Below are 55,121 nucleotides of genomic sequence, written 5' to 3'. Positions count from 1 at the left end.
GACCTCGGCAGACGTCGGGTGGCCGGGCGCGGTCGGCAGCAAGAGTGCGTCCGCCTCTCCCAGTTCGGCCAGTGCGAGGGCCCGCAGCCGTTCCAGCTCGGCCAGGTCGCGGTACAGCCGGTGGGCGGGGATGTCGCGCCCGGCGGTGATGATCCGGCGCACCACCGGGTCGAGGTCGCCGGCACCGTTCTTCTCGATGAACTCACCGACGGCGTCGTACCGTTCCGCGACGAAGGCGCCCTCGTAGAGCATCGCCGCCACCGCGCTGAACGGTGCCAGCTCGATGCCGCGCAGTTCGGCGCCGGCCGCCTCCAGCCGCGCGGCGGCCGCCCGGTAGGCCTCGGCCCAGCCGTCGTCCAGCTCCCCGAGCTGATCCGGCGCGGCCACCGCCACCCGCCACGGGCCGGGCCGGCGCGGCGCGGCGGCGACCGGCACCTGGTCCGCGACGATCCCGTACGCCTGCTCGGCGGCGGCGACCGTGCGGGCGAAGACCGAGACGCAGTCCAGGCTCCGGCAGGCCGGCACCACTCCGTCGGTGGGCACGACGCCGGGGGTCGGCTTCAGGCCGACGATCCCGTTGAACGCCGCCGGTACCCGTCCGGAGCCCGCCGTGTCGGTACCCAGCGCCAGGTCGACGATGCCGAGCGCGACGGCCACCGCGGAGCCCGAACTCGAACCGCCCGACACCCGGGCCGGGTCGACCGCGTTTCGCACCGCGCCGTACGGGCTGCGGGTGCCGACCAGGCCGGTGGCGAACTGGTCCAGGTTGGTGGTGCCCAGCGGCACCGACCCGGCGGCCCGCAGCCGGGCCACGGCGGGTGCGTCCGCCGCCGGGAGGTAGCCGTAGGAGGGGCAGCCGGCCGTGGTGGGCAGCCCGGCGAGGTCGATGTTGCCCTTGACCGCGAACACCGTGCCGGCCAGCGGGAGGAACTCCCCGGCGGCGCGCCGGGCGTCGACCCGCCGCGCCTCGGCCGTGACGTCCTCCTGCGGGCGCAGGCCGATCCAGATCTCCGGCCGGCCGGCCTCGGCGATCCGCCGGTAGGCCGCGCCGACGCGCTCGACGGAGGCCGTCATGCCGCCACCTCCACCGCGAGCGCGGCCAGCACGACCAGCGGCGAGCCGGCCTCCACCTGGTCGCCCGGTTTCACCAGCAGCTCGGCCACCACGCCGTCCTGGGCGGCGAGCACCGCGGACTCCATCTTCATCGCCTCCACGGCCATCAACTGCTGCCCCTTGCGTACGCGTTCACCGGCCCGCACGTCCACCTTCCAGACGCAGGCGGTGAACTCGGCCTCCACCACGGCCCCGCCGGGCGGCGCGGCCACCTGCCGGACCGGCCCCGGGGCACTGTCGGCGGCGCTCTCGGCGCGGTCGAACTCGCCCGCTTCCTCCCAGGCCTGGCGCTCGGCGCCGAAGGCGGCCGCCTGCACGGCCCGGAACTCCTCGATCGGTCCGGCGTTCTCGGCGAGGAAGCGCAGGTGGTCGGCGAGCGCGAACTCGCCCTCCTCGATCTTGAGATCGAGGCGTCCGGCGGCCATGTCGGCCCGCATCTCCAGCAGTTCCTCCGCCGAGACCGGGTACCACTTGATCCGGTCGAAGAACCGCAGCAGCCAGGGCGCGCCGTCGGTGAACGGCCCGCGCTGCTGCCAGCCGGACCACATCTGCACCGTCCGCCCGACGAACTGGTACCCGCCCGGGCCCTCCATGCCGTACACGCAGAGGTACGCGCCGCCGATGCCGACCGAGTTCTCGGCCGTCCAGGTGCGGGCCGGGTTGTACTTGGTGGTGACCAGCCGGTGCCGCGGGTCCAGCGGCGTCGCGACGGGTGCGCCCAGGTAGACGTCGCCGAGCCCGAGCACGAGGTACTCGGCGTCGAAGACCGTCCGGTAGACCTCGTCCACCGAGGTCAGACCGTTGATCCGGCGGATGAACTCGATGTTCCACGGGCACCACGGCGCGTCGTCGCGCACCCCCGCGATGTAGCGGGCGATGGCCTCCCGGGTGGCCGGGTCGTCCCAGGACAGCGGCAGGTGGACGGTGCGGCTGGGCACCCGGAGCTCGTCGGTGGCCGGCAGCGCCGCCTCGATCTCCTGTACCAGCAGCAGGAGTTGCGGGACGGTGAGGATGTCCGGGTCGGTGTGCAGCTGGAGCGAGCGGATGCCCGGGGTGAGCCCGAGGACACCGGGCACCCGCGCGGCGGCGACCCGCTCGGCGAGCGCGTGCACCCGCATCCGCAGGGCCAGGTCCAGCTGCATCGGGCCGTACTCGACCAGCAGGTTGTCGTCGCCGCTGCGCCGGTAGGTGACGCTCGGGCGCTCCGGCGTCCCGGGCAGGCGGGCCAGGATGCCGCCGTCGCCGACCGGTGCGCGGGAGGGGAGCGGCGCCCCGGCGGGGGAGCGGCGCAGCCCGGCCGCGGCCTCCAGCGTGACGGGCACGAAGCGCACGGTGTCGCCGGGGCGCAGCTGGCCGAGCTTCCAGCGCTGGCCGGTGACGACGGTGGCGGGGCAGACGAAGCCGCCGAGCGAGGGGCCGTCGGGGCCCAGCAGGACGGGCATGTCGCCGGTGTAGTCGACCGCGCCGACGGAGTACGGGGTGTCGTGGATGTTGGAGGGGTGCAGTCCGGCCTCGCCGCCGTCGGTGCGGGCCCAGGCGGGCTTCGGGCCGACCAGGCGCACGCCCGTCCGGGCGCTGTTGAAGTGCACCTTCCAGTCGGCGGCGTAGAACGCCTCGATGTCCGCCTCGGTGAAGAACTCGGGTGCGGCGTGCGGGCCCTCGGCGGCGGCCAGCTCCCAGGCGGAGGTGAACTCCGGGCGCTGTGCGGGCGGGACGGGGCCGGCGCCGTCGCCGGGCGTGCCCGCTCCGCCGTGCAGGACGTCGCCGACCCGCAGGGCCCGGCCGCCGTGGCCGCCGAACTTGCCGAGGGTGAAGGTGGCGGCGCTGCCGAGGAACCGCGGGGCGTCCAGGCCGCCCGCGAGCAGCAGGTAGGTGCGCAGGCCGGGCCCGGCGGGGGCGGCCAGGTCGAGCACGGCGCCGGCCGGGACGAGGACGGGCTCCCACTGCGGCGCGGGCGCCCCGTCCACGGTGACGGCGGCGGGGGCGCCGGTGACGCAGACCCAGGTGGCGTGGGTGAAGCGCAACGCGGGGCCCTGGAGGGTGCATTCGAGGCCGGGCAGGCCCTCGGGATTGCCGAGCGCGCGGTTGCCGAGGCGGAACGAGAGGTCGTCCATCGGGCCGCAGGGCGGCACGCCGACGTGCCAGTAACCGGTGCGGCCGGGCCAGTCCTGGACGGTGCTGAGGGTGCCGGAGCGCAGTACCTCGATCCGGGGGGTCGGGTCGGTGATGCCGGCCAGCGTCGCGGTGTGGTGCGCGGCGGCGCGGACGGCCTCCGCGCCCGGAATGGCGCGCAGCAGGCCGAGGTTGGTCTCGATGCCCTCGATCCGGGTGCCGGCCAGCGCGTCGGTGAGGGCGGCCAGCGCCTGCTCGCGGTCGGCGCCGTGCACGATCACCTTGGCGAGCATCGGGTCGTAGGAGGTGGTGACCTCGGTGCCGGTCTCCACCCAGGCGTCCACCCGGACGCCCTCGGGGAAGGTGACCTCGGTGAGCAGCCCGGCGCTGGGGCGGTGGTCGCGGCTCGGGTCCTCGGCGTAGACGCGGGCCTCGACGGCGTGGCCGGTGGCGGGCCCGACCTCGCGGACCACCCCGGTCTCGCCCTGGGCGAGCCGCAGCATCCACTCGACCAGGTCGACGCCGTGCACGGCCTCGGTGACCGGGTGCTCCACCTGGAGGCGGGTGTTGACCTCCAGGAAGTACGCCTCCTCGCGGGCGGCGTCGTACACGTACTCGACGGTGCCGGCCGAGCGGTAGGCCACCCCGGCGCACAGGGCGCGGGCGGAGTCGGCGAGTTGCCGGCGGACGTGGTCGGGCAGGCCGGGTGCCGGGGCCTCCTCCAGGACCTTCTGGTTGCGGCGCTGGAGCGAGCAGTCCCGGTCGCCGAGGGTGACCACGCGGCCGGTGCCGTCGCCGAACACCTGCACCTCGACGTGCCGGGCCCGCTCGACCAGCCGCTCCAGGAAGACCCCGGCGGTGGAGAAGCTGGCGGCCGCCACCCGCTGCACCCGCTCCCAGGCGCCGGCCAGTTCGGCGGCGCTGTGGCAGGCCTGCATGCCGATGCCGCCACCGCCGCCGGTGGCCTTGAGCATCACGGGGTAGCCGATCACCTCGGCGGCGGTCAGTGCCTCGTCCAGGCCGGCCAGCAGCCCGGTGCCGGGCAGCAGCGGGACGCCGGCGGCCTCGGCGGCGGCGCGGGCGGTGTGCTTGGCGCCGAACACCTCCAGCTGGCCGGGGGTCGGCCCGACGAAGGCCAGCCCGGCGGCCTCGGTCCGGCGGGCGAAGTCGGCGTCCTCGGAGAGGAAGCCGTAGCCGGGGTGGACGGCGCCCGCGCCGCTGTCGAGGGCGGCCTGCAGCACCAGGTCGGCGCGCAGGTAGCTGTCCTTGGCGGGGGCGGGCCCGAGCCGTACCGCGTGGTCGGCGAGCCGGACGTGCGGCGCCGGGCGGTCGGGGTCGGAGAAGACCGCGACGGTGCGCAGGCCGAGCCGGCGGGCGGTGCGGATGATCCGGGCGGCGATCTCGCCCCGGTTGGCGATCAGCAGGGTGTCGTACGTCATCGGTCAGCCCTCGGTGATCGTCATCTGGACCGGCGTCGGGTCGAAGCCGTTGCACGGGTTGTTGACCTGAGGGCAGTTGGAGACCAGCACCAGGACGTCGGTCTCGGCGCGCAGCACCACCCGCAGGCCGGGCGCGGAGAGGCCGTCCACGATGCCGAGCGTGCCGTCGGCCTCGACCGGCACGTTCATGTACCAGTTGATGTTGCTGACCAGGTCGCGCTTGCCGAGCCCCCAACGGGCGCCCTCGGCCAGGAAGTTCTCCACGCAGGCGTGCTGGGACCAGGTGTGGTGCCCGTACCGCAGGGTGTTGGACTCCTTGGAGCAGGCGCCGCCGATGGTGTCGTGCCGGCCGCAGTCGTCGGCGAGCACGGTCATCAGCGGGGTGTGCTCGTCGGAGAGCAGCACGCTGCCCTCGGTGAGGTACAGCGAGCCCTGGGCCTGGAGGGTGTCGGGGGCGCTGTAGCGGACGGAGGTGTCGTGCGCGTCGTAGATCAGGCAGTCGACGGCCTGGTTGCCGCCGAGGTCGGTGATGGTGAGCCGCTGTCCGCGTCGCACGACCGCCGACCAGCCGGCGCGGGCGGGGACGGTCTGGTCCAGCACGATGGTCATCGGGCCTCCTGCGGCGAGTGGTTGGCGGCGTCGGTGTTGAGGTAGGCGCGGAGGTGCTCGGGCGTGGCCGTCCGCAGTGGGTCGCCGGGCGCGGTGGGCCGGCCGGGGACGGCGCGGACGGCGAGCGGGGTGCAGTGGTAGCCGGGGCGCGGGTCCAGCGGGTGGGCCGTGTTGGCGATCAGGGCGGTGAGCGGCTGCTCGGCCCGCAGGGTGACCCGGGCGCCGGGGCCGGCGGCGCCGGTCGGGGTGAGGGCGCCGTCCTGCTGGGCCCGGACGCCCCGGAAGAAGGAGATGACGGGCGGCAGGTCGCGCGGCGTGAGGCCGTGCTTGGCGGCGGCGAGCTTGAGGAGTTCGCGTCCGGCGGGGGAGGGGCCGTGGGCGCTGCCGTCGCCGTAGCGGGCGGTGTTGCGGGCGGCGCTGGAGGTGCCGGTCAGGGTGTCGTGGTGGCCGGAGGTGTCCTCGGTGAGGGTGGCGAGCACCCGGCCCTGGTCGGAGAGGAGCAGGCTGCCGGGGCCGAGGTAGGCGTTCCACTGGACCTTGACGGTGTCGGCTGCGTTGAGCCGCTCCCAGGGGCGTCCGGTGACGAACAGCAGCAGGTGCGCGCAGGCGTCGCCGTCGGTGTCGGTGAGGGTGATTTCGGCGCCGGCCGGGACGGTGAGGTGGGTGTAGTTGCCGCCTGCGACCTTCTCCGCCCACAGGGTGCCTGCGGGGGGCGGGAGTTGGGGCATGCAGTCGACGACGGTGCCGTGCTGGGCCCGGGCGTGGTCGCGGGCGGCCGTGGTGGTGGCCGTCGATGGGGCAAGGGTGGTCACGGCGCCTCCTGGGCTGCTGCCGGGGTTTCTGTCGCGTGACAGAAATTAGGGGCGCCCGAGGTCGCCGCCGTTGCCCGTGCGTTTCGCGCCGGTTACCGTCCCCTCACCACCCGGGGCCTGTGCGAGGATCGGGACGTGCCCGCCACCCGAGAAACCCCGCCCCGTGTCGGACGCCCGCGTGCCCAGGGCCCGTCGGCGAGTGAACTGACGCCCCGCGCAGAGGTGTTGGCGGCATCGGCCGAGCTCTTCACGGTCAACGGGTACGCGGCCACCACGACCCGGGCGGTGGCCGAGCGGGCCGGGCTGCGGCAGGCCTCGCTCTACCACTACTTCACCGGCAAGGAGGACATCCTCGCCACCCTGCTGGAGAGCACCGTCGAACCCTCGCTGGCCTTCGCCCTGGGCGTGCTGGCCGACACCGGGCACAGTGCCGGCGCCAGGCTCTGGGCGCTGGCCGCCTTCGACGCCGAGCTGCTCTTCGGCGGTCTCTACAACCTCGGTGCGCTGTACCAGCTGCCCGAGGTGCGGGGCGAGCGGTTCGCCGAGTTCCGGCGCTCCCGGGGCGAGTTGAAGGCCGTGTACGGCACCCTGCTCACCGCCCTGGACGCCTCCGGGGATCCGGCCCTGCGGACGGACCTGCTGCTCGGCCTCGTCGAGGGCGGCGTCGCGGTCGCCCGGGAGACCGGCGGGCGCGAACCGCGCACGGTCGGCGAGGCGGTGGCCGACAGTGCGCTGCGCCTGGCCGGCTGCGCGGCGCGGGAGATCGCGGCGGCACGGGCCGAGGCGGCCCGTCTCCGGACCGCCTGAGCACAGCAGTTCTTCGCAGGGGCCTCGTTCAGCGCCGCCGCAGCCGGTACGCGGCGCCCGCCGCGAGCGCGCCCGCCAGGAACAGCACGCTGAACCACTGCAGGTACCAGTGCCCGCCCGCCGGGTCGTACACGGCGGCACGCGGCCAGGCCAGGTTCACGGTCATCGCGACGCCGTACAGCAGGGCCAGCAGGTTCACCGGCAGGCCCCAGCGGCCCAGCGTGAACAGCGGCTCGCCGTTCTCGTCCGTCTCCTGCCGCCCGCCGCCGGCGCCGATCGGCAGGCCGCGCAGCCTTCGGCGCAGCAGCGCGCCGACCACCAGCGCGTACGCCGTGTAGACGAGCACGATGCAGGTGGTCTCCAGGGCGAGGAACGCCGACGGGGCCAGCAGGTTGACCAGCAGGAAGACGACGGCGAGGCCGCCGGTCACCAGGGCGGGCAGGTGCGGGGTGCCGGTGCGGGGGGAGACGTGCGCCAGGCGGCGGGAGAACGGGAGGGCGCCGTCCCGGGCCATCGAGAAGATCATCCGGGCGCCGGCGGTCTGCATCGCCAGCGTGCCGACGCAGATCGCCACCGCGACGTCCGCGAGCAGCAGCCGGCCGGGCCCGTCGCCGAGCGTGCTGGTCAGGACGTACGACATGCCCTCGGTGGCGAGCCGTCCGTCGGTCAGGCTGGGCGCCGCCAGCAGGGCGCCGAGCAGCAGCAGCCCGCCGCCGAGGCCGGCGGCGGCGAGCGCGCCGAGGATCGTCCGCGGCGCGGTGCGGCGCGGGTTGACCGTCTCCTCGGACATCTCGCCGGCGCTGTCGAAGCCGATCATGACGTAGGCGGCGGTGAACGAGCCGACCAGGAGGGCCCAGAAATAGCCGCTCTGGCCGCCGGTGTGCAGCACCACCGTGGGGGTGCGCTCGCTGTGGGTGAAGAGCAGGACGGCGATCAGCGCGATGCCGGTCAGCTCGGCGGTGACCCCGACGCTGTTGATCACCGATATCAGCCGGATGCCGGCCACGTTGACCAGTGTGGTCAGCGTGATCAGTACGGCGCCCAGGAGGACGGCGTTGGCGGCGCCGGTGCGGGTGGTCAGCGCCGGGTCGCCGCCGAGCAGTTGGAAGCCGGACCAGACGGCGGGCAGTACCACCTGCAGGGCCAGCGCGGCGGCGGTGACGACCACGATCTGCCCGATCACCATCAGCCAGCCGGTGAACCAGCCGTACAGGGCGCCGCCGAGCCGGGTCGCCCACTGGTAGATCGCCCCCGAGATCGGGTAGCGGGCGGCGAGTTCGGCGAAGCAGGCGGCGACCAGGAGTTGCCCGCCGAGCACCAGCGGCCAGGTCCAGAAGAAGGCGGGCCCGGCGAAGGAGTAGCCGAAGGAGAAGAGCTGGAAGACGGTGGTGAGCACCGAGATGAAGGAGAAGCCGGCCGCGAAGGAGGCGAACCGGCCCATCGTGCGGTGCAGTTGCTGGGGGTAGCCGAACTCGGAGAGCGGGTCGCCGGCCGGCCGGGCGATCTCCTCGGGCGGTGCGAGGGCGGGGGTGGTGGTCATCGGGCACCGGCTTTCCACGGGGGAGGGGGAGGAAGGCGGGGAGGTGGTGGCCGCATGGTTTCTGTCGGCTGACAGAAATGTGGGGGAAGGTGGATTCCCCCGCGTTGCCCGTCGATTGCCACAGTGTTGCCTTGTGCTCACCGCAGGTCTTCCCCGCCTGCGCGCCGGCGAGGCTCTAGGGTGGCGGCACACGATCGATCGCCGAGGCGGGGAGTGCGCAATGCGGGTGCCGGCCAGGTTCGGCGGTCTCGGCGGGCTCGCCGTCCCGGTCGTCGCGGCGCCGATGGCGGGCGGCCCGTCCACCCCGGAGCTGGTCGCGGCGGTCACCGCGGCCGGGGGTCTCGGCTTCCTCGCCGCCGGCTACCGCAGCGCGGCCGCGATGACCGAGGAGATCCACCGGCTGGGGGAGCTGACCGGCCGTCCGTTCGGCGTCAACCTCTTCGTCCCGTCCGACGCGCCCTCCGGCACCGCGCCGGTGGCCGCCTATCGCGAGCGGCTGCGCCCCGAGGCCGAACGCCACGGCGTCCTGCTGCCGGCCGCCGTCGCACCCGACCGGGACGACTGGGACGCCAAGATCGCCGCGCTCACCGCCGACCCCGTCCCGCTGGTCTCCTACACGTTCGGCCTGCCCTCACCCGACGAGGCCCGCGCGCTGCGCGCCGCCGGGACGTACCAGATCGGTACGGTCACCTCGGCCGCCGAGGCGCGGCTCGCAGCCGCCGCCGGAATGGACGCGCTCTGCGTCCAGGGGCCGGAGGCGGGCGGGCACCGGGGCACCTTCCGGGTCGCGGCCGCGCCGGGGCGGACGCCGCTGCCCGAGCTGCTGGCCGAAGTCCGGGCCGTGAGCGGCCTGCCGCTGATCGCGGCCGGCGGCATCGCCGACGGCCCGGCCGTCGCCGCCGCCCTGCGGGCCGGGGCGGCGGCCGTCCAGCTCGGCACCGCGTACCTGTGCGCGGACGAGGCCGGCACCTCGGCCGCCCACCGGGCGGCCCTGACCGACCCGGGCTTCACCGGCACGGTCGTCACCCGGGCCTTCACCGGCCGCGCCGCGCGCGGACTGCGCAACGCCTTCATCGACCGGTACGAGCCGTACGCCCCGGCGGTCTACCCCGAGGTGCACCACCTCACCCGGCCGCTGCGGGCGGCCGCGGCCGAGCGCGGCGACACAGCGGCGATGCACCTGTGGGCCGGCACCGGCCACCGGCTGGCCCGCACCGGCCCGGCGGCGGAGACCACCCGTGAACTGTGGCGGGCGGCTCAGTCCGCCCCGGGGCCGTCGGCCAGCACCGACCGATAGAAGTCGATCTTGTGCGGGATCAGCTCCTGCTGTTCCCGCAGGTGCGCGATCTGCGCCTCCACCTGGGCGTCGTGCTGCTCCAGCACCGTCAGGCGGGCGGCGAAGGTGCCGTCGCCGGAACGCACCAGCTCCGCGAAGCGCAGCATCTCGGCGATCGGCATCCCGGTGTCGCGCAGGCAGCGCAGCACCATGAGCCAGTCCAGGTCGTGCGGGGTGAACCGGCGGTGCCCGGTGTGCGAGCGCTCCACCGTGCCGAGCAGGCCGATCCGCTCGTAGTAGCGCAGGGTGTCCAGGCTGAAGCCGGACTGCTCCACGGTCTGGGCCGGCGTCAGGTGCGTGGGACCGGTGGCGGTGGGGCTCATGCCGGTCATCATTCCACCGCAGGGCGGTGGCCGGCCCGGAATCCGGCAGGCCTCGGCAGCTGCGGCCTGCCCTGCCGGGTGGTACCTCGCCGCGCCCCCGCCGCTCCTGTCCGGCGGGCCCGCCGGGGCGGTTCAGTCCGCCGCGCGCAGTTCGGCGAGCAGGATGCCCTGGTCCGCCAGCAGGACGGTGAGGATCCGGCGGGCCGACCTGAGCAGGTCGGCGACGTCCCCGCCGGCCAGGGCGTACACGACGGTGGAGCCCTCCCGGCTGGCCGTGACGATTCCCGCCCGGCGCAGCACCGCGAGCTGCTGGGAGAGGCTGGACGGCTCGATGTCGATCTCCGCGAGCAGCTCGCGGACGGGAGTCGGGCCGGCCTGGAGCAGTTCCAGTACGCGGATTCGGACGGGGTGGCCGAGCATCCGGAAGAACTCGGCCTTCACCTGGTACAGCGCTGCGGCCACGATCTCGGCCCTTCTGGTGCGGCTCCTGCTGGGGTGGTCCGGGGCGGTCCGGTCTGTACCGGTGTGCTCGGTGGCCTCGGCGGCCGGGCCCGGTCAGATCTCCAGGCCGGCCTCGATCCGCTTGAGGTGGTGGCGGGCCATCGCGAGGTTGGAGCGGCTGCGGTTGAGCGCGAGGTACAGGAACAGGCCGCGGCCGTTCTTGGTGGCCAGCGGCCGGATGAGGTGGTACTGGCCGGTGAGGCTGATCAGGATGTCCTCGATCTCGTTGTCGTGGAGGTTGAGCATCTCCATCGTGCGCATCTTGGCGCGGACGAGGTCGGTGTTGCCCGCGGCGGCGACGTTGAGGTCCAGCTCGGCGCTGTCGCCGAGGGTGCCGAGCGCCATGCCGCTGCCGTAGTCGACCAGCGCGACGCCGATCGCGCCGTCGATGGTCATCGCTTCCTTGAGGGTCGTCTCCAGATTCGCCATCGCGATCCTCCTGTGGGCCGGGCCCGCACCGGTGCGGCGGGGGCTGCTGTGCTCCGAACAGTAGGGAGGGTGCTGCCCGGCCGATGACGAATGATCAGAGGCGACCGAAGTCGGCGAGAAGGTGATCGCTTGGAGGTCCGATCCTGGCCTCTTGAAGACATTTGCAACTATGGATCTGATTGAGACGCGATCCCGGCGCCGTTCGGGAGTGATCCGCGACCGAACCGGGTAGAGCCGCTTCGAAGATCGCGGAGCCGCCTCCGGGTCCGGAAAATTGCTGCTATCGATGTCAGTCCCGCCGGGTAACCTCTGCCTGAGATGCTCGATCACCACACCAACCACACCCGCTGCGCCCCGGCACCGGCTCCAGTCACCACTGGCACCGGCCCGGCCCCGCAGCCGCAGGCGTCGCCGTCTGCGCCCCCGTTCCGCCCGTCCGGGCCCCAGCCCCACGGGACGACGCAGTCCTACGGGAAGAAGAGGTGACGCAGATGAACACCACCCCGCAGCGTTCCGAGGACCAGCGGCCGGCGGCCCACGGCCCGGACGACCAGGAGCTCAGCCCGGCCGAGGCCTACGCGGCCTTCCGCCGCCGCGCCAAGGAGCAGGCCACCGCGCTCCACGGCTTCCAGCAGCTCTACGACTTCCCGCTGGACGAGTTCCAGATCGAGGCCTGCCAGGCCCTGGAGGCCGGCGAAGGCGTGCTGGTCGCCGCGCCCACCGGCTCCGGCAAGACCATCGTCGGTGAGTTCGCCGTGCACCTGGCCCTCCAGGGCGGGCGCAAGTGCTTCTACACCACGCCGATCAAGGCCCTCTCCAACCAGAAGTACGGCGACCTGGTGAAGCGCTACGGCGCGGCCAAGGTCGGCCTGCTCACCGGTGACAACACCGTCAACGGGGACGCGCCGGTGGTCGTGATGACCACCGAGGTGCTGCGCAACATGCTCTACGCGGGCTCGCAGACCCTGAACGGCCTCGGCTACGTCGTGATGGACGAGGTCCACTACCTCGCCGACCGGTTCCGCGGCGCGGTCTGGGAGGAAGTGATCATCCACCTCCCCGAGTCCGTCACCCTGGTCTCGCTCTCCGCGACGGTCTCCAACGCCGAGGAGTTCGGCGACTGGCTGGACACCGTGCGCGGCGGCACCAAGGTGATCGTCTCCGAGCACCGCCCGGTGCCGCTCTGGCAGCACGTGATGGCCGGCAACCGGATGTACGACCTGTTCGCCAACCCCGACCGCGACGGCCGCCCGAAGGACGCCCCGCGCAACCCGGCCAAGCTGGTCAACCCCGAGCTGGTCCGGCTCGCCCGCTCCGAGATCGCCGCCAACCCGCGCGGCGACCGCTTCGCGAAGGGCCGCGGCCGCTCCATGCCGAGCGGCCGCCCCGGCCGGGTCTGGACGCCGGGGCGGGTCGACGTCATCGACCGCCTCGACTCCGAGGGCCTGCTCCCGGCGATCACCTTCATCTTCAGCCGGGCCGGCTGCGAGGCCGCCGTCCAGCAGTGCCTCAGCTCCGGCCTGCGGCTCAACAAGGACTCCGACCGGGCCACCGTGCGAGCGATCGTCGAGGAGCGCTGCGCCGACATCCCCGACGAGGACCTGCACGTCCTCGGCTACTTCGAGTGGCTGGACGGCCTGGAGCGCGGCATCGCCGCCCACCACGCCGGCATGCTCCCGCGCTTCAAGGAGGTCGTCGAGGAGCTGTTCGTGAAGGGCCTGGTCAAGGCCGTCTTCGCGACCGAGACCCTCGCCCTCGGCATCAACATGCCCGCCCGCTCGGTGGTCATGGAGAAGCTGGTCAAGTGGAACGGCGAGACCCACGCCGACATCACCCCCGGCGAGTACACCCAGCTCACCGGCCGGGCCGGCCGGCGCGGCATCGACATCGAGGGCCACGCGGTCGTGCTCTGGCAGCGCGGCATCGACCCGGAGGCGCTGGCCGGCCTCGCGGGCACCCGGACGTACCCGCTGAAGTCCTCGTTCCGGCCGTCCTACAACATGGCCGTCAACCTGGTCTCCCAGTTCGGGCGGCACCGCTCGCGCGAACTGCTGGAGACCTCCTTCGCGCAGTTCCAGGCGGACCGCTCGGTCGTCGGCATCGCCAAGCAGGTGCAGCGCAACGAGGAGGGCCTGGACGGCTACCGCGCGTCGATGACCTGCCACCTCGGCGACTTCGACGAGTACATGGGCCTGCGCCGCGACCTCAAGGACCGCGAGAACGAGCTCGCCCGCGAGGGCAGCGGCCAGCGCCGGGCCGCCGCCGTCGAGTCCATCGAGCAGCTCAAGGCGGGTGACGTCATCCACGTCCCGACCGGCAAGTTCGCCGGCCTCGCCCTCGTCCTCGACCCGGGCCTGCCGCCGGTCAGCCGCTCGCCGCGGACCCATCGCCACCCCGACTACCAGGACGGGCCGCGCCCCGTCGTGCTCACCTCGGAGCGGCAGGTCAAGCGGCTCGCGATGATCGACTTCCCGCACCCGGTGGCGGCGGTCGACCGGATCAAGATCCCGAAGTCGTTCAACCCGCGCAGCCCGCAGTCCCGCCGCGACCTCGCCTCCGCGCTGCGCACCAAGGCCGGCCACCTGGAGCCGGAGCGCTTCCGCAAGGGCCGCGCCGCCGCCGCCGACGACCCCGAGATCACCCGGCTGCGCACCGCCCTGCGCCAGCACCCCTGCCACGGCTGCGACGAGCGCGAGGACCACGCCCGCTGGGCCGAGCGCTACCACCGCCTGCACCGCGACACCGACCTGCTGGAGCGCAAGATGCGCTCCCGCACCCACACCATCGCCCGGACCTTCGACCGGGTCTGCGGCCTGCTCACCGACCTCGGCTACCTCCAGGGCGACACCGTCACCGGTGACGGCAGACGCCTCGGCCGGCTCTACGGCGAACTCGACCTGCTCGCCTCCGAGTGCATCCGCGAAGGCGTCTGGAAGGACCTCGGCGCCGCCGAACTCGCCGCCTGCGCCTCGGCGCTGGTGTACGAGGCCCGGCAGGCCGACGACGCGGCCACACCCCGCGTCCCGGAGGGCAACGCGAAGGAGGCGCTCGGCCGCATGATCCGGATCTGGGGCCACCTCGACGCCCTGGAGGAGCAGCACCGGATCAACACGGCCGAGGGCGTCGGCCAGCGCGAGCCGGACCTCGGCTTCGCCTGGGTCGCCTACCGCTGGTCGCTCGGCCACAACCTGGACGCGGTGCTGCGTGACGCCGAGATGCCGGCCGGCGACTTCGTCCGCTGGACGAAGCAGCTGATCGACGTGCTCGGCCAGATCCAGGACGCGGCCGGCGAGGACGCCCAGCTGCGCGGCACCGCCCGCAAGGCGGTCGACAGCCTGCGGCGCGGCATCATCGCCTACTCCTCGGTGAGCTGACCGGTCGGGGTGGGAGGGGCCCGGCCCCTCCCACCCCGTGCTCAGCCCGCCAGGACGCCGAGCAGCCGCTCCAGCGAGCTGCCGAGGCCCCAGCGGGTGGAGAGCTCCTCCAGGGTCATCGGGTCGAGCGGCTCACTGGGCAGGGCGGGGTCGAACTCCGGCAGCGGGGCGTCGGTGGCGACCCGGACGACGGTGGGGGCGACGTCCAGGTAGGCGGCGCCCTCGATGATGTTCTTCCGGCGGGCGGGGGTGAGCCGCGAGCGCAGGTCGACGGCGGCAGCGCGGATGGCGGCCAGGTCGCCGTACTCGTTGATCAGCTGGGCGGCGGTCTTCTCGCCGATGCCCTTGACGCCGGGCAGGCCGTCGCTCGGGTCGCCGCGCAGGGCGGCCATGTCGGCGTACCGGTCGCCGCGCACGCCGTACTTCTCCAGCAGCAGTCCGTCGTCGGTGATCTGGAGGTTCCCCATGCCCTTCACCGGATACAGGACCTGGACCGGACGGCTGTCGTCCACCAGCTGGAACAGGTCGCGGTCGCCGGTGACGATCAGCACCGGCCCCTCGGCCCGCGCCGTCAGCGTGCCGATCACGTCGTCCGCCTCGTAGCCGGGAGAGCCGACCCGGGCGATGCCGAGCGCGTCGAGCACCTGCTCGATCACCGGGACCTGCGGGGCGAGCGTGTCCGGGATCTCCTCCTCGCCGTCCGCACCGGTCTCGGCGAGGCGGTGCGTCTTGTAGGAGGGCACCAGGTCGACCCGCCACTGCGGGCGCCAGTCGGCGTCCATGCAGGCGACCAGCTGGTCGGGGCGGTGGTCCTGGACGAGCCGGGCGATGAAGTCCAGCAGCCCCCGGACGGCGTTCACCGGCTCACCGGCGGGGGACTTCAGGGAGTCCGGCACGCCGTAGTAGGCCCGGAAGTACAGGCTGGCGGAGTCGAGGAGCATCAGTCGCGGTGCGGTCACGCTCCCGATCATGCCGTACGGGACGGACAGAGCGTCGGCAGACGGCACCGCCGTGCCGCGGGGCACCGCTGGGGCGCGCCCTAGTGCTCGTGCGGACCGCTGCGGTGGACGGGGCCGTGGGAGTCGCCGCAGTGCTCGTCGGGCAGGGCCGATCCGGCCGGGGTGATCTGGAGCAGCTGCTGGTCGTCGTCCTCGCCGACGTGGTCGACCTGGAGCGTGGCGTGGGTGATCCGGTACTCCTCCCGGAGCTGCCGCTGCAGTCCGCGCCGCACCGCGTGGCAGTCCCCGCCCGGGGCGACCAGGATGTGTGCGGACAGCGCCGGCTGACCGGAGGTGATCTCCCAGATGTGCAGGTCGTGGATCTCCATCACCAGGTCGGCGGCGACCAGCCGGTCGGCCACCGCGTCGGGGTCGATGCCGGCCGGCGCCGCCTCCAGGAAGATCCGCCCGGAGTCGCGGACCAGCCCGATGCCCGCGCGGAGCATCAGCGCCACCACGACCAGCGAGGCGATGGCGTCCGCCCGGACGAAGCCGGTGGTGATCATCACCACGCCGGCCACCGCGGTGGCGATGAAGGCGTACAGGTCGGTCAGCACGTGCTGGAACGCGCCCTCGATGTTCAGCGAGCTGCGGTTGGCCTTCGACATGCACCAGGTCGCCCCGAGGTTGACCACGATCCCGACCAGCGCCGTCACCAGCACCAGTGAACCGGTCACCTCCGGCGGGTTGACCAGCCTGGTCACCGCCTCGTAGCCCAGCCAGGCCGAGAGCACCAGCAGGGTGACGCCGTTGGCCTGCGCGGAGAGGATCTCGGCCCGCTTCAGCCCGTACGTGTAGCCGCCGCGGGCCGGGCGGGCCGCCAGCCGCATGGCCACCAGTGCGAGGACGATCGAGACGGCGTCGGTGAGCATGTGCGCGGCGTCCGAGATCAGCGCCAGGGACTGCGCGGCGAAGCCGACCACGACCTCGCCCGCCATGAACACCACGATCAGGGCCAGCGCGCCGAGCAGCCAGCGGCGGTCGGCGTCGGCCGCCACCGCGTGCGAGTGCCCGCCCGAGCCGTGCCCGCCGGAGCCGTGCCCGCCGTGGCCGTCCTGCCCGTGCTGGGACGCCTTGCCGTGGTCGTGCTCGTGGTCGTGCTCGTGGCCGGCCATCGAGATCCTCTCCTGGACGCGCAGGGACGGGGCGTGGCCGCCCCGCACCCGAAGTGAACCGCAGATCGGACGAAGATCCAAAGGCTGCACTGGTGACCGTTGTCGTTGCCGTCCGGCCGCCCCGGGCGGCCCTCCCGACGCCCTCCGTTCGCCCTGGTCCGATAAGGTCTCGGCGCCCTGGACGGGCCACAGCAGCAGGGAGAGACAGCGGTGGAGCGAACCGGACCGGTCCGGCTGCGGACCATAGCCCTGGAGTGGGGGCGGATCGGCCTGCTGGGCTTCGGCGGCCCGCCCGCGCACATCCTGCTGCTGCGGCGGCTGTGCGTGGACCAGCGGCGGTGGCTGAGCCCGCAGGAGTTCGAGGACGGGACGGCCGCCACCAACCTGCTGCCCGGCCCGGCCTCCACCCAGCTGGCGATCCTCACCGCCTGGCGGCTTCACGGCGCCGCCGGTGCGCTGGTGGGCGGCGTCTGCTTCATCGCGCCGGGGCTGGTGCTGATCCTGGCGCTGTCCGCACTGTTCCTGGCCGGCGACCCGCCGCCGTGGGTGCTGGGTGCGGCGGCCGGCGCGGGTGCGGCGGTGCCCGCCGTCGCGTTGCAGGCGGCGGCCGCGCTGGTGCCCGGCAGCCTCGGCCGGGCCGGCACCGCGCGGGCGGCCCGGCTCCGCTGGGCGGGGTACGCCCTGGCGGGGGCGGTGGCGGCCGTCCTGGCCGGGCCGTGGCTGGTGCTGGTCCTGGTGGCGGCCGGGCTCACCGAGGTCGCGGTGCGCTCGCGCCGCTCCGGGCCCGGCGGCACCCGGCGCGCGGCCCTGCCGGTCTCCGCGGCGCTGCCGGCCCTCGGCGGGCTGGGCGGTCTCGGTGCGCTGGCGTGGGTGGCGTTCAAGGTCGGCGCGCTCTCCTACGGGGGCGGTTTCGTGATCATCCCGTTGATGCAGGCCGATGCGGTGCACCGCTACCACTGGATGACGGACGGTCAGTTCCTCAACGCCGTCGCCCTCGGACAGGTCACTCCCGGCCCGGTCGTGCACACCGTCGCCGCCGTCGGGTACGCGGCCGCCGGGGTGGGCGGCGGGCTGCTGGCGGCGGCGGTGGCCTTCGGCCCCTCGTTCCTCTTCGTGATCCTCGGCGGACGGCACTTCGACCGGCTCCGGGCGGACACCCGCGTCCAGGACTTCCTGACCGGCGCGGGCCCGGCCGTCACCGGTGCGATCGCCGGATCGGCGCTGCCGCTGGCGGCGTCACTGCGGTACGGCTGGCAGTGGGGCCTGCTGGCGGCGGCGGTGCTCTGGCTGCTCGCCGCCCGCCGGGGCGTGGTCACCGCGCTGGTCTGCGCGGGCGGTCTCGGCGTGCTGGCCGCGCTGGCCGGACTGCCGCCGGGCTGAGCCGCCCACCGTGAACGCGGTGGGCGGTAGGCGGTGGGCGGTGGGCGGTCAGCGGGCCGCGGTCACCGGGCTCTCCAGGTGGTGCAGCAGCGGGAGCACCCGGGCCGCGGTGGCCGCCCGGACCAGCCCCTGCATCACCCGCAGATCCTCGCCCTGCTCGGGATGCCACTGCACGCCGAGGGTGAAGCCGTTGCCCTCCACCGCCTCGATCGTGCCGTCCGGCGCCAGCGCGCCGACCCGCAGACCCTCGCCGAGCCGGGCCACCGCCTGGTGGTGGAAGGTCGGCACGACCAGTTCGGTCTCCGGCAGCAGGTTGCCGAGCAGCGTGCCGGGCACCGGCCGCACCGCGTGCTCGCCGTACATGCCGGGGGAGCCCGCGTGCACGTCCGGCTGCACGACGTCCGGGAGGTGCTGCAGCAGCGAGCCGCCGCACACCACGTTCAGCAGCTGCATGCCGCGGCAGATGCCCAGCATCGGCATCCCGGAGGCCAGCGCGGCCCGCGCCAGGGCGGTCTCCCAGTGGTCCCGCTCGGGGGCGTCGGCCTCGGTCAGCGGGTGCGGGGCCTGCCCGTAGTACGCCGGGTCCATGTCCGGGCCGCCGGAGATGACCAGCGCGTCCAGCCGGGCGAGCACCTCGGGTGCGCGCTCCGGCGCGTCGGGGGGCAGCAGCACGGCCACGCCGCCCGCGGCCCGGACGTGCGCGGTGTAGCGCTCGGGCACCAGCGCCACCCGCCGCCCCCGCCAGTCGCTCCAGCTGACGTCGACCAGGTAGGTGCTGACACCGATCAAAGGCCTGCGATCCATGGCGGAATTGTCCACCCGTGACCCTCGGTATCCCGTGCATCACGCCTCCCGGCGCGCCACGCGCCGCGATCCCCGGTGCGGCACCGGCCAGGCCGTACGGTTCGCTGAGACCCCGATCGTCCCGCCCAGGAGCAGGAGCCCCGATGGCCGACAGCCCGGAGACGAAGGCCCCGCAGGCGCAGGCCCCGGTCTGCCGGCGCCTGGTCGGGCGGACGGCGGTGATCACCGGCGCGGGCGGCGGAATCGGCCTCGCCGCCGCCCGCCGGCTCGCCGCCGAGGGCGCGAAGGTGGTCTGCGCGGACCTCGACGAACGGGCCGGCCACGCGGCGGCGCGGCAGGTCGGCGGCCTCTTCGTGCACACCGACGTCACCGACCCGGCGATGGTCGAGGCACTCTTCGACGAGGCGTACGAGACCTGCGGCAGCGTGGACGTGGCCTTCAACAACGCCGGCGCCCGGTCGTCCGAGGACGAATCGAACTTCGCCGCGTCACCGGACGTCCGGCGCCGCGCCCAGGAGGCCGACCTCGCCGCCGTCCGTCTCTGCTGCGACGCCGCGCTGCCCTACATGCGGCGGCACGGCCGCGGTTCGATCATCAACACCGTGAGTTTCGCGGCGAGCCCCGGCGCGGAGCCCTCGCGGATCTCCGGCGCGGCGTCCGGGGGCGGAGTGCCGGCGCTGTCGCGCGAGCTCGGGCTGCGGTTCGCCCGGGAGGGGATCCGGGTCAACGCGCTCGTCCCCGGGCCGGTGGACACGCCACTGCTCCGCGAGCTGATCGCGGCCGACCCGGAGCGCGCGGCCCGCCGGCTCGGGCAGATCCCGCTCGGGCGCCTCGCCGCCCCGGAGGAGATCGCCGCCGCCGTCGCGTTCCTCGCGAGCGACGACTCCTCGTTCGTCACGGCGAGCGAGTTCCGGGTGGACGGCGGCATGTCCGCGACCCCGTGAAGACGCGTTCCTGGGGCTGCCGGGGCTTGCCGGGGAGCCCCAGTGCGGTGTTCTCACCGTAATCTCATCCAGAACCGCCGAATCGGCCGTTCTGCTGATATCGCGTTTATCCGCCGCCGTTTAGATTCAACGGCGTGAGCGAGCAGATTCCCGCCGGGTGGTACCCGGATCCGCAGGACACCACCACTGACCCCCGGCCGCAGCGCTGGTGGGACGGCAAGAGCTGGACAGCCGGCACCCGCCCCGCACCTGCCGACTTCCCCGCGCCCTCGGGCGCCCCGGACCCCTTCGGCGAGCCGTACGCCGCAGAGGCCCCGGCCACCGCCCCGGCCGCCGCAGCGACCGGGGCCGACGACACCCGGGTACTGGAGGGCCAGGTGCTGCAGGACGGTGCCGCCGTCCGCTACCCCGAGATCCCCCCGCCGATCGGCGGCCCGACGACGGGCGGGCGGACCTTCCGCAAGCCGTCGCGCCCCGTCCTCATCGCGGCCTCGGTCGCCGCGCTGATCGGGCTCGCGCTCGGCTCCGGCATCACCTACCTGGCGATGGACGACAACTCCGACGTCCGCGCCTCCCCGCGCAACGCCAGGCAGAACTTCCCGTTCTACGGCGAGAACGGCCCCCTGGGCGGAATGCCGGGCCAGAACGGCCAGAACGGCCAGGGCAACAACGGTCAGAACGGTCAGAACGGTCAGGGCAACAACGGCCAGAACGGCCAGGGCACGACCCCGCGGGGCAACGGCGGCAACGGCGGCAGCGGGGGCAACGGCGGGTCGAACGACGGCGCGTCCGCCGGCGTCGCGGCGGACCTCGTCAACCGCATCACGCTCCCCGTTCCCTCCGGCTGGCAGGGCGGCACGGCATCGGACGGCTTCGCCGGTCTGACGATCGGGTCCTACACCTGTGCCGGCTCGGCGGGCGGCACCTGCTCGCTGGGCGGCGCGATCACCAGCCAGATCGCCGGCACCGACGCGCAGGCGGCGGCCAAGGCCGACATCGCGGCCGCGGCCAAGGAGTCCTACGGGGACAGTCCCTCCCACGAGGAGCTGAAGTCCGAGGCGGTCAAGGTGGCAGGCCGCGACGGCTACCTCGTCCGCTGGAAGGTCAAGGCGGCCGAGGGCAACGACGGGTACGTCGAGACGGTGGTCTTCCCGACCGCCGACGGCAAGGCGCTGACGGCCCTGCACCTCGGGTTCGACATCGATGCGAAGGCGCCGGACCTGTCGGTGATGGACACCATCGTCAAGGGCGTCGCCGACTACACCGGCAAGGGCCTGCCCGGCGGAGCGGCCGGCGGCACCAGCAGCTGACGGCACCCGGCTCACCGGACAGCCGGTCCGCCCCCGCGGAAGATCGCGGGGACGGGCCGGCTGTCTGCGGTCCGCAAGCGGCGCTCGGACCGTCAGGTACCTCAGGCCGCGGTGCGCGCGCCCTCGGAGCGGCGGCGGCGGACCACCATGACGCCCCAGCCGGCGGTGATGGCGACGGCGCCGCCGAGCATCAGCGGGCCGGCCGGCGAGCTGCCGCCGACACTGGCCGCCTGGACCTGGACGGTGGGTGCGTCGGGGGCGACGTCACCGCCGTGGCCGTGGTGGGCGACGGTGGAGTTCTTCGCGGCGGCCGCGATCTGCTGGTCGGTCGGGGCGGCCGGCGCCTCGGCGGCCTTGGCGGCCACCGCTGCGAACGACTGCGCGGCCGGCGCCGCCGCGGCGGGGAAGACGACGTCGGAGCAGCTGTAGAACGCCTCGGGGCTGTCGCTGCGCTGCCAGGTCATGTAGAGGAGCTGGCGGCCGGTGCGCTGCGGCAGGTTGCCGGTGAAGTTGTAGAAGCCGTCGGTCGCCGTCCGGGTGACCTGGGTCTGGGCGACCGGCGCCGGGTCCAGGTCGGACCACTTCAGCGGCTTGGTCGGGTCGTAGCCGACCTTGGTGATGTAGACGGTCATCAGGCCCACGTGCGCGGCGGTGACCCGGAACTTGAAGGCGTACGGGCCTGCGGCGACCGAGGTGGCGGGCCAGTCGGTGCGGGCCATGTCGAGGGCCTTGTACTTGTCGCGGTTGGCCGAGCACAGCTTGCCGTCCGGGATCAGCGCCTGGTGCTGGCCGTTGGCGTTCGCGATGTTGACCTCGTTCCAGTCGTAGAGCGGCTGGGTGCCGCTCTGCGCGACGACGTCCTTGCACACCTGGGACTGCGGGTGCTCGGGTCCCTCGGCGAAACAGGCCGCGACGCGGCTGACCGGGTTGGACATCGAGCCGTGGGCGCTGGCGGTGCCGGCCGAGGACAGCGCGGCGAGCAGCGCGGTGGCGCCGACGACGCCGAGGGTGAGGGTTCTGCGGTGGAGTGACATGGGGACTCCTTGACGACGCTGCGTGGTCGAACAGTGTGGGGGACGGGCACGTCTGCCCGAGGTCGCACGACCCACGGCGAGCGTATGATTGGTCTGGACCACGAGGCAATAGGGCCGTCCTGGACACTTTCTGACGGCAAGTCCCCTCCCGGGCGGACCGCCCGAACCACTTCGCGCGGCAGGTCGAAGGACGCCCGCCGCGAGCCCGGGGCCGTCGCTGCGGGCGATTCGTCCGGGTTCGGAGCTCTGCCGGGCAGCAGCTCAAACATGTTGCAGAGGAGCCCAGTTGGCCATGGCGGGAGTCGGCCGTCCAGTCCGGGACGGCGCTCCCGCCCGCCGCCCCGGCCCGGCCGGGCACAGGTGGCCGGCCGGGGCCCCCGGGCAGCCGTCCCCAGGCCGCCCGGACTGCCGCGACCGGCGTGCTTGAGGGAGTCTTAAGGGCCCGCTGAGCCCGGCTTCAGGTCCTGACGGTAGGCCGTCAGGGGGCGGGCAGGGCAGGGCGGGGCAGGGCGGGGCCGAGGTCAGAGGAAGGTCTTCCCCTCGCCGCGGTACGTGGGCACGCTGCGCACCACGCGGTCGTCCTCGATCAGCTGCAACTCGGCGAACCGCTCGCAGAGTTCGCCGGCCTTCGCGTGCCGGAACCACACCCGGTCGCCGATCAGCAGGTCGTCGGCCGCCGAGCCCAGCAGCGGGGTCTGCACCTCGCCCGCGCCCTCCATCGCGTCGTAGCGCAGCCCGGCGGGGAGGTACGGCACCGGTGAGCGGTCGGGGCCCGCCGCGCCGGAGGCGGCGTAGCCGCCGCCGAGCACCGTCACCACGCCGACGCCGGGACGGCGTACCACCGGCTGCGCGAACAGCGCGGCCGGCCGGCCGTGGAACGAACGGTAGTTGTCGAACAGGCGGGGCACGTAGAGGCCCGACCCGGCGGCCACCTCGGTGACGGCCCGCTCGGCGACCGTCGACTCCACGCTGCCCGTCCCGCCGCCGTTGACGAACTCCAGGTCCGCGACCTCCCGCAGCCGGCGGACCACCGCGGCCCGGCGCTGCGCCAGTTCGGTACGGCCCTTCGCCTGCATCAGCTGGATCGCCCGGGACCGCAGCGGCCGGCCCGCGACGCGGTCGCCGACGCCGGCGATGTGCCCCTCGTACGCCATCAGTCCGACGACCCGGAAACCCGGCCGCCGCTGGACCAGTTCGGCGAGGGTGCCGATGTCCTCGGGCGTGCGCAGCGGCGAGCGGCGGGCACCGACCCGGATCCGGCCGCCGAGCAGGTGCAGCGAGGTGTCCAGTTCCAGGCAGACCCGGACCTCCTCGGTGCCGCCGCGGGCCTTCTCGATCAGGTCGAGCTGTGCGGGGTCGTCCACCAGGACGGTGATCGCGGCCGCGAGGGCGGCGTCGGCCGTCAGCTCCGCGTAGCCGGCCCGGTCGGCGGACGGGTAGGCGAGCAGGATGTCCTCGAAGCCGGCCCGGGCCAGCCAGATCGACTCCTCCAGCGTGAAGCTCATGATCCCGGCGAAACCGTCCCGGGCGAGCACCCGCTCCAGCAGGGCCCGGCAGCGGACCGACTTGCTGGCCACCCGGACCGGCTTGCCGGCGGCCCGGCGCACCAGGTCGTCGGCGTTGGCGTCGAACGCCGCCAGGTCGACGATCGCCACCGGCGCGTCCAGGTGCGCGGTCGCCCGGTCGTACCGGGCCCGGTCGGCGGCGAGGGAGGCACCGGGCGCGGTGCCGGCGGAGGCCCGCGTCGAGGCGCCCGGGGACGCGGACGCGGCGGACGGGGCGGTACGGGAGGACGCTGCGGGCTTGGCCATGGCGGCAGACTGCCACAGCTGTCTACCGGTGGGTAGGGCCAACGGCCCGCGAATCCGGCCGACCCGTCCGCGCCGGTCAGCCGGTCAGTCGGTCAGTTGCCCGGTCGGTCGGTCGCTCGGTCGCCCGGTCGGTCGGTCAGCCGGTCACGGCGGCGGCGAGCGCGCCGACCGCCGCCACGGCCACGGACTCGACCAGGGCGATGCCGTCCTCCTCGGTGCTGTTCCCGTCCGACAGCACGGCCACCAGGACGTCGTGGCCGTCGTGGGTGACCCGGCCGATGCTGTTGACCGCCCAGAGGCCGTCCGTGCTGCGGGAGAGCCAGCCGTTCTTGAGCATCCAGGCGCCCTCGGCGGAGGCGGCGGCGGAGACGCCCCAGTCCTGGTCCTCGGCTATCTCGCCCATCAGCTGCTGCAGGTACGCCCGGCCCCCGGCGTCCAGCGGGGAGTCCTGGCCGAAGATGACCTGGAGCAGCCGCAGCTGGTCCGCGGGCGTGGTGGTGGTGAGGCCCCAGTAGCCGTCCTGGCCCGCGGTCGTGCCGGTCAGGCCGAAGGCCAGGTTGGCCTCGTCCAGGCCGTCGGCCCCGCCGATCGCGTCGTAGAGGGCGCTGGCGGCGTCGTTGTCGCTCTGCTCGATCATCGCGACGGCCTCGGTCCGCTGCTGGGCGGTGAGGTCGGAGCCGGTCTGCCGGAGCAGGGTGGCCAGGATGTCGGCCTTCACGATGCTGGCGGTGATGAACTCGTGCCCGCTCCCGCCGGAGACGGCGGTGGCGCCCGAGGCGAGGTCGAGGACGGCCACCGACACGGCGCCCTCGGCGCCCGCCCCGGCGCTCGACAGGGCCCGGTCGACGGCCTGGGCCGCGCGGGCGTCCGAGTCCGGGGTGGCGGTCGTGGGGCCGGCGCCGGGCACGGCCCGGTCACTGGAGGCGGGGGTGCCGTCCGGGGCGACGTCCGGGGCGATGGCGGAGCGGCCGGTCGCCCCGGTGCTCACGTGCAGACTGCCCGTCCCGAGCGCCAGCGCGGCGGCGAGCGCCAGTGCGAGAGCGAACAGGCCCGGCCCCAGGGGTATTCGTCTTCTCCGGCGGGCCCGGTGGCGCGATGTCATACGTCCATGCTGATCCCTGTTGCTGCACCTGTCATGAAGAGCGACTGAGCATCGTCTGAGAGTGTGCGCACCGTCGTGGCATAGGCTCGCGGGGTGGACCGCAAGAACATTCCGAACCCAGGTTTCGCCGCTGACGACGGCGCCGCAGACCCCGCCCTGACCCTGGCCCTCGACCGCTGGTCGCGGGACGGGGCGGCCGAGCCGGAGGTGCTGGCGGCGTTGACGCCTAGCCGCCTGATGGTCCCGATCGTGGCCCTGCTCGGCGAGGTCGAGACGGATGAGAAGGGCCTGCGGCACGAGAAGACCAGCGACATGGCCGTGCCGGTGATCGAGGCCGCCGACGGCCGCCGGGCGCTGCCCGCCTTCACCTCGCTCCAGAGCCTGGCCCGCTGGCGCGCCGACGCCCGCCCGGCGCCGGTGGCGGCCCCGCAGGCCGTCCTCGCCGCGTACGCGGAGGGCGCCGACACGCTGCTCGTCGACCCGGCGGGACCGGTGACGTACCCGCTGACGGGTGCGCGGATGCGGGCGGTGGCGGAGAACCGGCCGTACCTGGCGCCGGTCCGGGACCCGGAGGTGCGCGAGGCCGTCCGCCGGCTGCTGGCCGCCGAGCCCGCCGTGGTGAGCGGCCTGCTGGAGCCGTACGAGGGGGCGGACGGGATGCTGGCCGTCTGCACCGATCCGTCGCTCGCGGCGGCGGAGATCCAGGCGCTGGCGCAGCGGATCGGCCGGGCCGTGGCCACGGACGCGCTGCTGCGGGTGCGGCTGGACCGGGGTCTGAACCTGGCCATGATGGGCGCCGCCGCCGCGCTGCCGGGCGAGCCGGTCCACCGCCGCTGAGCGGCAGCCCCCCGGAACACCTCCTGGAACGCCTGGTGCCCGGTACGCGGTCGCGTACCGGGCACCAGGGCGGGCCGGGGGCTCAGGAGTAGACGGGCCCGGTGAACTTCTCGCCGGGGCCGGTGCCGGGGGCGTCCGGCACGAGCGAGGCCTCGCGGAAGGCCAGCTGGAGCGACTTGAGGCCGTCCCGCAGCGGGGCGGCGTGGAAGTTGCTGATCTCGGGGGCGCCCGCGGTGACCAGGCCGGCCAGTGCGGTGATCAGCTTGCGGGCCTCGTCGAGGTCCCGGTCGGCCGCGCCGTTCTCGGCGAGGCCGCACTTCACGGCGGCGGCGCTCATCAGGTGCACGGCGACGGTGGTGATCACCTCGACGGCCGGGACCTCGGCGATGTCGCGGGTGAGGTCGTCGAAGCCGATCGCCCCGTCGTCCTCGGAGGCGTTGCTGTCGGTGGGCTCGCTGCTCAAGGGGGACTCACTCCGTCGTGCCGGTGTACGTACACAGGGAGCGTACAAGGGGGCGCGCACCGGCCGCGAAGGGCGGGGCGGGGGAGCGGGCCGGGCCCGGGACCAGGGCGGAATTCCACTGGGCGGGTAAAGGCTGTAGTATTCGAGACTGACCGGCCAGGAACCTGCAAAGGGCCCCGGCCAGCAAGTGGAGGCTCCACCCAGGAGGCCCGACAGGGCAACCGAGACAGTCTCCCACCCGATCGGTCTCGCGATCGACGGGTCCGGTCCGCGACGGGCGCCGCAAGGCGTTCAGTCGCCAGCAGCGTCCCTCACCAGGGCGTCGCCCCCGGATGTGTGGAGCCCCGCTTGCACCGAGCGGGGCTTTTTTCGTGTCGCGGTGCGTGCAGCCAACCAGCAAGTGGGCAGCGCAGCACGAATGAAGCCCCGCCCAGTGGTCGAGTCCACTACGTGCGACCGCCGTCCGACGGCCGCATCGCAGAAGGTGCAACCGAGGAGGCCCCATCAGCACCGAGCCCCGCATCAACGACCGGATTCGCGTCCCCGAGGTGCGACTCGTCGGTCCCAGCGGCGAGCAGGTCGGCATCGTGCCGCTTGCCAAGGCGCTGGAGCTCGCGCAGGAGTACGACCTCGACCTGGTCGAGGTCGCGGCGACCGCCCGGCCGCCGGTGTGCAAGCTCATGGACTACGGCAAGTTCAAGTACGAGTCGGCCATGAAGGCCCGTGAGGCGCGCAAGAACCAGGCGCACACGGTCATCAAGGAGATGAAGCTCCGGCCGAAGATCGACCCGCACGACTATGACACCAAGAAGGGTCACGTCGTCCGGTTCCTCAAGCAGGGCGACAAGGTCAAGATCACGATCATGTTCCGCGGTCGTGAGCAGTCGCGCCCCGAGCTGGGCTTCCGACTGCTGCAGCGGCTGGCGAACGACGTCCAGGACCTGGGCTTCGTGGAGTCCTCGGCCAAGCAGGACGGCCGTAACATGATCATGGTGCTTGGCCCGCACAAGAAGAAGACCGAGGCGATGGCCGAGGCCCGCGCGATCGCGGACGCCCGTAAGGCCGAGCGTCAGGGCCGCAACGCCGGCCCCGATGCCGCCGCGGACGACGACGCAGCGCTTGAGGCCGAGAACGCCGCAGCCGAGGCGGAGGCCGACGAGGCCGACGACGACGCCGACGACGCGGACGAGACCGACGCCGAGGTCGAGCAGCCGACCGAGGTCGCCCAGGACGCCTGAGCCCCAGGGCTCGGGCCGTTCGGGAGACCGGTCACCAAGGTGGCGGGGCACCCGCCCGGCCACCACAGATGAACCCAGCACCTGCCCGCGCGGCACATCGCGCGGGCAGGACCGGGACCGACGAGGAGAGACGGCGACATGCCGAAGCAAAAGACGCACAGCGGCGCCAGCAAGCGCTTCAAGATCAGCGGCTCCGGGAAGGTGCTGCGCGAGCGTGCGGGCCGTCGCCACCTGCTCGAGCACAAGCCCTCGACCCTGACGCGGAAGCTCGCGGGCACGGTCGTGGTCGCTCCGGCCGACGTCAAGAAGGTCAAGAAGCTTCTCGGCAAGTGATCGCCCTCCCGCGGCAGCGCCGCGGGATCAGCTGATCCTTCCCGACCCATTCGATTGACGGACCACGTGAAGTAGTCCGTGGTCCAAGCCAAGGAGTAATGAAGTGGCACGCGTCAAGCGGGCAGTAAACGCCCACAAGAAGCGCCGGGTCATCCTCGAGCGGGCCAGCGGTTACCGCGGCCAGCGGTCGCGCCTGTACCGCAAGGCCAAGGAGCAGGTCACCCACTCGCTCGTTTACAACTACAACGACCGCAAGAAGCGCAAGGGCGACTTCCGTCAGCTCTGGATCCAGCGCATCAACGCTGCGGCCCGTGCCAACGGCATCACCTACAACCGCTTCGTGCAGGGTCTGAAGGCTGCCAACGTCGAGATCGACCGCAAGATGCTGGCCGACCTGGCCGTCAACGACCCGGCCGTCTTCGCGTCGCTCGTCGAGGTGGCCCAGAAGGCGCTGCCGACCGACGTCAACGCCCCCCGCGCCGCCGCCGACGCCGCCTGATCCTCCGGGACAGGTGCCCAGGCACCGCAGCTCAGTGATCGGACCCGCAGGCCTGCCTGCGGGTCCGCTCGCATCTCCGGCCGGTCCACCCGCCCCGGCCGGCCCCGCCGCGCCCCTCCCACGGCTCCCCGCCCCAGAGACGAGACCATGCAGAGCACCGACACCCCCCTGCTGACCTCCCTGCGCTCGCCCCGCGTCGTCGCCGCCCGCCGGCTGGCCAAGCGGAACCAGCGCACCAAGGAGCGCCGCTTCCTCGCCGAGGGCCCGCAGGCCGTCCGGGAGGCCGTCGCGTACGGGCAGCTGCCGGGCACGTCCGAGCACGCCGTGGTCGAGATCTACCTCACCCAGGAGGCGGCCGAGCGGCACGCCGACCTGGTGGCCGCCGCCCGCGCCGAGGGGCTGCCGGTGCTCACCGCGACCGACGAGGTCGTCGCGGAGATCTGCGACACCGTGACGCCGCAGGGCATCGTCGCCCTCTGCCGGTTCATCGACACCCCGTTCGAGGACGTGCTGCGGGCCCGCCCCCGGCTGGTCGCCGTGCTCGCGCACGTCCGCGACCCCGGCAACGCCGGCACCGTGCTGCGGACGGCCGACGCGGCCGGCGCCGACGCCGTGGTGCTCACCGACGCCTCCGTCGACCTGTACAACCCCAAGGCCGTCCGGGCCTCCGTGGGCAGCCTGTTCCACCTCCCGGTCGCCGTCGGCGTCCCGGTCGAGGAGGCCGTCGCCCGGCTGCGCGAGGCCGGCGTACGGGTGCTGGCCGCGGACGGCGCGGGGGAGCGCGACCTCGACCAGGAACTCGACGAGGGCACCCTGGGCGCGCCCGGCGCGTGGGTGTTCGGCAACGAGGCCTGGGGTCTGCCGGAGGAGACCCGCGCACTCGCCGACGAGGTCGTGCGCGTCCCGATCCACGGGCACGCCGAGAGCCTCAACCTCGCCACGGCCGCCGCCGTCTGCCTGTATGCCTCCGCCCGGGCCCAGCGCTCCGCCGGAGGGTGTCGCGCACAGGGGTAGGGACGCTAGGGTCGACTCCGGTGGGGGAAAGTACACGGTGGGTAATCGGGGAGGACGCCCATGGCCGGCAGTGCGGCAGAGCTCGACCCCGATGACCTGCCCGACGGGCTGGTCATCGCGGACGCGGGCGGCACGGTGGTGTGCTTCAACAGCGCCGCCGCCCGGCTCACGGGCATCCGGGCCGCCGGGGCCCTCGGCAGCGCACTCGCCGACGCCCTCCCGCTGGAGGACCTCGACGGGCGCCGCTGGTGGCAGCTCACCGACCCCTACGGCGGCCTGGCCACCCGGACGGGCCAGCCCGAGCGCAACCTGCTGCTGCCCGGCGGCCGCGAGGTGCTGGTCTCCGCCCGCTACGTCCGGGAGCGCCCGCGCGGCCCGCTGCTGCGCGTGGTGATCGCCCTGCGCGGCACCGAGGAGCGCCGGCGCACCGAACGCAGCCACGCCGAACTGATCGCCACCGTCGCGCACGAGCTGCGCTCCCCGCTCACCAGCGTCAAGGGCTTCACCGCGACGCTGCTCGCCAAGTGGGAGCGCTTCACCGACGGCCAGAAGCGGCTGATGCTGGAGACCGTCGACGCCGACGCCGACCGGGTCACCCGGCTGATCGCCGAACTGCTCGACATCTCCCGGATCGACGCCGGCCGGCTGGAGATCCGCAAGCAGGTCGTCGACGTCGCGGCCGCCGTCCAGCGGCACGTGGACGGCAAGGTCGCGGCCGGCATCCCCGAGGACCGCTTCGACATCCGGATCAGCCGGCCGCTCACCCAGCTCTGGGCCGACCCCGACAAGGTCGACCAGGTGCTCGGCAACCTGCTGGAAAATGCCGTGCGCCACGGGGACGGAACTGTCACGATCGAGGTGGCACCCGTCAAGGAGATCGTCGAGGCCCCCGTCAGGGAGCGCCCCGGCACCCCGCCCCGCATCCTGGAAGGCACGGCAGTCACCGTGAGCGACGAAGGCGCAGGCATCCCCGAGGAGTCGATGCCGCGCGTCTTCACCCGCTTCTGGCGCGGCAGCAAGCGCGGCGGCACGGGCCTGGGCCTCTACATCGTCAAGGGCATCGTCGAGGCCCACGGCGGCTCGATCACCGTCGACCGCGCGCCCGGCGGCGGCGCCCGGTTCCGATTTATCCTGCCCGCCGGGGTCCCCGACTTCATGCTGTGAAACAGCATGAGCGCCCAGCAGAGCATGCTGTGGACAGCATCGGCGGGTGGCACTCGGCGGGCCCCTCGTCGTCGGCCCCCGGTCACACGCCGTAGGCGTACGCGGGCTGCGACTACACTCGACCCTTGGCGTTGTTGGGACGCCCTGCGCGGCCGAGCCGCGGACACCACCCTCCACCTGCGGGGACCGGCTGCCCGTGCCCCGGCCACGTCGGGCGTACCGCAGTGGAAGACCAGCCCCTTACCTGAGCACGGACGAGCAGGAGCACGGGAAAGATAGAGATGTCGGCACCCAATAAGTCGTACGACCCGGTAGAGGTCGAGGCACTCAAGCCCGAAGAGGTCGAGCGAGCCCGGGACGAGGCCCTCGCGGCCTTCGCCGCGGCCGGCACCCTGGACGAGCTCAAGCAGGCCAAGGTGGCCCACACCGGCGACCGCTCCGCACTGTCCCTCGCCAACCGCGAGATCGGCGCCCTCCCGCCGCACGCGAAGGCCGCGGCGGGCAAGCTGATCGGGCAGGCCCGCGGCGCCGTCAACCAGGCGCTCGCCAAGCGGCAGACCGAGCTGGAGGCGGAGCGCGACACCCGCGTGCTGGTCGAGGAGGCGGTGGACGTCACGCTGCCGTACGACCGCGCACCGCGCGGCGCCCGGCACCCGCTGACCACCCTCGCCGAGCGCATCGAGGACACCTTCGTCGCCATGGGCTACGAGGTCGCCGAGGGCCCCGAGGTCGAGGCGGAGTGGCTGAACTTCGACGCCCTCAACCTGGGCCCGGACCACCCGGCCCGCTCGATGCAGGACACCTTCTTCGTCCAGGCCCCGGACGGCTCCGCCGACTCCGGCGTGGTGCTGCGCACCCAGACCTCCCCGGTCCAGATCCGCAGCATGCTCGACCGCGAGCCGCCCGTCTACGTGATCTGCCCCGGCCGGGTCTACCGGACGGACGAGCTGGACGCCACCCACACCCCGGTGTTCCGGCAGCTGGAGGGCCTGGCGGTGGACGAGGGCATCACCTTCGCCGACCTCAAGGGCACCATCGAGCTGCTGGTCGCCAAGCTGATCGGTGACGGCCTGGAGCTGCGCTGGCGGCCCTCGTACTTCCCGTTCACCGAGCCGAGCGCCGAGATCGACCTGCAGTGCTTCGTCTGCCGCGGCGAGAGCGTAGGCAACCCGGACAAGCCCTGCCGCACCTGCTCCTCCGAGGGCTGGATCGAGCTCGGCGGCTGCGGCGTCGTCAACCCGCGCGTGCTGATCGCCGCCGGCGTCGACCCCAACCGCTACAGCGGGTTCGCCTTCGGCCTCGGCCTGGAGCGAATCCTGATGAACCGCCACAGCGTCGCCGACATGCGCGACATGGTCGAGGGTGACGTCCGCTTCACCCTCCCGTTCGGGATGGAGATCTGATGCGCGTCCCGCTTTCCTGGCTGCGCGAGTACGTCGACCTGCCGGCCGGTGAGACCGGCCGCGACGTGGCCGAGCGGCTCGTCCGGGCCGGCCTGGAGGTCGAGACGGTCGAGCAGATCGGCGGCGACCTCAAGGGCCCGCTGGTGGTCGGCCAGGTGCTCTCCATCGAGGAGCTGTCCGGCTTCAAGAAGCCGATCCGGCACTGCTTCGTCAACGTCGGCGACGCCAACGGCACCGGCGAGCCGCAGGAGATCGTCTGCGGCGCGACCAACTTCGCCGTCGGCGACAAGGTCGTCGTGGTCCTCCCCGGCGCCGTGCTCCCCGGCCCGTTCCCGATCGCCGCGCGGCAGACCTACGGCCACACCTCGGCCGGCATGATCTGCTCCGCCCGCGAGCTGGGCATGGGCGACGACCACGACGGCATCATCGTGCTCCCGCCGGAGTACGAGCCCGGCACCGACGCGATCGAGCTGCTCCAGCTCGTCGACGAGGTGCTGGACATCGCCGTCACCCCCGACCGCGGCTACTGCCTCTCGATGCGCGGCGTCGCCCGCGAGGCCGCCGCCGCGTACGGGCTGCCGCTGGCCGACCCGGCCCTGCTGGACGTGCCGCCGGCCAACAGCTACGGCTACCTGGTCAAGGTCGCCGACCCGGTGGGCTGCGACCGCTTCGTCGCCCGCACCGTCGTCGGCGTCGACCCGGGCGCCAAGTCGCCGATCTGGCTGCAGCGCCGCCTGCAGAAGTCCGGCATCCGGCCGATCTCGCTGACCGTCGACATCACCAACTACGTGATGCTGGAGGTCGGCCAGCCGCTGCACGCGTACGACCGGAACCGGGTCGACGGCCCGATCCAGGTCCGCCGCGCGCAGGACGGCGAGAGCATCACGACGCTCGACGGCGTCAAGCGCAAGCTGTCCGCCGAGGACCTGCTGATCTGCGACAACTCCGGCCCGATCGGCCTGGCCGGCGTGATGGGCGGCTCCAGCACCGAGATCCTCGACGCGGTGACCGACCCGGAGACCGGCGAGAGCACCGGCTCCACCGAGGTGATCATCGAGGCGGCGCACTTCGACGCCGTCTCGGTCGCCCGCAGTGCCAAGCGCCACAAGCTGCCCTCCGAGGCGTCCAAGCGCTTCGAGCGCGGCGTCGACCCGGAGGCCGCCCGCGCCGCCGCCCAGCGCGCCGTCGACCTGCTGGTCCTGATCGCCGGCGGCACCGCCGAGGCCGGGGTCACCGACATCGCGGCCCCGCACCCCGTGCGCACCATCACCATCGCCGCCGACCTGCCCGACCGGGTCGCCGGCGCCGTGTACGGCCGCGAGACCGTCGCCCGGCGCCTCCAGGAGGTGGGCTGCTCCGTCGCGGGCTCCGACCTGCTGGAGGTCACCCCGCCGACCTGGCGCCCCGACCTCACCGACCCGTACGACCTCGCGGAGGAGGTCATCCGCCTGGAGGGGTACGACAACGTCCCCGCCCGGATGCCCACCGTCCCGCCGGGCAAGGGCCTCACCGAGGCGCAGCGGATGCACCGCCGGGTCGGCGTGGCCCTCGCGGCGGCCGGCTACGTCGAGGTCAACAACTACCCCTTCGTCGGCGAGGCCGCGTTCGACGCGCTCGGCCTGCCGAAGGACGACCGGCGCCGCCGCACGGTGAAGCTGGTCAACCCGCTCAACGACGAGGAGCCGGCGCTGCGCACCACGCTGCTGCCGGGCCTGCTCGGAGCGCTGCGCCGCAACATCGGCCGGGGCAACACCGACCTCGCGATCTACGAGACCGGCACCGTCTTCCTGCCCAAGGACGAGCTCACCGTCGCGCCGCGTCCGGCCGTCGACCGCCGTCCGAGCGCCGAGGAGCTCGCCGGGCTCGACGCCGCCCTGCCGCACCAGCCGCGCCGCGTCGCCGTCGCCCTCGCGGGCGAGCGGCTGCCGTCCGGTTGGTGGGGCAAGGGCGCGCAGGCCGGCTGGGCGGACGCCGTCGAGGCGGGCCGCACGGTGGCCCGCGCGGCCGGTATCGAGCTGACCGTGCGCCAGGGCCAGCTCATGCCGTGGCACCCGGGCCGCTGCGCCGAGCTGGTCGTCGCGGGCACCGACCGGGTGGTCGGCCACGCCGGCGAGCTGCACCCGCGCGTCGTCAAGGCGCTCGGGCTGCCCGAGCGCACCAGCGCGATGCAGATCGACCTGGACCTGCTGACCGAGGACGGCGCCGAGCGGGTCACCGGCCCGACCGTCTCCGCCTACCCGGTGGCCACCCAGGACGTCGCGCTGATCGTCGACGCCGCCGTCCCGGCCGCCGAGGTGGAGGACGCGCTGCGCGCCGGAGCGGGTGAACTGCTGGAGGCCATCCGGCTGTTCGACGTCTTCACCGGCGAGCAGGTCGGCGCGGGCAAGAAGTCGCTCGCGTACGCGCTGCGCTTCCGGGCCGCGGACCGCACGCTGACCGCCGACGAGGCGACGGCAGCCCGCGAGGCGGCGGTCGCCGAGGCCGTCTCCCGGACGGGAGCGGTGCTGCGCGGCGCCTGACGCGCCTGTCGTACCGAAGGCCCCGCCCCGGACCACCAGTGGTCCGGGGCGGGGCCTTCGCCGTGCCCGCCCGGGGGCCCGGCGGGTCCGCCGAAGGCGGGCTGAGCTGGTGCTTCACCGCTCGGAGCACGGGCGGACGACGTTCCTGCGGACCGTCCGCCCGGTCCTGGCCGCCGAGGCCTTGGCATGGTCCCGGTCAGATGATCTCCGCAAGACTCTTGCGGCGGGAGGGAGATGAGCGCTTCAATCAGTTAGGAAAGTTTCCTAACGGCAAAGCCGGGCACCCCCATGCCCCGCGACCGCCGCACCCCCGCAGCGCCGGTTCCTCCGACGGCGTCCACACCAGACGGAGCGTCACATGCAGCGCCAGCACCGGACCACCCGCATAGCCCTCGCGATCCTCCTCTCCGCCGCGCCCGCCACGGTCGCCGCCGCCGGCGTCAGCCACGCCGCGACGCCCGCCGCCGTCGTGCAGGCGGTGGCGGCCGTCGGCCTCGACGACGCGCACAAGAAGGACATCGCCATGCAGTTGGTCTCCAGCGCGGAGAACTCCTCGCTGGACTGGAAGGCCCAGTACAAGTACATCGAGGACATCGGTGACGGCCGCGGCTACACCGCCGGCATCATCGGCTTCTGCTCCGGCACCGGAGACATGCTCGACCTCGTCCAGCACTACACGGACCTCAAGCCGGGCAACATCCTGGCCAAGTACCTGCCGGCCCTCAAGAAGGTCAACGGCACCGCCTCGCACACCGGCCTCGGCTCCGCCTTCACCAAGGACTGGGCCACCGCCGCCTCCGACAGCGTCTTCAAGCAGGCCCAGAACGACGAGCGCGACCGCGTCTACTTCAACCCGGCCGTCAACCAGGCCAAGGCCGACGGCCTGCGCGCGCTCGGCCAGTTCGCGTACTACGACGCCATCGTCATGCACGGCCCCGGCACCGACTCCGTCAGCTTCGGCGGCATCCGCGCCACCGCCATGAAGAAGGCCAAGACCCCCGCCCAGGGCGGCAACGAGACCACCTACCTGAACGCCTTCCTGGACGCCCGCAAGGCCGCCATGCTCACCGAGGCCGCCCACGACGACACCAGCAGGGTCGACACCGAGCAGCGGGTCTTCCTCCAGGCCGGCAACCTGGACCTCAACCCGCCGCTGAAGTGGAAGACCTACGGCGACAGTTACACCATCAACAGCTGACGCCTCGCACGACCGGGACGGGTACGGGCGGCCGCCCGTACCCGTCCTGTCGTTGTCGTCAGCCTCCGGCCTGCTCGTCCAGCAGGCCGCTCGCCGACCGGTGGATCTTCGCGAGCGCGTTCAGCAGGTGCGTGCGTTCGGCCTCGGTGAGGTCCGCCGTGACCCGCTCCTCCATGGACCGCCGCTCCGCCTCGACGGGGCCCCGCAGGGCGCGCCCCGCGTCCGTGAGCCAGAGCCTGACCAGGCGGTTGTCCCGGTCGTCGCGGCGCCGGGTGAGCAGCCCGGCGGTGGTCATGCGGGTGGCCATCTTGACGACGGTGGGCGTGGTGACGTGCACGGCGGCGGCGATCTCGCCCGGCGTGCGGCCGTCCTGCTCCCACAGGGCCGCGAGCAGGTGGTCCTGGCCCAGGTGCAGGCCGTGGCGGCGCATGGCCCCGTCGGCCAGGGCCCGGAGCACCTTCGTCGTGCTGCTGTGCAGGTCCAGGAACTCGGGCATGTCGGCCTCCGGAGGATGGTGACGGGGCTTCGGTGATGGGGCATCAGCGAATCGATTGACGGCTAATCATTTACCGGCTAGCGTTCCCGGATACTCGTTAGTCGGCTAGCGTTCATGGGGGAGTCAGCATGCTACTGGTCACCGGAGCCACCGGGAACGTCGGTCGGGAGCTGGTCCGCGCACTCGACGCCAAGGATGCCGAGATCCGGATCCTCGTCCGCGACCCGGCCCGCGCGGCCGCACTGCCCGCCCGCGCCGAACGCGTCGTCGGTGACCTGGACGACCCCGCGACCCTGGCACCCGCCTTCGCGGGGGTCGACGGACTGTTCCTGCTCACCCCGGGCATCGGCACGGCGCAGACCGCCCACGCGGTCGCGGCGGCCCGGCACGCCGGGGTGCGGCACATCGTGCACCTGTCCTCCAGCAACGTGCTCGGCGACCCGATGCCCGCGATGGGCCGCTGGCACCACGAGCGGGAGGAGATCGTCCGCGCCTGCGGCATCCCCGCCACGATCCTGCGGCCCGGCGGCTTCACGACCAACGCTCTCGAATGGGCGCCCACCATCCGCGAGCAGGGGTACGTCCTCGACCCGGTCGGTCCCGGCCGCCACGCGCCGGTCGACCCCGCCGACATCGCCGACGTGGCCGCCCTCGTCCTCACCGGGGCCGCAGACCCGGGAGGCGTCGGCGGACACCGGGGCGGACACCTGGGCAAGGAGTACGTGCTCACCGGCGGCGAGGCGCTCACCGTCACCGAGCAGGTCCGGATCATCGCCGGGGTGATCGGCCGCCCCATCGAGGTCCGCCCGGCGGCCACGCCGGCCGAGGCCGTCCGGTCGCGCTTCCCCGCCGGGGCGCCGCAGGCACTCGCGGACGCCATCACCGAGGCGTTCGCGCTCATGCGGGCCGACACCACCGGTCTGCGCACCGACACCGTGGAGCGGCTGCTCGGACGCCGGCCGCGCGGCTTCGCCGACTGGTGCGCCCGCAACGCCGACGCGTTCCGACCGGCCGCCGCCCGCTGAGCGGCCCCGCCGGGCACCGGCTCAGCCGGGCCTGCCGCTGTCGCCGCCGCGCAGCAGGCCCAGCGCCCGGTCGAGCCGGGCCTGCCTGGCCTTCGGCGTGAGCGCCTGGAGCAGCGGCAGGATCAGCTGGTAGCGGCCGCTCCGGTCCAGCGCCTCGAACGCCTGCCCGGCCACCGGGTCCGCCGCCAGCAGGGCCGCGAGGTCGGGCGGCACCGTCGCCGTCCGCTGCGACTCGTAGGCCGCCTGCCACCGCCCGTCCTGCTGGGCCCGGCGCACCTCGGCCGCCCCGGGCTCGCGCATCCGCCCCGCGGCCGTCAGCGCCGCCACCTTGTCGACGTTCACCTTCGACCACAGGCTCCGGGGCCGCCTGGGCACGTACTTCTGCAGGTAGTACTGCTCGTCGAGCGCCCGCCGCTGCCCGGAGACCCAGCCGTAGCACAGCCCGATGTCGACCAACTCGTCGTCGGTGACCGTCGCGATGCCGGACTTCTTCCTGGCCACCCTGACCCAGACGCCCTCGTGCCGCGTCCAGTGCTCGGCCAGCCAGATCTCGAAGGCCCCGGCGTCCGCGAAGGCGATGACCTCCACCCCGTCGATCTCGTCCATGCGGCCAGACTACCCAGGCCGTTCCCTCGGCCGCTTAATCGAACGACACGGCCCCGCCCCGCCTGATAGCTTCCGGACGTGGCCAAGTTGAATCAGATCATCGCAGTCGAAAAGGGCGTGAAGTCCAAGTCCTTCCAGGAGTTGACGCAGGCTCACCAGAGTCTGCAGAAGCCGGCCCTGCTGGCCGGCATCTCCCGGACGTACCAGGCGAAGGACGAGGAGGGCGAGCAGCTGCCGCCGGAGTCCACCCGGGTCCAGGCCAAGGCTGAGGACATCCTGCGGACCACCGCCACCACCCTCACCCGGCTGTTCGACGTCACGGCGACCAAGGACTGGGCGAACTGCTCGGCCCGCGCCGACGTCGTCCTGGACGGCCGTACGCTGCTGGCCCAGGTGCCGGTCACGTACCTGCTCTTCCTGGAGAAGCAGCTCACCGACCTGCACACCTTCGTCCGCAAGCTGCCGGTGCTGGACGCCTCCGAGTCCTGGAACCTGGACGCCTCCACCGACGCGTGGAAGACCGACCCGGTGCGCACCATCCGCACCAAGAAGGTCCCGCGCAACCACGTGAAGGCCGAGGCCACCGAGAAGCACCCGGCGCAGGTCGAGGTCTACTACGAGGACGTCCCGGTCGGGTACTGGACGACCGTGAAGTTCTCCGGCGCACTGCCGGCCCGCCGGGTGAACGAGCTGACGGAGCGGGTGGAGAAACTCCAGCAGGCCGTCCAGTTCGCCCGCGAGGAGGCCAACAGCGCGGAGATCACCGACGAGCGGGTCGGCGACGCCGTGTTCGGCTACCTGTTCGGGTAGCCCCATGATCCCCCCTCGTTGAGCGCGAGGGGTGCGCGAAAGCGCAAAGCTGAAACTGACGTTGAAGCTGAACAAGGGGTAACGGTGGAGGTTCGAATCCTCCCCCCGGCACCAGCCTGCCGGGGTGGCCCAAGGGTAGAGGCAGCCCCGGTGAAACTCAGATTCTCGCTCAAGTCTCAGTATTCGCCGCCGAGCGCCAGATCGACCGAGAGTGGACCGGAAGCATCGGATGCGGGTTCAAGTCCCGTCTGTGCCTCTACGTGGCACGGTAGTTCAAAGGCAGAGCACGACGCTATGAGAATGATCCACTGCTCTTAAACGTGCTGGCGCAACCAATTGGGCGGCATCACAGGGGCCCGGGAGCCGGATACCGCTCCCGGGCCCCGCCGCGTCCGTCCCCGGACCAGGATCGGGGACCCGGGCCCCTGTCTGCCCCCGGGCGGGGCGGTTCAGCCGCCGGTGCCGTAGTAGCCCGCCGTCTCGTCCCGGTACGCCTGGTCGATCTCCGCCTTGGACATGCTGACCCACACGGTGTGCGCCGCCCGGTCCACCCGCGAGACGGCCGAGACGGGCAGCATGACCTCGGTGCCGAACACCCAGAGGCCGGTGTCCACCACGATGTGCCGCTCGTCCACCCCGGCGGTGTGCCGGTCGACCTTCCCGACGTGTCCGTCCGTCGCCTCGACCCGGTACCCGACCAGGCCGAGTGCCACGTCCGTCTCGTCCGCCGACTGCTCCTGCGACATTCCGACTCCCTCTTCCCGCTCCCCGGCCGACCGGTCGGCGTAGGTCACCCGCGACCCGTACCAGGGCCGCTGCCGGAGGGTTTCTCCGCGACGGCCGGTGTCATGCCCCGCCTGCCGCCACTCGGTGACCGGGGGAGGTGCCCGCAGGTCAGGCGCTCGCCGTGTAGTCGTAGAAGCCCCGGCCGGACTTGCGGCCCAGCAGACCCGCGTCGACCATCCGGGAGAGCAGCGGGGGAGCGGCGTACAGCGGCTCTTTATATTCGTCATACATCGACTCGGCGATCGACACGATGGTGTCCAGGCCGATCAGGTCGCACAGGCGCAGCGGGCCCATCGGGTGGGCGCAGCCGGCCTCCATGCCCTTGTCGATGTCGGAGGCCGTGGCCACGCCCGACTCGAACATCCGGACCGCCGACAGCAGGTAGGGCACGAGCAGGGCGTTGACCACGAAGCCGGCCCGGTCGCGGGCCCGGATCGGCTCCTTGCCGAGGACCTGGACGGCGAAGGCCTCGGCGCGCGCGGTGGTCTCGGCGGAGGTGGTCAGGGTCGGGATGACCTCGACGAGCTTCTGGACGGGAGCCGGGTTGAAGAAGTGCAGGCCGATCACCTGCTCGGGGCGGGAGGTGGTGGCGGCGAGCTTCACGATCGGGATGGAGGAGGTGTTGGAGGCGAGGATGGCGTCCCGGCGCTCGACGACCTGGTCCAGCGTCTGGAAGATCTTGACCTTGATGTCCTCGCGCTCGGCGACTGCCTCGACCACCAGGTCGCGGTCCGCGAAGTCGGCGAGCTCGGTGGTGAACGTGAGCCGGGCGAGGGTGTCGTCGCGCTGCTCGGGGGAGAGCTTGCCGCGGGTGACGGCGGTGTCGAGGGAGTTGGTGAGCCTGGTCCGGCCGCGCTCCAGGGCCTCGCCGGTGGCCTCGGCGACCAGGACGTCCAGCCCGGCCCGGGCGAACACCTCCGCGATGCCCGACCCCATGAGGCCGCAGCCGATGACTCCGACGCGCGCGATGTCGCTCACTCACTTGCCCTTCGGTGGTGCTGGGGTGCCCAGCGTCCTGGTGTCCGGTCCTGCTGCCCGGCGCTGCCGGGTGCCCTGTGGTGGTGCTTCCTGCTGTTCAGGAGACTGCCGGCCGGGTGTGGTGGTCCGGTGCGCAGCCCAGACGACGTTACTACTCCGTACGGCCGCACGGGCCACCCGCTCCTGTACTGGGCCGATCGGATGAGTGGATCAGCTCCGTCCGTGTGGCCGGGCGCTGCGCCCGGCGGCCGGGCGGCACAATGCGGGGACGCCGAGGAGGGAGCAGGGATGCCGACGGGATCGCTGGTGGGCCAGGTCGCCATGATCACGGGGGCCGGCCGGGGGATCGGGCGGGAGCTCGCCATCGGCCTGGCCGCGGAGGGCATGTCCGTGGGCCTGGTGGGACGCACCCAGCAGACGCTGATCGACACCCTCAAGGAGTGCGCCCGGCACGGCGCCCGGGGCGTCGCGGTGACGGCGGACGTGACCCGGGTCGGGTCGGTGCGGGAGGCCGTCCGGGTGGTCGAGCGCGACCTGGGGCCGGTGGACCTGCTGATCAACAACGCCGGCCAGGTCGACCGCGCGGAGGTGCCGCTGTGGGAGGCCGACCCGAACCAGTGGTGGCAGGTGGTGGAGACGAACCTGCGCGGCCCGTTCAACATGCTGCGCTGCGTGCTCCCCGGCATGGTCGAGCGCGGGCGCGGCCGGGTGATCAACCTCAACTCGGGCTTCGCGCTGCGCCCGGACGGGAACTACACGGCGTACGCGACCTCGAAGGGCGCGCTGCTCCAGCTCTCCGACAACATCGCCGACTCGCTGGCCGCCCACCACGTGGTGGTGCTGGACATCAGCCCCGGTGCGGTCGCCACCGAGATGACCGCCGCGATGCCGATGTTCAAGGACATGAAGACCTGGGGCAGCATCCCGTACATGGTGGCCGTCACGGTGGACACCGCCCGCGGCCGCTTCGACGCGCTGCACGGCCGCTTCATCCATGTCGGGCGGGACAACCTGGAGCTGCTGGTCGCCCAGGCCGAGGCGATCCGCGAGGCGGACGCCCGCACGCTGCGGCTGCGCCCGTACGGCCCGGACGACCCGGTGGCCTGAGGGGCCCTCGTGCCGTACCCGGGCAGCGCGCCGGCGGTTCAGGCTCCGAGCAGTGCGGCCAGTTCGGTGTCGGTCAGGCTGCCCGCCGCCCGGCCGGTGCCGGCGAACTCCGTCGTCAGCCGCTGCAGGGCCTCGTTGACCGGGGCGGGCACCCCGTGCAGGCGGCCCAGCAGGACGATCTCGCCGCTGAGGAAGTCCGTCTCGACCGTGCCGGTGCCCCGGACCAGGCTCTGCCAGGACGATCCGCCGATCCGCTCGTCGCCGTCCCGGTGGACCTGCCGGACGAGTTCGCCGTTGGCCCTGGCCTGCTCGTCCGGGTCCTCGTGGGCGATCCCGGCGGCGGCCAGCACGGCCCGGCCCTCCGCCACGGCCCGCCGGTGCACCGCCGTCCGCAGCTCGCCGGCGACCGGGCCGGCCACGGCGTTCAGCGCGTTGGCGAGGTTGCCGAGCAGTTTGGTGTACTTCCAGCGCAGCGCGTCGGTGCTGACGGGGGCCCGGAAGACGGACTTCTCCAGGTCGGCGGCGATCGCCCGGGTGGTCCCGTCGGCGCCCGCCGGGTAGCGGCCGAGTACCAGGACACCGCTCATCGGCGCACCCATGCAGGTCACCCGGCCGGGTTCCAGGTGGCCGGCGGGCAGCCACACGCACATCGCCTGGACGTGGCGGAACAGCCGCAGGGCGAGCCGCTCGTTCTCCACCCCGTTCTGCGCGCAGACCACCGGCAGCAGTTCACCGGCGGTGCCGCCGCCCTCGACCGGTCGGGGCGCCCAGACGGCCAGCACCGCCGGGGTGTCCTGGGTCTTGACCGCGAGCAGCAGCACGTCGTCGGGCCGCAGGGCGACCTCCTCGGGGCCCGCCACGGCGGGGACGGCGATCGTACGGGTGCCCTCGGGCGTGGTGAACCGCAGCCCGTCGGACCGGAGCGCCGCGAGGTGCGCGCCGCGTGCGACGAGGACGACCTCGTGCCCGCTCTCGAACAGCCGTGCACCGATCGTGCCGCCGACGGCACCCGCCCCGATGATGATGTAGCGCATGGCCCGAGCATCGCACGCGGGGCCCGGCGCCCGGCGGGCGGTCCGGCACCACGGCCGGCCGGGGCGCCGCTACGCGCAGAGCTGACTCGCCGTCACCGGGGCCAGCCCGGACCTGCCCAGGCCGTCCAGGATGGCGGGCAGGGCGTCGATCGTGCACTGGTGCCCCATGTGCAGGGCGACCACCGAGCCCGGCCGGACGGAGCCGAGCAGTCGCTGCTGGAGGACGTCGGCGGCCGGGTCGCTGTAGTCGCGCGGGTCCACGTCGAAGGAGAGCACGTGCTCGTAGCCGACCAGCCGGGCCTGCTCGCGGACCATCGGGGAGGCGTACTGGGCGGCGGAGGGGCGGAACCAGCGCCCGATCGATCCGGTCAGCCGCTGCAGGCGGTCGGCGCACTGGGCGATCTCGGCGCGGGCCTGGTCGGGGCTCATCCCGGTGATGTTCTGGTGGTTCTGGGTGTGGTTGCCGAGCTCGTGGCCGCCGTCCAGCACCCGCCGGGCCATCTGCGGCTGCTGGTCGAGCCAGCTGCCGACGGCCATCACGGTGAGGTGGATCCCGCGCGCCTCGGCGATCTCCAGGATCGCCGTGGCCAGCCGGGGGTCGCCGGCACCGTGGAAGGTCAGCGCGACCTGCTTGCGCTCGCGCGGGCCGTTGACCACCTCCACCGGGGTGCCGGCGGCCAGCGGCGCGAGGACGGGCGGGGCCGGCGGGGCCGGGGTCGCCACCGGCGCCGAGTCCGCGGACGGGCCGGCCGTGGGCGCGGGCGGGCCGGACGCCGACTGCTCCATCGGCGGGTCGACCGGGTCGCCCGCCGACGCCGCCCCCGCGGGCCGGACGGCGAGGCCGGCCGGAGCGGCCCGGTGGCCGGAGGTCGCGGTGGCGTCCCCGCACGCGGCGAGGGCCCCGCCGAAGGCGGTCAGTGCGGCCAGTCTGGCCGTGGCACGCAGCACAGTGCGTCGGTCGGCAGTCATCGCTGTTCAGCATAGATATGACGGAATGCCCAGGCGATTCGAGGGGCGGTAGCTGCACCCCGGGTGCTCTGGGCCCCGCTGGAGCCATTGGGTACGATTCCCGCGACACGGGGTCGGAACGCTAGGGGGCGGGCCAGATGAACGAGGACACGGTGCGGGACGCGGCGGCTGCGCAGGCCACGGAGGCGGCGCAGGACGGCGACGGGCAGGGCGCGGGGGCGGTCGGCGGAACCTGGCAGTGGGCCAGGAGCGAGGACTGGCAGCCGCCGACCGAGCTCAACACCGAGATCCCGCACCCGGCCCGGATGTACGACTACTACCTGGGCGGCAAGGACAACTTCGAGGCGGACCGCCGTGCCGCCGAGGCGGCGATCGCCGCCTATCCGGCGCTGCCGCTGCTGGCCCGCACCAACCGCGCCTTCCTCGGCCGGGCGGTGGCCTTCGCCGCCGGCCAGGGCATCCGGCAGTTCCTCGACATCGGTACGGGCATCCCGGCGGTCGGCTCCACCACCGAGGTGGCCCGCCGGGTCGCCCCGGACGCCCGGGTCGTCTACGTCGACAACGACCCGATCGTGGCCACCCACGCCCGTGCGCTGCTGGCCGGCCACCCGACCGGACACACCACGGTGCTGCAGGCCGACCTGCGCGACCCGGCCTCGATCCTGGACGCGCCGGGCCTGAAGGAGGCCATCGACCTCGCCGAGCCGGTGGCGCTGATGCTCGTCGCCGTCCTGCACTTCATCCGCGACGAGGACGGCGCCGAGGAGATCGTCCGGAAGCTGCGCGAGGTGCTCGCCCCCGGCAGCGTCCTCATCCTGTCGCACGGCAGCCCGGACTTCGTGCCGCTGTCGATGTCCGCCGAGGGGACCCGTGTCTACAGCAAGGCCAGCGCCCCGCTCGTCCTGCGCGAGCGGGCCCGGGTGGAGCGGTTCTTCGGCGACTTCGCCCTGACCGAGCCGGGCCTCGTCCAACTGCCGCTCTGGCGGGCCGACCAGGACGACCTGCCGGAGGGCTGGCAGCAGGTGTCGGCCTACGCCGGCGTCGCCTTCAAGTCCTGAGGCGCGGCGCTGCCGACCGGGCTGCCGGCCGGCAGCGCGCCCCGCGGGGGCACAAACCAGGTGACCCGCCCCGTGCCGCGGTGTTAGTTTCCGGCACCATGGACCCGCTGGACGAGAACGAGATCCGCAACTCCTTCGTCAACTGCTCGAAGGGCGAGGCCCGCAGGCTCAACCTCCCCAGAGCTCTCGCCGAACTCCCCTGGGATTCGCTGGACTTCCTCGGCTGGCGGGACCCGCAGGCCCCCGACCGCAGCTACCTCGTCGCCGAGCACGACGGCGGGCCGGTCGGTGTCACCCTGCGCGTGCCGAACGTCCGCAGGAGCCTGACCAGGACGAACGTCTGTTCGCTCTGCATCACCGCCCACGCGGGCTCCGGCGTCTCGCTGCTCACCGCGCGCCGGGCGGGCGCGGCCGGCCGCCAGGGCAACTCGGTCGGCACCTACATGTGCGCCGACCTGGCCTGCTCGCTCTACCTGCGCGGCCTCAGGAAGTCGGCGCTGGTCAGCCGGCCCGAGGAGTCGCTGACCCTGGAGGAGCAGGTCGCCCGCACCCGCGCGAACCTGGCGCGCTTCCTCGCCCAGGTCCTCACGGAGACCGTGCCGGCCTGACCGCGGCGCCTACCAGCCGCGCAACTGCTCGATCTCGCGCCGGTCGCGCTTCGTCGGCCGGCCCGCGCCGCGGTCCCGCTCGGCGGCCGCCCCGAGGCCCGCCTCGGCGGGCGGCGGCGGGCTGTTGTCGACGAAGCAGTCGGCCGCCACCGGCGCCCCGACCCGCTTGCGCACGACCTGCGAGACCACGACCACCCGCTCCCGGCCGTCCTGCCGCAGCCGCACCTCGTCCCCGGCCCGGACCGCGTGCGCGGGCTTGACCCGCTCGCCGTTCACCCGGACGTGCCCGGCCCGGCAGGCCGCCGCGGCCAGCGACCGTGTCTTCGTGAGCCGTACGGACCACACCCAGGCGTCGACCCGCACGCTCCCCTCATCAGCTGCCATGCGGCAACTCTAGAGCCGACGGCGGGCGGCGTACGAGGACGCGCTGCGCGCGGCGATCGACCTCGGCGGTGACACGGACACGGTCGCGGCCGTCACCGGCACCCTGGCCGGGGCCCGTTACGGCTTCGGGGCGATCCCGGCCGGCTGGACGGCGCCGCTGCACGTGCCGCTGCCGGGAGCCGGCGGGCGGGTGCTGCGGCTGCCCCAACTCGTCGGTCTGGCGGAGCGGCTGGCGGCCTGAGAACGGGCGGCAGAAAGCGCCCGGGCCCGCCGGTGTGACGAGGTGTGCGGGGCGGGCGGCTGCGGAACGTAGCCTGACGGAAGGCACCGGAGTGCAGTCGGCGGCCGGGCGGCCACCCCGGAAGCTCCTTGCATGAATGTTCCGTGGTGCGTATATTCATGCCAAGTCCTAGGAGGGAACGTCATGGCATTGCGAGTCGCCGTCGCCGGAGCGAGCGGATATGCGGGCGGCGAGGTCCTGCGCCTGCTGCTCGGTCACCCGGAGGTCGAGATCGGTGCGCTGACCGGCGGCTCCAACGCCGGGGTCCGGCTGGGCGCACTGCAACCGCACCTGCTGCCGCTGGCCGACCGCGTGCTGGAGCCCACCACACCCGAGGTGCTGGCGGGGCACGACGTGGTCTTCCTGGGGCTGCCGCACGGCCAGTCCGCCGCCGTCGCGCAGGCGCTCGGCGAGAACGTCCTGGTCGTCGACTGCGGCGCCGACTTCCGGCTGAAGGCCGCGTCCGACTGGGAGCAGTTCTACGGCTCCGCGCACGCCGGCACCTGGCCGTACGGCCTGCCCGAGCTCCCCGGCCACCGGGACGCGCTCAAGGGCAGCAACCGGATCGCCGTCCCCGGCTGCTACCCGACGGCCGTCACGCTGGCGCTGTTCCCGGCCTACGCCGCCAAGCTCGCCGAGCCGGAGGCGGTGATCGTCGCGGCCTCCGGCACGTCCGGTGCGGGCAAGGCGGTGAAGCCGCACCTGCTCGGCAGCGAGGTGATGGGCAGCGTCAGCCCGTACGGCGTCGGCGGCGGCCACCGGCACACGCCGGAGATGTCGCAGAACCTCACGCCCGTCGCGGGCGAGCCGGTCAACGTGTCCTTCACGCCGACCCTGGTGCCGATGTCCCGGGGCATCCTGGCGACCTGCACCGCCAAGGCGAAGCCGGGGGTGACGGCGCAGGCCGTCCGGGCCGCGTACGCCGAGGCGTTCGCCTTCGAGCCGTTCGTCCACCTGCTGCCCGAGGGGCAGTGGCCGCAGACCAGTTCGGTCTACGGCTCCAACGCCGCGCTGGTCCAGGTCGCCCTGGACGAGCACGCCGGGCGGATCATCGCGATCAGCGCGATCGACAACCTGGTGAAGGGCACCGCCGGCGGCGCGGTGCAGAGCATGAACATCGCCCTCGGCCTGCCCGAAGAGCTCGGCCTCCCCCTGAACGGAGTCGCACCGTGACGAACAACCCCACCATCGGCGTCACGGCGGCGAAGGGCTTCCGCGCCGCCGGTGTCACGGCCGGGATCAAGGCCTCCGGCACGCCGGACCTCGCGCTGGTCGTCAACGACGGCCCCTCGCTGGCCGCCGCCGGCGTCTTCACCTCCAACCGGGTCAAGGCCGCGCCGGTGCTCTGGTCGGAGCAGGTCCTGAAGGGCGGCCGGCTGTCGGCCGTCATCCTCAACTCGGGCGGTGCGAACGCCTGTACCGGCCCGCTCGGGTTCCAGGACACCCACGCCACCGCCGAGAAGGTCGCCGAGGAGCTGCAGCTCAACGCGGGCGAGGTGGCCGTCGCGTCCACCGGCCTGATCGGCCTGCGGCTCCCGATGGACGTGCTGCTGCCCGGTGTCGAGCTGGCCGCCAAGGCGCTCAGCGCCGACGGCGGCGAGGCCGCCGCGATCGCCATCAAGACCACCGACACCGTGCACAAGACCGCCCAGGTGACGAGCCCCGCCGGCTGGACGGTCGGCGGCATGGCCAAGGGCGCGGGCATGCTGGCGCCGGGCCTGGCCACCATGCTGGTCGTCCTCACCACGGACGCCGAGGCCGACAGCACCGCCCTGGACGCGGCGCTGCGGGCGGCCACCCGCACCACCTTCGACCGGGTGGACTCGGACGGCTGCATGTCCACCAACGACACCGTGCTGCTGCTGGCCTCCGGCGCGGCCGCCGTCACCCCGGACGAGGCCGAGTTCGCCGAGGCCGTCCGCACCGTCTGCGCCGACCTGGCCCGCCAGCTGGTCGGGGACGCCGAGGGCGCGAGCAAGGACATCCGGATCGACGTCACCGGCGCGGCCACCGAGGAGGAGGCCGTCGAGGTGGCCCGGGTGATCGCCCGCAACAACCTGCTGAAGTGCGCCATCCACGGCGAGGACCCGAACTGGGGCCGGGTGCTGGCCGCGATCGGCACCACCGCCGCCGCCTTCGACCCGAACCGCCTCGACGTCGCCATCAACGGCGTCTGGGTCTGCAAGGACGGCAGCGTCGGCGAGGACCGCGACCTGGTGGACATGACCGGCCGCGACGTGGTCATCACCGCCGACCTGAACGCCGGCCCGGCCGCCGCGACGGTGTGGACGAACGACCTCACCGCCGACTACGTGCACGAGAACAGCGCCTACTCCAGCTGATCCCGGGCACCGGTCCGCGCCCGCCAGCATCCACCCACCCGAGCCGGAGACGTACACCGTGCAGATCGCACCCAAGGGTGAACAGGCCCGCAACAACACCGCGTTGCCCAAGGCCCTCACCCTCATCGAGGCGCTCCCGTGGCTGGAGCGCTTCCACGGCAAGACCGTCGTGATCAAGTTCGGCGGCAACGCCATGATCGACGAGGACCTGAAGGCGGCGTTCGCCCAGGACGTGGTGTTCCTGCGCTACGCCGGGCTGCACCCGGTGGTGGTGCACGGCGGCGGTCCGCAGATCAGCGCGCAGCTGGAGAAGCTGGGCCTGGAGTCCTCGTTCACGAACGGGCTGCGGGTGACCACGCCGGAGACGATGGACGTGGTCCGGATGGTGCTGGCCGGGCAGGTCCAGCGCGAGCTGGTCGGGCTGCTCAACGAGCACGGCCCGTTCGCGGTCGGGATGACCGGCGAGGACGCGCACACCATGACGGCGGTCAAGCGCTACGCGGTGGTGGACGGCGAGCAGGTCGACATCGGCCTGGTCGGCGACATCGTGCACATCGAGGCCGGCGCGGTGAAGGCGCTGATCGGGGACGGCCGGATCCCGGTGATCTCCTCGATCGCCCGGAGCACCGACGGCCACGTCTACAACATCAACGCGGACACCGCCGCCTCCGCGCTCGCGGTCGCGCTGGGCGCCGAGATGCTGGTCGTGCTGACCGACGTCGAGGGCCTGTACGCCGACTGGCCGAACTCGGACGACGTGATCAGCCAGCTCGGCGCGAGCGAACTGGAGGCCCTGCTGCCGGACCTGGCGACCGGCATGCTGCCCAAGATGGAGGGCTGCCTGAACGCCGTCCGCTCCGGGGTCGGCACCGCCCGCGTGCTGGACGGCAGGGTGCAGCACTCGCTGCTGCTGGAGATCTTCACCGACGAGGGAATCGGCACGATGGTCGTGCCGGACGACGAGACGACCGTGACCGGGGGACTGGCATGAGCAGCGACGGCCCGAGCAGCAACCAGCGGCTCACCGAGCGGTGGCAGCACACACTGATGGACAACTACGGCACCCCGCGGATCCCGCTGGTGCGCGGCGAGGGCTCGAAGCTCTGGGACGCGGACGGCAAGGAGTACACCGACTTCATCGCCGGTATCGCGGTCAACGCCCTGGGCACCGCGCACCCCGCCGTGGTGGCGGCGGTCACCGCGCAGATCTCCACCCTCGGGCACATCTCCAACCTGTTCCTCGCCGAGCCGACGGTGAAGCTCGCCGAGCGGCTGATCGAGCTCTCGGCCCGGCCCCGGCCGGACGGCCGGGACGGCCACGACGGGCGGGTGTTCTTCTCGAACTCCGGCGCCGAGGCCAACGAGGCCGCGTTCAAGATCAGCCGGCTGACCGGCCGCACCCACCTGGTCTCGGTCGAGGGCGCCTTCCACGGCCGCACCATGGGCGCGCTCTCGCTCACCGCGCAGCCCGCCAAGCAGGACCCGTTCCGCCCGCTGCCCGGCGACGTCAGCCACGTCCCGTTCGGTGACGTCGAGGCGCTGCGCGCGGCCGTCAGCACCGACACCGCCGCCGTCTTCCTGGAGCCGGTCCAGGGCGAGAACGGCGCCATCCCGCTGCCGGACGGCTACCTGAAGGCGGCCCGCGAGATCACCCGGGCCACCGGCACGCTGCTCGTCCTGGACGAGATCCAGACCGGCATCGGCCGGACCGGCCACTGGTTCGCCCACCAGGCGTACGAGGGCATCGAGCCGGACGTGATCACGCTCGCCAAGGGCCTCGGCGGCGGCCTGCCGATCGGCGCCACCCTGGCCTTCGGCCCGGCGGCCGACCTGCTGCACCCGGGCAACCACGGCACCACCTTCGGCGGCAACCCGGTGGTGTGCGCGGCGGCGCTGGCCGTCCTGGACACCATCGAGTCCGAGGGCCTGCTGGACCACGTCCGCAAGACCGGCGAGCGGCTGCGCTCGGGCATCGAGGCGATCGGAGACCCGCTCGTCGCCCACGTCCGGGGCGCGGGCCTGCTGCTGGGCATCGTGCTGACCGAGCCGGTGGCGGCGAAGATCCAGGCGGCCGCCCAGGAGGCGGGCTTCCTGGTGAACGCCGCGGTGCCGGACGCCGTCCGCCTCGCCCCGCCGCTGGTGCTCACCGAGCAGGAGGCGGACGCGTTCCTCGCGGCGCTGCCTGCCATCCTGCGGGCGGTGCGCGAGAGCGCCCCGGCCGCCGACGGCCGCGCGTAGTCCGGGAGAATCATTCATATGACCGCACCCCACTCCGACCAGCCCGTCACGGCCGGGCCGACGTCGCAGGTCCCGCAGACCCGCGCCGCGCGGCACCGGCGGATCGTGGACCTGTTGACCCGTCAGCCCGTGCGGTCGCAGAGCCAGCTCGCGAAGCTGCTCGCCGACGACGGACTGGTGGTCACCCAGGCCACCCTCTCGCGGGACCTGGACGAGCTGGGTGCGGTGAAGATCCGCAACCGGGACGGCGCGCTCATCTACGCCGTCCCGGCCGAGGGCGGCGACCGCACGCCGCGCGCCCCGATGGGGGAGTCCGCCAGCGAGGGCCGGATGGCCCGGCTGGCCGGCGAGCTGATGGTCTCGGCGACGGCCTCCGGCAACCTGGTGGTGCTGCGCACCCCGCCCGGCGCCGCGCAGTTCCTGGCCTCGGCGATCGACCAGGCGGAGGTGTTCGAGATCATCGGCACCATCGCGGGCGACGACACGGTGCTGCTGATCAGCCGGGACCCGGCCGGCGGCCAGGCCCTCGCCGACCACCTGATGCAGCTCGCCCAGGCGAAGGCGCAGTAGGCCGCGGGCCCGCTCGTGCCGCACCGCACACCTTGTTTTGAAATCCATACGGACTCATGCATACTTATGCCAAGCACTGCATGGGACCCGCACAGCCCCGGGGTGCCCAGCACCCCGCACGCCCTGTTCGCACAGTTGTGAAGGAGAAAGCCGTGACCGAGCGCGTCGTACTCGCCTATTCGGGCGGTCTGGACACGTCCGTCTGCATCGGCTGGATCGCCGAGGAGACCGGCGCCGAGGTCATCGCCGTCGCGGTCGACGTCGGCCAGGGCGGCGAGGACCTGGACGCCATCCGCCAGCGCGCGCTGGACTGCGGCGCCGTCGAGGCCGAGGTGGCCGTCGCCCGCGACGAGTTCGCGGACGAGTACTGCCTCCCCGCCATCAAGGCCAACGCGCTGTACCAGGGCCAGTACCCGCTGGTCTCCGCGCTGTCCCGCCCGGCGATCGTCAAGCACCTGGTCGCCGCCGCGCAGAAGCACGGCGCCGGCATCGTCGCCCACGGCTGCACCGGCAAGGGCAACGACCAGGTCCGCTTCGAGGTCGGCATCCAGTCCCTGGCCCCCGAGCTGAAGTGCATCGCCCCGGTCCGCGACTACGCGATGACCCGCGACAAGGCGATCGCCTTCGCCGAGGCCAAGAACCTCCCGATCGTGACCACCAAGAAGAACCCGTACTCGATCGACCAGAACGTCTTCGGTCGCGCCGTCGAGACGGGCTTCCTGGAGGACATCTGGAACGCCCCGATCGAGGACGTCTACGAGTACACCCAGAACCCGGCCACCCCGCGCGAGGCCGACACCGTCGTCATCACCTTCGAGGCGGGCGTCCCGGTCGCCATCGACGGCCGCAAGGTGACGGTCCTGCAGGCCATCGAGGAGCTCAACCGGCGCGCCGGTGCCCAGGGCGTCGGCCGGCTCGACATGGTCGAGGACCGCCTCGTCGGCATCAAGTCCCGCGAGATCTACGAGGCCCCCGGCGCGATCGCCCTGATCACCGCCCACCAGGCCCTGGAGAACGTCACCGTCGAGCGCGAGCTGGCCCGCTACAAGCGGCAGGTCGAGCAGCGCTGGGCCGAGCTGGTCTACGACGGCCTGTGGTTCTCCCCGCTCAAGCGCGCCCTGGACGGCTTCATCAACGAGGCCAACCAGCACGTCTCCGGCGAGATCCGGCTCGTCCTGCACGGCGGCCGCGCCGTCGTCGACGGCCGCAAGTCGGACCAGTCGCTGTACGACTTCAACCTGGCGACCTACGACACCGGCGACACCTTCGACCAGTCGATGTCCAAGGGCTTCATCGAGATCTTCGGCCTCTCCTCGAAGATCGCGGCCCGCCGCGACCAGGCCTGACGAACCCCCTCACGGTCCCGGCTGCACCCCGGCAGCCGGGACCTTCTGCTACCGCTACCCACGCAAGGAGCCCACGCGATGTCGTCCAGCCAGACTTCTGACGTCCGACTCTGGGGCGCACGCTTCGCCGACGGCCCCTCCGAGGCACTGGCCAAGCTCTCCGCCTCGGTGCACTTCGACTGGCGGCTCGCCCCGTACGACATCGCCGGCTCCAAGGCGCACGCCCGCGTCCTGCACAAGGCCGGGCTGCTGAGCGACGAGGAACTGGCCGGCATGCTGGCCGGCCTGGAGCAGCTGCTCGCGGACGTCGAGTCCGGCGCCTTCACCGGCACCGTCGCCGACGAGGACGTGCACACCGCCCTGGAGCGCGGCCTGCTGGAGCGGCTCGGTGCCGACCTCGGCGGCAAGCTGCGGGCCGGCCGTTCGCGCAACGACCAGATCGCCACCCTGTTCCGGATGTACCTCCGGGACCACGGGAAGATCATCGGTGGCCTGGTGCTGGACCTCCAGCACGCCCTGGTCGGCCTCGCGGAGGCGCACCCCGACACCGCGATGCCGGGCCGCACCCACCTCCAGCACGCCCAGCCCGTGCTGTTCGCCCACCACGTGCTCGCCCACGTCCAGGCGCTGAGCCGGGACGCCGAGCGGCTGCGCCAGTGGGACACCCGCACCGCCGTCTCCCCGTACGGCTCCGGCGCGCTGGCCGGCTCCTCGCTCGGCCTGGACCCGGAGGCCGTCGCCGCCGAGCTCGGCTTCGAGCGCGGCTCGGTCGGCAACTCCATCGACGGCACGGCCTCGCGGGACTTCGTGGCCGAGTTCGCCTTCGTCACGGCGATGATCGGGATCAACCTCTCCCGGATCGCCGAAGAGGTGATCATCTGGAACACCAAGGAGTTCGGCTTCATCACGCTGCACGACGCCTTCTCCACCGGCTCCTCGATCATGCCGCAGAAGAAGAACCCGGACATCGCCGAGCTGGCGCGCGGCAAGTCCGGCCGCCTGATCGGCAACCTGACCGGCCTGCTGGCGACGCTGAAGGCGCTGCCGCTCGCCTACAACCGGGACCTCCAGGAGGACAAGGAGCCGGTCTTCGACTCCTGCGACACCCTTGAGGTCCTGCTGCCGGCCTTCACCGGCATGATGGCCACCCTCACCGTGCACCGCGAGCGCCTGGAGGAGCTGGCCCCGGCCGGCTTCTCGCTCGCCACCGACATCGCCGAGTGGCTGGTCAGGCAGGGCGTCCCGTTCCGGGTCGCGCACGAGGTCGCCGGCGCCTGCGTCAAGGTCTGCGAGGGCCAGGGCATCGAACTGTCCGACCTGACGGACGAGCAGTTCGCCGCGATCTCCGAGCACCTGACGCCCGAGGTCCGCTCGGTGCTCAACGTGCACGGCGCGATCGCCTCCCGCAACGGCCGGGGCGGCACCGCCCCCTCCGCCGTGGCGGCGCAGCTCGCCGAGATCAAGGCCGACCTGGCCGTCCAGCAGGAGTGGGCCCAGGCCTGACGGGCAGTCACCGAGGGGCGCGACGGGTCACCGTCGCGCCCCTTCGGCGTGTACGCGCCCGCCGAGTGCGGGTAGGAGCCGGTGTGCTCACCCACCGCTCGGTCGCCGAGCTGCGCCCGGCCTTCGCCCCGCTCGCCGCCGTCCTGGCCCGCCGCCACCGGCTCGACCCGCAGGAGCTGGAGCAGGGCGTCTGGCTGCGCGCCTGCGAGCGCGCCGCCGGCGGCGGGCTGCCGGGCGACGCGCGCTCCTGGCTGCGCGGGCAGACCCTCCACGAGTGCCGGCGGCTCACCCGGACGGCCGACCGGGAGCGGGCCGTCCGCTCGCCCGCCGGGCGTCCCGGCCCGGCCCCCTCGGCCGAGCAACAGGTGCTCGCGGCAGGGCGCCGGCGGACGGTACGGGCGGCGGTGGCCGCCCTGCCGGGCCGCTGTCCGGAGCTGCTCGCCGCGCTCGCCGGCGCGCCCGACCTCACCTACCGTGAGCTGGCCGTCCTCCTGGGCATGCCGCGCGGCAGCATCGGCCCGACCCGCTCGCGCTGCCTGGCGTGTCTGCGCACCCTGCTGCACGGCCTGCGGGCGTGATGCTCGACACGTCGCGAGGCCGGGAGGTTGAGAGCAGCTGACGCCGGGGTAGAGCGGTGGCGAACGTAACTCTCCAGAACTCTCTTGACGACTTCGCGATCGCACGGATACTGAGCGTGAGCGAGGCCGGGCCCGGCGGGCGCTGCTCCACCCGGCGGGCTGATACGTTCGTGCGCCAAACCCCGGTCAGGGCCGATCCCCGGCCGGGCAGATCTCCGGCAGAGCATCCGGTGCGGAACCCTCACTTCTGCGCGCCGGAGACCAACGAAGGGGAGGCCCTGCACATGGGCATGAGTGTGATCATCTCGGTGGCGACCGAGCAGGACGCGGAACAGATCCTCAAGCTCCAGTACCTCGGCTACCAGGGCGAGGCGGAGCTGTACGGCGACTGGGGCATCGAGCCGCTGACCCAGACCCTCGACAGTCTGCGCACCGAGCTCGGCGAGCGGCACGTGCTGGTCGCCCGCCTCGGTGACGAGGTCGTCGGCACGGTGCGTGGCCGGGTCGACGAGGACGGTGTCGGCCGGATAGGGCGTCTGGTCGTCCACCCCCGGATGCAGCGCCACGGTCTCGGCGGGCGGCTGCTCGACGCGATCGAGGGCCGGCTGCTCGCGGAGGGCGACGTGGCGTACTTCCGCCTCTTCACCGGCCACCGCAGCCTCGGCAACCTGCGGCTGTACGCCCGCCAGGGCTACCGCCAGACCGGCGTCGAGGCGGTCGGCGGGGAGCTGAGCTTCATCACCCTGGAGAAGTCCGTGCAGAGCGTGCTGGCCGCCACGGCCTGAGCCGGCCTCCCGGCAGCTCCTCCGGCGCCCGGCCGGTCGCCCCCGCGACCCGGCCGG

The 55,121-nt window shown here is 73.4% G+C and carries 51 protein-coding genes and 1 pseudogene (1 of these 52 running past the window's edge); 30 read left to right on the top strand and 22 right to left on the bottom strand.

Annotation, left to right across the window (positions count from 1 at the left end):
• The 4 genes in view from ACFUK0_RS12320 to ACFUK0_RS12305 are tightly spaced (at most 3 nt apart) and all read right to left on the bottom strand, a layout consistent with a single transcriptional unit that may run on beyond the window.
• Window positions 1-1,074: the 5' portion of an allophanate hydrolase gene (locus ACFUK0_RS12320; RefSeq protein WP_380248992.1), read on the bottom strand. Its footprint begins 585 nt before the window's first position; 1,074 of the gene's 1,659 nt are visible here — the first part of the coding sequence; the start codon lies at window positions 1,072-1,074; its stop codon lies off the left edge, out of view.
• Entirely contained in the window at window positions 1,071-4,664 is a 3,594-nt protein-coding gene (uca, locus tag ACFUK0_RS12315) for an urea carboxylase (RefSeq protein ID WP_380248990.1), read from the bottom strand. The genes ACFUK0_RS12320 and uca overlap by 4 nt, the downstream gene beginning before the upstream one ends.
• 3 nt (window positions 4,665-4,667) lie before the next feature.
• On the bottom strand, window positions 4,668-5,273 hold the full coding sequence (locus ACFUK0_RS12310) for an urea amidolyase associated protein UAAP2 (protein ID WP_380248988.1): 606 nt from the start codon (window positions 5,271-5,273) through the stop codon (window positions 4,668-4,670).
• A complete protein-coding gene (locus tag ACFUK0_RS12305; protein WP_380248986.1) occupies window positions 5,270-6,085 on the bottom strand; it encodes an urea amidolyase associated protein UAAP1 in 816 nt (271 codons plus the stop codon). The genes ACFUK0_RS12310 and ACFUK0_RS12305 overlap by 4 nt, the downstream gene beginning before the upstream one ends.
• Window positions 6,086-6,220: 135 nt before the next feature.
• Between ACFUK0_RS12305 and ACFUK0_RS12300 the strand changes: the two genes are divergently transcribed.
• Window positions 6,221-6,892 (top strand): TetR/AcrR family transcriptional regulator, encoded by a 672-nt coding sequence (locus ACFUK0_RS12300; protein WP_380248984.1) that lies wholly within the window; start codon window positions 6,221-6,223, stop codon window positions 6,890-6,892.
• A gap of 28 nt (window positions 6,893-6,920) precedes the next feature.
• Here the strand turns inward: ACFUK0_RS12300 and ACFUK0_RS12295 are convergent, their stop codons facing one another.
• Window positions 6,921-8,432: an amino acid permease gene (locus tag ACFUK0_RS12295; RefSeq protein ID WP_380248982.1), complete on the bottom strand. Its 1,512-nt coding sequence runs from the start codon at window positions 8,430-8,432 to the stop codon at window positions 6,921-6,923.
• A 220-nt stretch (window positions 8,433-8,652) separates the two neighbouring features.
• Here ACFUK0_RS12295 and ACFUK0_RS12290 point away from each other — a divergent pair, with 220 nt between their 5' ends.
• Window positions 8,653-9,729 (top strand): nitronate monooxygenase, encoded by a 1,077-nt coding sequence (locus ACFUK0_RS12290; RefSeq protein ID WP_380248980.1) that lies wholly within the window; start codon window positions 8,653-8,655, stop codon window positions 9,727-9,729.
• On the opposite strand, the gene ACFUK0_RS12285 is transcribed toward ACFUK0_RS12290, so the two are convergent.
• The 3 genes from ACFUK0_RS12285 to ACFUK0_RS12275 all read right to left on the bottom strand — a co-directional run bounded on the left by ACFUK0_RS12285 (window position 9,690) and on the right by ACFUK0_RS12275 (window position 11,021).
• A complete protein-coding gene (locus ACFUK0_RS12285) occupies window positions 9,690-10,091 on the bottom strand; it encodes a MerR family transcriptional regulator (protein ID WP_380248978.1) in 402 nt (133 codons plus the stop codon). The two genes, ACFUK0_RS12290 and ACFUK0_RS12285, sit on opposite strands and share 40 nt — an antisense overlap.
• A gap of 132 nt (window positions 10,092-10,223) precedes the next feature.
• On the bottom strand, window positions 10,224-10,553 hold the full coding sequence (locus ACFUK0_RS12280) for an ArsR/SmtB family transcription factor (protein WP_380248976.1): 330 nt from the start codon (window positions 10,551-10,553) through the stop codon (window positions 10,224-10,226).
• A 93-nt stretch (window positions 10,554-10,646) separates the two neighbouring features.
• Complete coding sequence (locus ACFUK0_RS12275; RefSeq protein WP_380248974.1) at window positions 10,647-11,021, bottom strand: hypothetical protein; 375 nt, start codon at window positions 11,019-11,021, stop codon at window positions 10,647-10,649.
• A gap of 491 nt (window positions 11,022-11,512) precedes the next feature.
• Here ACFUK0_RS12275 and ACFUK0_RS12270 point away from each other — a divergent pair, with 491 nt between their 5' ends.
• Window positions 11,513-14,395 (top strand): DEAD/DEAH box helicase, encoded by a 2,883-nt coding sequence (locus ACFUK0_RS12270; RefSeq protein ID WP_380248972.1) that lies wholly within the window; start codon window positions 11,513-11,515, stop codon window positions 14,393-14,395.
• 41 nt (window positions 14,396-14,436) lie between these two features.
• Here ACFUK0_RS12270 and ACFUK0_RS12265 read toward each other — a convergent pair whose 3' ends face one another.
• Window positions 14,437-15,366 carry a 5'-3' exonuclease H3TH domain-containing protein gene (locus ACFUK0_RS12265; RefSeq protein WP_380249038.1) on the bottom strand — a complete coding sequence of 310 codons (930 nt, stop codon included), beginning with the start codon at window positions 15,364-15,366 and terminating at the stop codon, window positions 14,437-14,439.
• A 68-nt stretch (window positions 15,367-15,434) separates the two neighbouring features.
• A complete protein-coding gene (locus ACFUK0_RS12260; RefSeq protein ID WP_380248970.1) occupies window positions 15,435-16,508 on the bottom strand; it encodes a cation diffusion facilitator family transporter in 1,074 nt (357 codons plus the stop codon).
• Window positions 16,509-16,718: 210 nt separating this feature from the next.
• Between ACFUK0_RS12260 and chrA the strand changes: the two genes are divergently transcribed.
• Window positions 16,719-17,888 carry a chromate efflux transporter gene (gene chrA, locus ACFUK0_RS12255; RefSeq protein ID WP_380248968.1) on the top strand — a complete coding sequence of 390 codons (1,170 nt, stop codon included), beginning with the start codon at window positions 16,719-16,721 and terminating at the stop codon, window positions 17,886-17,888.
• Between the two features lie 48 nt (window positions 17,889-17,936).
• Here chrA and ACFUK0_RS12250 read toward each other — a convergent pair whose 3' ends face one another.
• Window positions 17,937-18,692 carry a gamma-glutamyl-gamma-aminobutyrate hydrolase family protein gene (locus ACFUK0_RS12250; RefSeq protein WP_380248966.1) on the bottom strand — a complete coding sequence of 252 codons (756 nt, stop codon included), beginning with the start codon at window positions 18,690-18,692 and terminating at the stop codon, window positions 17,937-17,939.
• 143 nt (window positions 18,693-18,835) lie between these two features.
• Between ACFUK0_RS12250 and ACFUK0_RS12245 the strand changes: the two genes are divergently transcribed.
• Both ACFUK0_RS12245 and ACFUK0_RS12240 read left to right on the top strand, forming a co-directional pair.
• Entirely contained in the window at window positions 18,836-19,636 is an 801-nt protein-coding gene (locus ACFUK0_RS12245; protein WP_380248964.1) for an SDR family oxidoreductase, read from the top strand.
• Window positions 19,637-19,770: 134 nt separating this feature from the next.
• Window positions 19,771-20,946 carry a DUF2510 domain-containing protein gene (locus ACFUK0_RS12240; protein WP_380248962.1) on the top strand — a complete coding sequence of 392 codons (1,176 nt, stop codon included), beginning with the start codon at window positions 19,771-19,773 and terminating at the stop codon, window positions 20,944-20,946.
• Between the two features lie 101 nt (window positions 20,947-21,047).
• On the opposite strand, the gene ACFUK0_RS12235 is transcribed toward ACFUK0_RS12240, so the two are convergent.
• The 3 genes from ACFUK0_RS12235 to ACFUK0_RS12225 all read right to left on the bottom strand — a co-directional run bounded on the left by ACFUK0_RS12235 (window position 21,048) and on the right by ACFUK0_RS12225 (window position 24,893).
• The gene (locus tag ACFUK0_RS12235; protein ID WP_380248960.1) at window positions 21,048-21,980 is read right to left on the bottom strand and encodes a lytic polysaccharide monooxygenase; all 933 of its coding nucleotides are present in this window, start codon (window positions 21,978-21,980) and stop codon (window positions 21,048-21,050) included.
• A 521-nt stretch (window positions 21,981-22,501) separates the two neighbouring features.
• On the bottom strand, window positions 22,502-23,791 hold the full coding sequence (locus tag ACFUK0_RS12230; RefSeq protein WP_380248958.1) for an alanine racemase: 1,290 nt from the start codon (window positions 23,789-23,791) through the stop codon (window positions 22,502-22,504).
• A gap of 136 nt (window positions 23,792-23,927) precedes the next feature.
• Window positions 23,928-24,893, bottom strand: coding sequence for a serine hydrolase (locus ACFUK0_RS12225; protein WP_380248956.1), 966 nt, complete (start codon window positions 24,891-24,893; stop codon window positions 23,928-23,930).
• Window positions 24,894-24,986: 93 nt separating this feature from the next.
• Here ACFUK0_RS12225 and ACFUK0_RS12220 point away from each other — a divergent pair, with 93 nt between their 5' ends.
• Window positions 24,987-25,730 (top strand): SseB family protein, encoded by a 744-nt coding sequence (locus ACFUK0_RS12220; RefSeq protein ID WP_380248954.1) that lies wholly within the window; start codon window positions 24,987-24,989, stop codon window positions 25,728-25,730.
• An 82-nt stretch (window positions 25,731-25,812) separates the two neighbouring features.
• On the opposite strand, the gene ACFUK0_RS12215 is transcribed toward ACFUK0_RS12220, so the two are convergent.
• Complete coding sequence (locus ACFUK0_RS12215) at window positions 25,813-26,193, bottom strand: DUF1844 domain-containing protein (RefSeq protein ID WP_380248952.1); 381 nt, start codon at window positions 26,191-26,193, stop codon at window positions 25,813-25,815.
• A gap of 503 nt (window positions 26,194-26,696) precedes the next feature.
• Here ACFUK0_RS12215 and infC point away from each other — a divergent pair.
• The 8 genes from infC (at window position 26,697) to ACFUK0_RS12175 (ending at window position 35,561) form a co-directional block, all read left to right on the top strand.
• On the top strand, window positions 26,697-27,431 hold the full coding sequence (gene infC / locus ACFUK0_RS12210; protein ID WP_380249036.1) for a translation initiation factor IF-3: 735 nt from the start codon (window positions 26,697-26,699) through the stop codon (window positions 27,429-27,431).
• Between the two features lie 138 nt (window positions 27,432-27,569).
• Complete coding sequence (rpmI, locus tag ACFUK0_RS12205) at window positions 27,570-27,764, top strand: 50S ribosomal protein L35 (protein ID WP_266319025.1); 195 nt, start codon at window positions 27,570-27,572, stop codon at window positions 27,762-27,764.
• A gap of 103 nt (window positions 27,765-27,867) precedes the next feature.
• On the top strand, window positions 27,868-28,263 hold the full coding sequence (rplT, locus tag ACFUK0_RS12200) for a 50S ribosomal protein L20 (protein ID WP_073921538.1): 396 nt from the start codon (window positions 27,868-27,870) through the stop codon (window positions 28,261-28,263).
• A gap of 147 nt (window positions 28,264-28,410) precedes the next feature.
• Window positions 28,411-29,277 carry a TrmH family RNA methyltransferase gene (locus ACFUK0_RS12195; protein ID WP_380248949.1) on the top strand — a complete coding sequence of 289 codons (867 nt, stop codon included), beginning with the start codon at window positions 28,411-28,413 and terminating at the stop codon, window positions 29,275-29,277.
• 60 nt (window positions 29,278-29,337) lie between these two features.
• A complete protein-coding gene (locus ACFUK0_RS12190) occupies window positions 29,338-30,441 on the top strand; it encodes an ATP-binding protein (protein WP_380248947.1) in 1,104 nt (367 codons plus the stop codon).
• A gap of 281 nt (window positions 30,442-30,722) precedes the next feature.
• Window positions 30,723-31,844 carry a phenylalanine--tRNA ligase subunit alpha gene (pheS, locus tag ACFUK0_RS12185; RefSeq protein ID WP_380248945.1) on the top strand — a complete coding sequence of 374 codons (1,122 nt, stop codon included), beginning with the start codon at window positions 30,723-30,725 and terminating at the stop codon, window positions 31,842-31,844.
• Window positions 31,844-34,363, top strand: coding sequence for a phenylalanine--tRNA ligase subunit beta (gene pheT / locus ACFUK0_RS12180; protein ID WP_380248943.1), 2,520 nt, complete (start codon window positions 31,844-31,846; stop codon window positions 34,361-34,363). The genes pheS and pheT overlap by 1 nt, the downstream gene beginning before the upstream one ends.
• A 358-nt stretch (window positions 34,364-34,721) precedes the next feature.
• A complete protein-coding gene (locus tag ACFUK0_RS12175) occupies window positions 34,722-35,561 on the top strand; it encodes a chitosanase (RefSeq protein ID WP_380248941.1) in 840 nt (279 codons plus the stop codon).
• 58 nt (window positions 35,562-35,619) lie between these two features.
• Here ACFUK0_RS12175 and ACFUK0_RS12170 read toward each other — a convergent pair whose 3' ends face one another.
• On the bottom strand, window positions 35,620-36,057 hold the full coding sequence (locus ACFUK0_RS12170) for a MarR family winged helix-turn-helix transcriptional regulator (RefSeq protein ID WP_380248939.1): 438 nt from the start codon (window positions 36,055-36,057) through the stop codon (window positions 35,620-35,622).
• A 128-nt stretch (window positions 36,058-36,185) separates the two neighbouring features.
• Between ACFUK0_RS12170 and ACFUK0_RS12165 the strand changes: the two genes are divergently transcribed.
• Window positions 36,186-37,082: an NAD(P)H-binding protein gene (locus ACFUK0_RS12165; RefSeq protein ID WP_380248937.1), complete on the top strand. Its 897-nt coding sequence runs from the start codon at window positions 36,186-36,188 to the stop codon at window positions 37,080-37,082.
• Window positions 37,083-37,103: 21 nt separating this feature from the next.
• On the opposite strand, the gene ACFUK0_RS12160 is transcribed toward ACFUK0_RS12165, so the two are convergent.
• A complete protein-coding gene (locus tag ACFUK0_RS12160) occupies window positions 37,104-37,688 on the bottom strand; it encodes a YdeI family protein (protein WP_380248935.1) in 585 nt (194 codons plus the stop codon).
• Between the two features lie 78 nt (window positions 37,689-37,766).
• On the opposite strand from ACFUK0_RS12160, the gene ACFUK0_RS12155 reads away from it, so the two are divergent.
• The gene (locus ACFUK0_RS12155) at window positions 37,767-38,498 is read left to right on the top strand and encodes a hypothetical protein (protein ID WP_380248933.1); all 732 of its coding nucleotides are present in this window, start codon (window positions 37,767-37,769) and stop codon (window positions 38,496-38,498) included.
• A gap of 449 nt (window positions 38,499-38,947) precedes the next feature.
• On the opposite strand, the gene ACFUK0_RS12150 is transcribed toward ACFUK0_RS12155, so the two are convergent.
• Together ACFUK0_RS12150 and ACFUK0_RS12145 are read right to left on the bottom strand one after the other, a co-directional pair.
• Window positions 38,948-39,244 (bottom strand): PRC-barrel domain containing protein, encoded by a 297-nt coding sequence (locus ACFUK0_RS12150; protein ID WP_380248931.1) that lies wholly within the window; start codon window positions 39,242-39,244, stop codon window positions 38,948-38,950.
• Between the two features lie 148 nt (window positions 39,245-39,392).
• Window positions 39,393-40,262: a 3-hydroxybutyryl-CoA dehydrogenase gene (locus ACFUK0_RS12145; protein ID WP_380248929.1), complete on the bottom strand. Its 870-nt coding sequence runs from the start codon at window positions 40,260-40,262 to the stop codon at window positions 39,393-39,395.
• Window positions 40,263-40,550: 288 nt separating this feature from the next.
• Between ACFUK0_RS12145 and ACFUK0_RS12140 the strand changes: the two genes are divergently transcribed.
• Window positions 40,551-41,369, top strand: a complete 819-nt coding sequence (locus tag ACFUK0_RS12140; RefSeq protein WP_380248927.1) for an SDR family NAD(P)-dependent oxidoreductase — start codon at window positions 40,551-40,553, stop codon at window positions 41,367-41,369.
• A gap of 38 nt (window positions 41,370-41,407) precedes the next feature.
• On the opposite strand, the gene ACFUK0_RS12135 is transcribed toward ACFUK0_RS12140, so the two are convergent.
• Complete coding sequence (locus tag ACFUK0_RS12135; protein WP_380248925.1) at window positions 41,408-42,403, bottom strand: ketopantoate reductase family protein; 996 nt, start codon at window positions 42,401-42,403, stop codon at window positions 41,408-41,410.
• A 69-nt stretch (window positions 42,404-42,472) separates the two neighbouring features.
• Window positions 42,473-43,372, bottom strand: coding sequence for a polysaccharide deacetylase family protein (locus tag ACFUK0_RS12130; protein ID WP_380248923.1), 900 nt, complete (start codon window positions 43,370-43,372; stop codon window positions 42,473-42,475).
• Window positions 43,373-43,509: 137 nt separating this feature from the next.
• On the opposite strand from ACFUK0_RS12130, the gene ACFUK0_RS12125 reads away from it, so the two are divergent.
• Both ACFUK0_RS12125 and ACFUK0_RS12120 read left to right on the top strand, forming a co-directional pair.
• Complete coding sequence (locus tag ACFUK0_RS12125) at window positions 43,510-44,430, top strand: SAM-dependent methyltransferase (protein WP_380248921.1); 921 nt, start codon at window positions 43,510-43,512, stop codon at window positions 44,428-44,430.
• A 98-nt stretch (window positions 44,431-44,528) separates the two neighbouring features.
• Window positions 44,529-45,038: an FBP domain-containing protein gene (locus ACFUK0_RS12120; RefSeq protein ID WP_380248919.1), complete on the top strand. Its 510-nt coding sequence runs from the start codon at window positions 44,529-44,531 to the stop codon at window positions 45,036-45,038.
• 9 nt (window positions 45,039-45,047) lie between these two features.
• Here the strand turns inward: ACFUK0_RS12120 and ACFUK0_RS12115 are convergent, their stop codons facing one another.
• Complete coding sequence (locus tag ACFUK0_RS12115) at window positions 45,048-45,422, bottom strand: RNA-binding S4 domain-containing protein (RefSeq protein ID WP_380248917.1); 375 nt, start codon at window positions 45,420-45,422, stop codon at window positions 45,048-45,050.
• 16 nt (window positions 45,423-45,438) lie between these two features.
• Between ACFUK0_RS12115 and ACFUK0_RS12110 the strand changes: the two are divergent.
• From ACFUK0_RS12110 to ACFUK0_RS12065, 10 genes and pseudogenes are all read left to right on the top strand, one after another.
• Window positions 45,439-45,663 (top strand): annotated as a pseudogene (locus ACFUK0_RS12110) (ADP-ribosylglycohydrolase family protein); the annotation flags it as partial.
• Between the two features lie 183 nt (window positions 45,664-45,846).
• Window positions 45,847-46,875 carry an N-acetyl-gamma-glutamyl-phosphate reductase gene (gene argC, locus ACFUK0_RS12105; protein WP_380248915.1) on the top strand — a complete coding sequence of 343 codons (1,029 nt, stop codon included), beginning with the start codon at window positions 45,847-45,849 and terminating at the stop codon, window positions 46,873-46,875.
• 14 nt (window positions 46,876-46,889) lie between these two features.
• The gene (gene argJ, locus ACFUK0_RS12100) at window positions 46,890-48,044 is read left to right on the top strand and encodes a bifunctional glutamate N-acetyltransferase/amino-acid acetyltransferase ArgJ (protein ID WP_380249034.1); all 1,155 of its coding nucleotides are present in this window, start codon (window positions 46,890-46,892) and stop codon (window positions 48,042-48,044) included.
• A 58-nt stretch (window positions 48,045-48,102) separates the two neighbouring features.
• Window positions 48,103-49,035: an acetylglutamate kinase gene (gene argB / locus ACFUK0_RS12095; protein ID WP_380248913.1), complete on the top strand. Its 933-nt coding sequence runs from the start codon at window positions 48,103-48,105 to the stop codon at window positions 49,033-49,035.
• Entirely contained in the window at window positions 49,032-50,282 is a 1,251-nt protein-coding gene (locus tag ACFUK0_RS12090) for an acetylornithine transaminase (protein ID WP_380248911.1), read from the top strand. Before argB ends, ACFUK0_RS12090 begins: the two co-directional genes overlap by 4 nt.
• An 18-nt stretch (window positions 50,283-50,300) precedes the next feature.
• Window positions 50,301-50,852 carry an arginine repressor gene (locus ACFUK0_RS12085; protein WP_380248909.1) on the top strand — a complete coding sequence of 184 codons (552 nt, stop codon included), beginning with the start codon at window positions 50,301-50,303 and terminating at the stop codon, window positions 50,850-50,852.
• Between the two features lie 152 nt (window positions 50,853-51,004).
• Window positions 51,005-52,198, top strand: a complete 1,194-nt coding sequence (locus tag ACFUK0_RS12080; protein WP_380248907.1) for an argininosuccinate synthase — start codon at window positions 51,005-51,007, stop codon at window positions 52,196-52,198.
• Between the two features lie 78 nt (window positions 52,199-52,276).
• A complete protein-coding gene (argH, locus tag ACFUK0_RS12075; RefSeq protein WP_380248905.1) occupies window positions 52,277-53,701 on the top strand; it encodes an argininosuccinate lyase in 1,425 nt (474 codons plus the stop codon).
• 83 nt (window positions 53,702-53,784) lie between these two features.
• Window positions 53,785-54,279 carry an RNA polymerase sigma factor gene (locus ACFUK0_RS12070; RefSeq protein ID WP_380248903.1) on the top strand — a complete coding sequence of 165 codons (495 nt, stop codon included), beginning with the start codon at window positions 53,785-53,787 and terminating at the stop codon, window positions 54,277-54,279.
• Between the two features lie 284 nt (window positions 54,280-54,563).
• The gene (locus ACFUK0_RS12065) at window positions 54,564-55,064 is read left to right on the top strand and encodes a GNAT family N-acetyltransferase (protein ID WP_380249032.1); all 501 of its coding nucleotides are present in this window, start codon (window positions 54,564-54,566) and stop codon (window positions 55,062-55,064) included.
• Window positions 55,065-55,121: the final 57 nt, after the last annotated feature.

Source organism: Kitasatospora sp. NPDC057223 (genome assembly GCF_042669755.1).
GTDB lineage: Bacteria > Actinomycetota > Actinomycetes > Streptomycetales > Streptomycetaceae > Kitasatospora.
Note: the sequence above shows the minus strand (reverse complement) of the source record. Positions and strands in the feature narration are given on the sequence as shown.

What these genes read in the sequence shown, in the direction of transcription:
- ACFUK0_RS12140 (WP_380248927.1), top strand. Translation starts at nt 40,551, where the DNA reads ATGCCGACGGGATCGCTGGTGGGCCAGGTCGCCATGATCACGGGGGCC.
- ACFUK0_RS12270 (WP_380248972.1), top strand. Translation starts at nt 11,513, where the DNA reads ATGAACACCACCCCGCAGCGTTCCGAGGACCAGCGGCCGGCGGCCCAC.
- pheS (WP_380248945.1), top strand. Translation starts at nt 30,723, where the DNA reads ATGTCGGCACCCAATAAGTCGTACGACCCGGTAGAGGTCGAGGCACTC.
- ACFUK0_RS12230 (WP_380248958.1), bottom strand. Translation starts at nt 23,791, where the DNA reads ATGGCCAAGCCCGCAGCGTCCTCCCGTACCGCCCCGTCCGCCGCGTCC.
- ACFUK0_RS12275 (WP_380248974.1), bottom strand. Translation starts at nt 11,021, where the DNA reads ATGGCGAATCTGGAGACGACCCTCAAGGAAGCGATGACCATCGACGGC.
- ACFUK0_RS12310 (WP_380248988.1), bottom strand. Translation starts at nt 5,273, where the DNA reads ATGACCATCGTGCTGGACCAGACCGTCCCCGCCCGCGCCGGCTGGTCG.
- argH (WP_380248905.1), top strand. Translation starts at nt 52,277, where the DNA reads ATGTCGTCCAGCCAGACTTCTGACGTCCGACTCTGGGGCGCACGCTTC.
- ACFUK0_RS12170 (WP_380248939.1), bottom strand. Translation starts at nt 36,057, where the DNA reads ATGCCCGAGTTCCTGGACCTGCACAGCAGCACGACGAAGGTGCTCCGG.
- ACFUK0_RS12130 (WP_380248923.1), bottom strand. Translation starts at nt 43,372, where the DNA reads ATGACTGCCGACCGACGCACTGTGCTGCGTGCCACGGCCAGACTGGCC.
- ACFUK0_RS12175 (WP_380248941.1), top strand. Translation starts at nt 34,722, where the DNA reads ATGCAGCGCCAGCACCGGACCACCCGCATAGCCCTCGCGATCCTCCTC.
- ACFUK0_RS12195 (WP_380248949.1), top strand. Translation starts at nt 28,411, where the DNA reads ATGCAGAGCACCGACACCCCCCTGCTGACCTCCCTGCGCTCGCCCCGC.
- ACFUK0_RS12285 (WP_380248978.1), bottom strand. Translation starts at nt 10,091, where the DNA reads ATGAGCCCCACCGCCACCGGTCCCACGCACCTGACGCCGGCCCAGACC.
- ACFUK0_RS12245 (WP_380248964.1), top strand. Translation starts at nt 18,836, where the DNA reads ATGGCCGACAGCCCGGAGACGAAGGCCCCGCAGGCGCAGGCCCCGGTC.
- ACFUK0_RS12165 (WP_380248937.1), top strand. Translation starts at nt 36,186, where the DNA reads ATGCTACTGGTCACCGGAGCCACCGGGAACGTCGGTCGGGAGCTGGTC.
- ACFUK0_RS12120 (WP_380248919.1), top strand. Translation starts at nt 44,529, where the DNA reads ATGGACCCGCTGGACGAGAACGAGATCCGCAACTCCTTCGTCAACTGC.
- ACFUK0_RS12190 (WP_380248947.1), top strand. Translation starts at nt 29,338, where the DNA reads ATGGCCGGCAGTGCGGCAGAGCTCGACCCCGATGACCTGCCCGACGGG.
- ACFUK0_RS12290 (WP_380248980.1), top strand. Translation starts at nt 8,653, where the DNA reads ATGCGGGTGCCGGCCAGGTTCGGCGGTCTCGGCGGGCTCGCCGTCCCG.
- ACFUK0_RS12065 (WP_380249032.1), top strand. Translation starts at nt 54,564, where the DNA reads ATGGGCATGAGTGTGATCATCTCGGTGGCGACCGAGCAGGACGCGGAA.
- uca (WP_380248990.1), bottom strand. Translation starts at nt 4,664, where the DNA reads ATGACGTACGACACCCTGCTGATCGCCAACCGGGGCGAGATCGCCGCC.
- rpmI (WP_266319025.1), top strand. Translation starts at nt 27,570, where the DNA reads ATGCCGAAGCAAAAGACGCACAGCGGCGCCAGCAAGCGCTTCAAGATC.
- ACFUK0_RS12260 (WP_380248970.1), bottom strand. Translation starts at nt 16,508, where the DNA reads ATGGCCGGCCACGAGCACGACCACGAGCACGACCACGGCAAGGCGTCC.
- ACFUK0_RS12160 (WP_380248935.1), bottom strand. Translation starts at nt 37,688, where the DNA reads ATGGACGAGATCGACGGGGTGGAGGTCATCGCCTTCGCGGACGCCGGG.
- ACFUK0_RS12115 (WP_380248917.1), bottom strand. Translation starts at nt 45,422, where the DNA reads ATGGCAGCTGATGAGGGGAGCGTGCGGGTCGACGCCTGGGTGTGGTCC.
- pheT (WP_380248943.1), top strand. Translation starts at nt 31,844, where the DNA reads ATGCGCGTCCCGCTTTCCTGGCTGCGCGAGTACGTCGACCTGCCGGCC.
- argC (WP_380248915.1), top strand. Translation starts at nt 45,847, where the DNA reads ATGGCATTGCGAGTCGCCGTCGCCGGAGCGAGCGGATATGCGGGCGGC.
- ACFUK0_RS12265 (WP_380249038.1), bottom strand. Translation starts at nt 15,366, where the DNA reads ATGATCGGGAGCGTGACCGCACCGCGACTGATGCTCCTCGACTCCGCC.
- ACFUK0_RS12150 (WP_380248931.1), bottom strand. Translation starts at nt 39,244, where the DNA reads ATGTCGCAGGAGCAGTCGGCGGACGAGACGGACGTGGCACTCGGCCTG.
- ACFUK0_RS12225 (WP_380248956.1), bottom strand. Translation starts at nt 24,893, where the DNA reads ATGACATCGCGCCACCGGGCCCGCCGGAGAAGACGAATACCCCTGGGG.
- ACFUK0_RS12135 (WP_380248925.1), bottom strand. Translation starts at nt 42,403, where the DNA reads ATGCGCTACATCATCATCGGGGCGGGTGCCGTCGGCGGCACGATCGGT.
- ACFUK0_RS12295 (WP_380248982.1), bottom strand. Translation starts at nt 8,432, where the DNA reads ATGACCACCACCCCCGCCCTCGCACCGCCCGAGGAGATCGCCCGGCCG.
- ACFUK0_RS12090 (WP_380248911.1), top strand. Translation starts at nt 49,032, where the DNA reads ATGAGCAGCGACGGCCCGAGCAGCAACCAGCGGCTCACCGAGCGGTGG.
- ACFUK0_RS12235 (WP_380248960.1), bottom strand. Translation starts at nt 21,980, where the DNA reads ATGTCACTCCACCGCAGAACCCTCACCCTCGGCGTCGTCGGCGCCACC.
- ACFUK0_RS12250 (WP_380248966.1), bottom strand. Translation starts at nt 18,692, where the DNA reads ATGGATCGCAGGCCTTTGATCGGTGTCAGCACCTACCTGGTCGACGTC.
- ACFUK0_RS12125 (WP_380248921.1), top strand. Translation starts at nt 43,510, where the DNA reads ATGAACGAGGACACGGTGCGGGACGCGGCGGCTGCGCAGGCCACGGAG.
- ACFUK0_RS12085 (WP_380248909.1), top strand. Translation starts at nt 50,301, where the DNA reads ATGACCGCACCCCACTCCGACCAGCCCGTCACGGCCGGGCCGACGTCG.